The sequence below is a fragment of the Photobacterium ganghwense genome (assembly GCF_017329545.1).
Lineage (GTDB): Bacteria > Pseudomonadota > Gammaproteobacteria > Enterobacterales > Vibrionaceae > Photobacterium > Photobacterium ganghwense.
Map to the genome: position 1 here is coordinate 2648560 of NZ_CP071325.1, position 57671 is coordinate 2706230.

52 protein-coding genes (1 of these 52 running past the window's edge) are annotated in these 57671 nt (G+C 52.5%); 19 read left to right on the top strand and 33 right to left on the bottom strand.

Features of this window, described 5'->3' with window-relative positions; translation table 11 throughout:
* Window positions 1-420: 420 nt before the first annotated feature.
* Window positions 421-735, bottom strand: coding sequence for a transcriptional regulator BolA (gene bolA, locus FH974_RS12080; protein WP_047883915.1), 315 nt, complete (start codon window positions 733-735; stop codon window positions 421-423).
* Between the two features lie 147 nt (window positions 736-882).
* Here bolA and FH974_RS12085 point away from each other — a divergent pair, with 147 nt between their 5' ends.
* From FH974_RS12085 to FH974_RS12125, 9 genes are all read left to right on the top strand, one after another.
* Complete coding sequence (locus FH974_RS12085) at window positions 883-2013, top strand: methyltransferase (protein ID WP_047883916.1); 1131 nt, start codon at window positions 883-885, stop codon at window positions 2011-2013.
* A 73-nt stretch (window positions 2014-2086) separates the two neighbouring features.
* The gene (locus FH974_RS12090; RefSeq protein WP_047883917.1) at window positions 2087-2656 is read left to right on the top strand and encodes a YajG family lipoprotein; all 570 of its coding nucleotides are present in this window, start codon (window positions 2087-2089) and stop codon (window positions 2654-2656) included.
* Window positions 2656-3210, top strand: a complete 555-nt coding sequence (locus FH974_RS12095) for a peptidylprolyl isomerase (RefSeq protein WP_047883918.1) — start codon at window positions 2656-2658, stop codon at window positions 3208-3210. Before FH974_RS12090 ends, FH974_RS12095 begins: the two co-directional genes overlap by 1 nt.
* A gap of 47 nt (window positions 3211-3257) precedes the next feature.
* Window positions 3258-3620, top strand: a complete 363-nt coding sequence (locus tag FH974_RS12100) for a hypothetical protein (RefSeq protein WP_047883919.1) — start codon at window positions 3258-3260, stop codon at window positions 3618-3620.
* Window positions 3621-3747: 127 nt separating this feature from the next.
* Entirely contained in the window at window positions 3748-5121 is a 1374-nt protein-coding gene (locus tag FH974_RS12105) for an AmpG family muropeptide MFS transporter (protein WP_047883920.1), read from the top strand.
* A 354-nt stretch (window positions 5122-5475) separates the two neighbouring features.
* The gene (locus tag FH974_RS12110; RefSeq protein ID WP_047883921.1) at window positions 5476-6306 is read left to right on the top strand and encodes a nucleoside-specific channel-forming Tsx family protein; all 831 of its coding nucleotides are present in this window, start codon (window positions 5476-5478) and stop codon (window positions 6304-6306) included.
* A gap of 452 nt (window positions 6307-6758) precedes the next feature.
* Window positions 6759-7583 carry a nucleoside-specific channel-forming Tsx family protein gene (locus FH974_RS12115; RefSeq protein ID WP_047883922.1) on the top strand — a complete coding sequence of 275 codons (825 nt, stop codon included), beginning with the start codon at window positions 6759-6761 and terminating at the stop codon, window positions 7581-7583.
* Between the two features lie 143 nt (window positions 7584-7726).
* Window positions 7727-8668 carry a 2-dehydropantoate 2-reductase gene (panE, locus tag FH974_RS12120; RefSeq protein WP_207103304.1) on the top strand — a complete coding sequence of 314 codons (942 nt, stop codon included), beginning with the start codon at window positions 7727-7729 and terminating at the stop codon, window positions 8666-8668.
* Window positions 8658-9296: a DJ-1 family glyoxalase III gene (locus FH974_RS12125; protein ID WP_047883924.1), complete on the top strand. Its 639-nt coding sequence runs from the start codon at window positions 8658-8660 to the stop codon at window positions 9294-9296. Before panE ends, FH974_RS12125 begins: the two co-directional genes overlap by 11 nt.
* Window positions 9297-9579: 283 nt before the next feature.
* On the opposite strand, the gene thiI is transcribed toward FH974_RS12125, so the two are convergent.
* From thiI to pomA, 3 genes are all read right to left on the bottom strand, one after another.
* Window positions 9580-11028, bottom strand: a complete 1449-nt coding sequence (gene thiI / locus FH974_RS12130; RefSeq protein WP_047883925.1) for a tRNA uracil 4-sulfurtransferase ThiI — start codon at window positions 11026-11028, stop codon at window positions 9580-9582.
* A gap of 287 nt (window positions 11029-11315) precedes the next feature.
* Window positions 11316-12212, bottom strand: coding sequence for a flagellar motor protein MotB (locus tag FH974_RS12135; RefSeq protein WP_047883926.1), 897 nt, complete (start codon window positions 12210-12212; stop codon window positions 11316-11318).
* A 56-nt stretch (window positions 12213-12268) separates the two neighbouring features.
* Window positions 12269-13030, bottom strand: coding sequence for a flagellar motor protein PomA (gene pomA, locus FH974_RS12140; RefSeq protein WP_047883927.1), 762 nt, complete (start codon window positions 13028-13030; stop codon window positions 12269-12271).
* 288 nt (window positions 13031-13318) lie between these two features.
* Between pomA and xseB the strand changes: the two genes are divergently transcribed.
* Genes xseB through dxs form a run of 3 tightly spaced genes read left to right on the top strand, consistent with a single transcriptional unit; the run spans window position 13319 to window position 16335 of the window.
* Window positions 13319-13561, top strand: coding sequence for an exodeoxyribonuclease VII small subunit (xseB, locus tag FH974_RS12145; RefSeq protein WP_207103306.1), 243 nt, complete (start codon window positions 13319-13321; stop codon window positions 13559-13561).
* Complete coding sequence (ispA, locus tag FH974_RS12150) at window positions 13554-14456, top strand: (2E,6E)-farnesyl diphosphate synthase (protein ID WP_047883929.1); 903 nt, start codon at window positions 13554-13556, stop codon at window positions 14454-14456. The genes xseB and ispA overlap by 8 nt, the downstream gene beginning before the upstream one ends.
* 16 nt (window positions 14457-14472) lie before the next feature.
* Window positions 14473-16335 (top strand): 1-deoxy-D-xylulose-5-phosphate synthase, encoded by a 1863-nt coding sequence (gene dxs, locus FH974_RS12155; protein ID WP_047883930.1) that lies wholly within the window; start codon window positions 14473-14475, stop codon window positions 16333-16335.
* Between the two features lie 112 nt (window positions 16336-16447).
* Here the strand turns inward: dxs and pgpA are convergent, their stop codons facing one another.
* The 8 genes from pgpA to nrdR form a co-directional block, all read right to left on the bottom strand.
* Window positions 16448-16933: a phosphatidylglycerophosphatase A gene (gene pgpA / locus FH974_RS12160; RefSeq protein ID WP_047883931.1), complete on the bottom strand. Its 486-nt coding sequence runs from the start codon at window positions 16931-16933 to the stop codon at window positions 16448-16450.
* A 3-nt stretch (window positions 16934-16936) separates the two neighbouring features.
* Window positions 16937-17911 carry a thiamine-phosphate kinase gene (thiL, locus tag FH974_RS12165; RefSeq protein ID WP_047883932.1) on the bottom strand — a complete coding sequence of 325 codons (975 nt, stop codon included), beginning with the start codon at window positions 17909-17911 and terminating at the stop codon, window positions 16937-16939.
* A gap of 72 nt (window positions 17912-17983) precedes the next feature.
* Window positions 17984-18451, bottom strand: coding sequence for a transcription antitermination factor NusB (gene nusB / locus FH974_RS12170; protein ID WP_047883933.1), 468 nt, complete (start codon window positions 18449-18451; stop codon window positions 17984-17986).
* On the bottom strand, window positions 18451-18921 hold the full coding sequence (gene ribH / locus FH974_RS12175) for a 6,7-dimethyl-8-ribityllumazine synthase (RefSeq protein ID WP_047878822.1): 471 nt from the start codon (window positions 18919-18921) through the stop codon (window positions 18451-18453). The genes nusB and ribH overlap by 1 nt, the downstream gene beginning before the upstream one ends.
* A gap of 185 nt (window positions 18922-19106) precedes the next feature.
* Entirely contained in the window at window positions 19107-20210 is a 1104-nt protein-coding gene (ribBA, locus tag FH974_RS12180; protein ID WP_207103307.1) for a bifunctional 3,4-dihydroxy-2-butanone-4-phosphate synthase/GTP cyclohydrolase II, read from the bottom strand.
* A gap of 47 nt (window positions 20211-20257) precedes the next feature.
* Window positions 20258-20914: a riboflavin synthase gene (locus tag FH974_RS12185; RefSeq protein ID WP_207103308.1), complete on the bottom strand. Its 657-nt coding sequence runs from the start codon at window positions 20912-20914 to the stop codon at window positions 20258-20260.
* A 15-nt stretch (window positions 20915-20929) separates the two neighbouring features.
* Window positions 20930-22075, bottom strand: a complete 1146-nt coding sequence (ribD, locus tag FH974_RS12190) for a bifunctional diaminohydroxyphosphoribosylaminopyrimidine deaminase/5-amino-6-(5-phosphoribosylamino)uracil reductase RibD (protein WP_207103309.1) — start codon at window positions 22073-22075, stop codon at window positions 20930-20932.
* A 54-nt stretch (window positions 22076-22129) separates the two neighbouring features.
* The gene (nrdR, locus tag FH974_RS12195; RefSeq protein WP_047883937.1) at window positions 22130-22579 is read right to left on the bottom strand and encodes a transcriptional regulator NrdR; all 450 of its coding nucleotides are present in this window, start codon (window positions 22577-22579) and stop codon (window positions 22130-22132) included.
* 63 nt (window positions 22580-22642) lie between these two features.
* On the opposite strand from nrdR, the gene FH974_RS12200 reads away from it, so the two are divergent.
* Window positions 22643-22840 carry a hypothetical protein gene (locus tag FH974_RS12200; protein WP_107193809.1) on the top strand — a complete coding sequence of 66 codons (198 nt, stop codon included), beginning with the start codon at window positions 22643-22645 and terminating at the stop codon, window positions 22838-22840.
* On the opposite strand, the gene glyA is transcribed toward FH974_RS12200, so the two are convergent.
* Window positions 22831-24081: a serine hydroxymethyltransferase gene (glyA, locus tag FH974_RS12205; RefSeq protein ID WP_047883938.1), complete on the bottom strand. Its 1251-nt coding sequence runs from the start codon at window positions 24079-24081 to the stop codon at window positions 22831-22833. The two genes, FH974_RS12200 and glyA, sit on opposite strands and share 10 nt — an antisense overlap.
* Before the next feature lie 445 nt (window positions 24082-24526).
* Here glyA and FH974_RS12210 point away from each other — a divergent pair, with 445 nt between their 5' ends.
* Complete coding sequence (locus FH974_RS12210; RefSeq protein WP_207103310.1) at window positions 24527-25153, top strand: YitT family protein; 627 nt, start codon at window positions 24527-24529, stop codon at window positions 25151-25153.
* A gap of 312 nt (window positions 25154-25465) precedes the next feature.
* On the opposite strand, the gene glnB is transcribed toward FH974_RS12210, so the two are convergent.
* From glnB to purL, 4 genes are all read right to left on the bottom strand, one after another.
* Window positions 25466-25804 (bottom strand): nitrogen regulatory protein P-II, encoded by a 339-nt coding sequence (gene glnB / locus FH974_RS12215; protein WP_047883940.1) that lies wholly within the window; start codon window positions 25802-25804, stop codon window positions 25466-25468.
* A gap of 117 nt (window positions 25805-25921) precedes the next feature.
* Window positions 25922-26326 carry a hypothetical protein gene (locus FH974_RS12220; RefSeq protein ID WP_047883941.1) on the bottom strand — a complete coding sequence of 135 codons (405 nt, stop codon included), beginning with the start codon at window positions 26324-26326 and terminating at the stop codon, window positions 25922-25924.
* A gap of 165 nt (window positions 26327-26491) precedes the next feature.
* Window positions 26492-27169 carry an HAD family hydrolase gene (locus FH974_RS12225; RefSeq protein WP_047883942.1) on the bottom strand — a complete coding sequence of 226 codons (678 nt, stop codon included), beginning with the start codon at window positions 27167-27169 and terminating at the stop codon, window positions 26492-26494.
* A 149-nt stretch (window positions 27170-27318) separates the two neighbouring features.
* Window positions 27319-31224, bottom strand: coding sequence for a phosphoribosylformylglycinamidine synthase (purL, locus tag FH974_RS12230; protein WP_207103311.1), 3906 nt, complete (start codon window positions 31222-31224; stop codon window positions 27319-27321).
* A 380-nt stretch (window positions 31225-31604) separates the two neighbouring features.
* On the opposite strand from purL, the gene mltF reads away from it, so the two are divergent.
* Window positions 31605-33146 (top strand): membrane-bound lytic murein transglycosylase MltF, encoded by a 1542-nt coding sequence (gene mltF / locus FH974_RS12235; protein WP_084712463.1) that lies wholly within the window; start codon window positions 31605-31607, stop codon window positions 33144-33146.
* Window positions 33147-33879: 733 nt separating this feature from the next.
* Here mltF and tadA read toward each other — a convergent pair.
* Window positions 33880-34431: a tRNA adenosine(34) deaminase TadA gene (tadA, locus tag FH974_RS12240; protein WP_047883944.1), complete on the bottom strand. Its 552-nt coding sequence runs from the start codon at window positions 34429-34431 to the stop codon at window positions 33880-33882.
* 123 nt (window positions 34432-34554) lie between these two features.
* A complete protein-coding gene (locus FH974_RS12245) occupies window positions 34555-35442 on the bottom strand; it encodes a LysR substrate-binding domain-containing protein (RefSeq protein ID WP_047883945.1) in 888 nt (295 codons plus the stop codon).
* A 223-nt stretch (window positions 35443-35665) separates the two neighbouring features.
* On the opposite strand from FH974_RS12245, the gene FH974_RS12250 reads away from it, so the two are divergent.
* Together FH974_RS12250 and fghA are read left to right on the top strand one after the other, a co-directional pair.
* Window positions 35666-36796 (top strand): S-(hydroxymethyl)glutathione dehydrogenase/class III alcohol dehydrogenase, encoded by a 1131-nt coding sequence (locus FH974_RS12250; protein WP_207103312.1) that lies wholly within the window; start codon window positions 35666-35668, stop codon window positions 36794-36796.
* A gap of 50 nt (window positions 36797-36846) precedes the next feature.
* On the top strand, window positions 36847-37689 hold the full coding sequence (fghA, locus tag FH974_RS12255; RefSeq protein ID WP_207103313.1) for an S-formylglutathione hydrolase: 843 nt from the start codon (window positions 36847-36849) through the stop codon (window positions 37687-37689).
* Window positions 37690-37834: 145 nt separating this feature from the next.
* On the opposite strand, the gene FH974_RS12260 is transcribed toward fghA, so the two are convergent.
* The 3 genes from FH974_RS12260 to FH974_RS12270 form a co-directional block, all read right to left on the bottom strand.
* Window positions 37835-39391, bottom strand: coding sequence for an AbgT family transporter (locus tag FH974_RS12260; protein WP_047883948.1), 1557 nt, complete (start codon window positions 39389-39391; stop codon window positions 37835-37837).
* 387 nt (window positions 39392-39778) lie between these two features.
* Window positions 39779-41338 (bottom strand): AbgT family transporter, encoded by a 1560-nt coding sequence (locus FH974_RS12265; protein WP_207103314.1) that lies wholly within the window; start codon window positions 41336-41338, stop codon window positions 39779-39781.
* 346 nt (window positions 41339-41684) lie between these two features.
* Complete coding sequence (locus FH974_RS12270) at window positions 41685-42371, bottom strand: FMN-dependent NADH-azoreductase (RefSeq protein WP_207103315.1); 687 nt, start codon at window positions 42369-42371, stop codon at window positions 41685-41687.
* A 132-nt stretch (window positions 42372-42503) separates the two neighbouring features.
* Between FH974_RS12270 and FH974_RS12275 the strand changes: the two genes are divergently transcribed.
* A complete protein-coding gene (locus tag FH974_RS12275; RefSeq protein WP_207103316.1) occupies window positions 42504-43349 on the top strand; it encodes a LysR family transcriptional regulator in 846 nt (281 codons plus the stop codon).
* A gap of 223 nt (window positions 43350-43572) precedes the next feature.
* Here FH974_RS12275 and guaA read toward each other — a convergent pair whose 3' ends face one another.
* The gene (gene guaA, locus FH974_RS12280; RefSeq protein ID WP_047883968.1) at window positions 43573-45156 is read right to left on the bottom strand and encodes a glutamine-hydrolyzing GMP synthase; all 1584 of its coding nucleotides are present in this window, start codon (window positions 45154-45156) and stop codon (window positions 43573-43575) included.
* A gap of 106 nt (window positions 45157-45262) precedes the next feature.
* A complete protein-coding gene (gene guaB / locus FH974_RS12285) occupies window positions 45263-46726 on the bottom strand; it encodes an IMP dehydrogenase (protein ID WP_047883969.1) in 1464 nt (487 codons plus the stop codon).
* A gap of 270 nt (window positions 46727-46996) precedes the next feature.
* Here guaB and xseA point away from each other — a divergent pair, with 270 nt between their 5' ends.
* On the top strand, window positions 46997-48358 hold the full coding sequence (xseA, locus tag FH974_RS12290) for an exodeoxyribonuclease VII large subunit (protein ID WP_047883970.1): 1362 nt from the start codon (window positions 46997-46999) through the stop codon (window positions 48356-48358).
* Window positions 48359-48417: 59 nt separating this feature from the next.
* Here xseA and FH974_RS12295 read toward each other — a convergent pair whose 3' ends face one another.
* From FH974_RS12295 to pilW, 9 genes are all read right to left on the bottom strand, one after another.
* Window positions 48418-48645: a zinc ribbon domain-containing protein gene (locus tag FH974_RS12295; RefSeq protein ID WP_047883971.1), complete on the bottom strand. Its 228-nt coding sequence runs from the start codon at window positions 48643-48645 to the stop codon at window positions 48418-48420.
* Window positions 48646-49210: 565 nt separating this feature from the next.
* Window positions 49211-50089: an alanyl-tRNA editing protein gene (locus FH974_RS12300; protein WP_047886612.1), complete on the bottom strand. Its 879-nt coding sequence runs from the start codon at window positions 50087-50089 to the stop codon at window positions 49211-49213.
* 88 nt (window positions 50090-50177) lie between these two features.
* Window positions 50178-51680 (bottom strand): ribosome biogenesis GTPase Der, encoded by a 1503-nt coding sequence (gene der, locus FH974_RS12305; protein WP_047886611.1) that lies wholly within the window; start codon window positions 51678-51680, stop codon window positions 50178-50180.
* A 179-nt stretch (window positions 51681-51859) separates the two neighbouring features.
* Window positions 51860-53017 (bottom strand): outer membrane protein assembly factor BamB, encoded by a 1158-nt coding sequence (gene bamB / locus FH974_RS12310; protein WP_047886610.1) that lies wholly within the window; start codon window positions 53015-53017, stop codon window positions 51860-51862.
* Window positions 53018-53030: 13 nt separating this feature from the next.
* On the bottom strand, window positions 53031-53642 hold the full coding sequence (locus FH974_RS12315; RefSeq protein WP_047886609.1) for a YfgM family protein: 612 nt from the start codon (window positions 53640-53642) through the stop codon (window positions 53031-53033).
* A gap of 13 nt (window positions 53643-53655) precedes the next feature.
* Entirely contained in the window at window positions 53656-54924 is a 1269-nt protein-coding gene (gene hisS, locus FH974_RS12320) for a histidine--tRNA ligase (RefSeq protein ID WP_047886608.1), read from the bottom strand.
* Between the two features lie 105 nt (window positions 54925-55029).
* Window positions 55030-56145, bottom strand: a complete 1116-nt coding sequence (ispG, locus tag FH974_RS12325) for a flavodoxin-dependent (E)-4-hydroxy-3-methylbut-2-enyl-diphosphate synthase (protein ID WP_207103317.1) — start codon at window positions 56143-56145, stop codon at window positions 55030-55032.
* Between the two features lie 14 nt (window positions 56146-56159).
* Entirely contained in the window at window positions 56160-57143 is a 984-nt protein-coding gene (rodZ, locus tag FH974_RS12330) for a cytoskeleton protein RodZ (RefSeq protein ID WP_047886606.1), read from the bottom strand.
* A protein-coding gene (gene pilW / locus FH974_RS12335; RefSeq protein WP_047886605.1) for a type IV pilus biogenesis/stability protein PilW crosses the window boundary here: on the bottom strand, window positions 57133-57671 show its 3' portion. Its footprint extends 220 nt past the window's final position; the window shows 539 of its 759 coding nt (coding positions 221-759); its start codon lies off the right edge, out of view; the stop codon is at window positions 57133-57135. Before pilW ends, rodZ begins: the two co-directional genes overlap by 11 nt.

A 57671-nucleotide genomic window follows, 5' to 3' on the forward strand; every position in this document is an offset into this window, starting at 1 on the left:
GGCTAACTCTTTAAACGCAATATGGTTATTTGACGATTAATTTGAGCTGACGCACAAAAGTGAGAAACCCTAAAATTTATCATGATTTTTTCACCCGCATCAGCCAGTTAATAAACCAACAACAAATTCAAAACACTTTCAACAGACGGGAAATATGCCGCTTCCCGAGTTGTTTCAAACTTGTCGAAATGTTAATAACTGCGGCTTCTGCTAACATCATGCATCACATTTACCTACCCTTTTGTGTTACCAGTCTGCTTGGGCAGGCAATTTACGAGATTGTATGCATATTGAACGACAATTAATGCCGCGAACCTCTAAAAATCAGCTCAAAAAAAAACCGCTGACGGCGGTTTTTTCGTTTTAAACAGATAAGCCATTCTATATCAAACAGATATGAATTTAATGACTTTTTGAATATTAGCCGAGTTTGGAACCGCCTCGGCAAGCCGGCGATGCAGGCGCCCCATCGAACAGATTTTGCCATTCACTCTGGGTGTACGTGTGAATCGCCAGTGCGTGAATATCATTGGCCAGCTCATCTGCCAGCGTGCTGTTAATGGCGCGATGACGGCCAATCAGGCGCATCCCTTCAAACTGTTCGCTGACCACAACCACTTTAAAGTGGCTTTCCGAACCTGCGGGCACATTGTGCATGTAGCTTTCGTTGACCACTTCCAGGTGAAGCGGGGAAAAAGCGTTATGCAGCTTCTCTTCAATCCGTTCCTTAATCATCTCTTACCCTCTCCTGTGGCATCAACGGCATTGCCATCCTGACAGAGCGGTTGGCCTGAATTCTTGAATCATAAAATTGGTTTGCAGTACCGGCAGGTTTTGCGAGAATACCGGTTTGTGCGTAAACATACCGTAAAGTAATCATTAATGAAACCAGAGCTGACCCTACACGGACGGACGCTGACCTTACAGCGCTACCCGGTAAGGAATAAAGAGACCCTGCAGGCATGGGATGCGGCAGATGAATACCTCATCAACCATATCACGGAGAGCGACATTACGCTGGATCCGGCGCGCCCTGTTCTGATCATGAACGACAGCTTTGGCGCACTGACCTGTTGGTTTGCCGCACAGAGCCCAGTCTGCTCCATGACGGACTCCCACATTGCCAAGCTGGCTACCGAGGCTAACCTGGCAGACAACCAGCTACCCTCCGTGACCGTTACAGACTGCTTGGCTGACTTGCCGGCGAACCCGCAGTTGGTTCTGCTCAAACTACCCAAAAGCAATCGCCTGCTGGTCTGGCAGCTGCAGCAACTGTGCCAGCATCTGCCAGCTGACTGCATCGTGATCGCGGCAGCCAAAGCCAAAGAGATTCACACCTCGACCCTGAAGCTTTTTGAAAAACACCTGGGCGAGACCAAAACGTCTCTGGCGGTGAAAAAGGCTCGTCTGATTTTTTGCCAGCCCGATGTGAGTCAGGCGGCACCGCTTCCGCCTCCCCTGACATGGGACGTGCCGGAGCACAACCTCACCCTGACCAACCATGCCAATGTTTTCTCTGGGGACAGCCTCGATATCGGCGCACGCCTGCTGCTGGAACATATTCCGGCAAACCCTGTCTACAAGGATATTATTGATCTTGGCTGTGGAAACGGCGTAATTGGGATCAAGGCCGCTCAGCTAAATCCGCAGGCAACGGTCACCTGTATTGATGAAAGCTATATGGCAGTGGCGTCGTGCCGGGAGAATGCAGACCGTAATCTGGATAATCCCGCGCAACTGATCGCGAAAGTAAATAACTGTCTGGACGATTTTCCGGCTGACAGTGCCGATCTGGTACTGTGTAATCCACCGTTCCACCAGCAGAATACGATCACCGATCACATTGCCTGGCAGATGTTCCGCGATGCCCGTCATACCCTGCGAAACCAAGGGGCGCTGATCGTGATTGGTAACCGCCACCTGGGCTACGGTGAAAAACTGAAGCGCCTGTTCGGCAACGTCAGTGTCGTGGCGCAAAATAATAAATTTGTGATTTATCAGTCAGTCAAATAACAATAATTTCTACACTTTACTTTTTGCGGGTGCCTGCGAACGGCAGCCATCCCGAGAGATTAAGGAAAATACAATGAAAAAACTGCTTCTTGCGGCCTCTATCATGGCACTCACGGCTTGCTCAGCGCCAACAGAACCTCAGCTGAACATTAACCCAGAGCCAGTCCTGGCATCGCAACCGGTTGTCAAAGGAAAAGCACTGGCTGTTGACAGCCGCGACCTGCGTCCGGCGCAATTTGTGGCCGTTGTCGACAATGGCGAGAAGAGTGTGCAGCCGCTGCACGCCAAACAAAACCTGCGTCTGGTCATGCAAGATGCCCTGACCCGCCAGTTCGGTGCGCAGGGTTACACCATTGACAATCAGAGCCAGAGCAAGCTGCGTCTGGATATTCTGGAAGCCATGGTGAACGTAAAAGACGGCATGATGAGCCATGATCTGAGCAGCAAGCTGCAAATCCAGCTGGTTGTTGAGTCGCCGAAGGGCAAATTTGTGAAGCGCTACTCCGGCAAATCAGCACGCAGCGGAGCGATGAGCGCATCGGTGGAGAAAATGGAAGAAGCCATGAATAACCTGATCGGCGCCGTGCTGAAAGACATCTACGCGGATCCGGAGCTGAATACTTACCTGCAGGAGAACCTGTAATGTCCCGCAGTCTGTTTGCCCTGCTGCTGGCACTGGCGTTACCGGTCAGTGCGGCTACCCAGGTCCAGTTCAGCACCAGCCAGGGCGAGTTCGTGGTGGAGCTTAACGAGGAAAAAGCCCCGGTCACCAGCCAGAACTTTCTGCGTTATGTGGAAGACGGCAGCTATGTCGGCACCGTTTTTCACCGTGTGATACCCGGTTTTATGGCACAGGGCGGCGGCTTTGATAAAGAACTGGCGATGCATCCGACCTACGCCCCGATTCAGAACGAATCAGGTAATGGTCTGAGTAATGACCGCGCCACCATTGCCATGGCCCGCACCCAGGCACCAGACTCGGCAACGCGCCAGTTCTACATTAATTACAGTGATAATCGCTTCCTGAACGCCCGTGGTAACCGTCCCGGTTACGCGGTATTTGGCAAAGTTGTGAAGGGGTTCTCAGTTATTGAAAAAATGGCTGAAATTCCTACCCATACCGTTCGCTCCAAGGGTATGAAAGATGTGCCCCAGCAGCCTATAGTTATTACAGCTGTAAAAATTCTTAATAAATAGACATAGGCAATGTCACCTGATCATTGCCCTATGATCAGGTGACTGCCATGCTCAAGATTGTCTCCTCCCGTCCCGAGCTACCGACCGAACAAATCAGTCAGCATATCGACGATTATGCTCCCGCCATTGCGCTGTGCGCGCTGGGAACCATCAGTGGCGAGGTGAGCTACGAGTCGATGAAAAAAACCGTCACCGAACACCTGCATGACTGGTGGAAACTGTCAGTCCCATCCGGCACGCCCAAAGATGGCTACGAGTCTACCTACTGGTATCTGGTTCATCTGCTGGAATCACTGGAAGAACATGAATTACTTGGAAATAACTTCATGCAGTTCAAAGTCTCGTGCGCAGCACAATACCTGCTCGGACTGACTGAGCGTCAGGACAAAATGCAGGGCATACGCCCCTAGTCTACCGCCTTACATCAACGCTTTTATGCCCGTTTCTCTCCTGTTTTTACCATCTATTAACTGAAGTCTTCCCCCAATTGACCGTATAATCAGCGGATGTCGACGTGTTTACAGAACTGAGGGGTACATGGAGCAATCAATCGACAACAGCAAAAATATAGGGTGGCGCGTCTACCTTAACCGCAAAGTGCTCATCATGCTGGCGCTGGGATTCTCGTCCGGCCTGCCGCTCCTGCTGGTCTTTGGTACACTCTCTTTCTGGTTACGCGAGGCTGAGGTCAGCCGGACCGATATAGGCTTTTTCAGCTGGGTGGCGCTGGCCTACGGCTTTAAATGGATCTGGTCTCCCCTGATCGACCGCTTCCCGATTCCCGTTCTGTCATCGCTGTTGGGACGCCGCCGTGGCTGGATGATCTTTTCTCAGCTGATGATCGTTCTCTCTTTGCTCGGGATGGCAGTCAGCAACCCACAGGCTGACCTGATGCAGCTAGCCATTTTTGCTGTCATTGTTGCCTTTTCGTCGGCCTCACAGGATATCGTGATCGATGCCTACCGCATCGAGATGGCCACCGAACGGCTGCAGGCGGCGCTGGCCGCCGCTTACATGACCGGATACCGTCTCGCGATGATCATGGCCGGTGCTGGTGCCCTGGCTCTGGCCGCCTGGTTTGGCTCCAATAGCGAGTATGACCCGGTGGGCTGGCAGTCGGCCTATTTCATCATGGCCGGCCTGATGCTCATTGGCCTGATTACCGCGTTGTGTATCCATGAACCAAACATTGACAGTTCCGCGATTGATAATGCCGAGCGCGCCCATCGCCAAAAGTTGCTAGAGAAAGGGCTGTCCCGCTGGCAGGCTCGTTTACTGGCCTGGTTCTATACCGCCGCTGTAATGCCGTTCAAAGACTTTTTTGACCGTTACGGCAAACAAGCCCTGCTGCTACTGGTTTTGATTGGCTGTTACCGAATTTCTGATGTGGTCATGGGTGTCATGGCCAATGCGTTTTATGTGGATATGGGCTTTACCAAAACCGAAGTTGCCTCTGTGTCTAAAATTTACGGGGTCATCATGACGCTCGCCGGAGCCGGGCTCGGCGGTATTCTGGTCAGTCGCTATTCGACCCTGCGGATTCTGGCGCTCGGCGCGATTCTGTCGGCGGTGACGAACCTTGCGTTTATGTTGTTCACCTACATTGGCAACAGCCTGCCAATGCTGACACTGGTTATCTCGCTCGACAACCTGAGTGCCGGTATCGCAACCGCGGCATTTATCACTTTCATGTCGAGCCTGACCAATGTGGCTTTCTCAGCCACTCAGTATGCGCTGTTTAGTTCCATCATGCTGCTGTTCCCGAAATTCATTGCCGGCTTTTCCGGCATGTATGTAGACATGTTCGGATACAACACCTTTTTCTTCACCACCGCTTTGATTGGCTTACCGGTACTGCTGCTGATTTCACGGGTCGGTAAACTGAGCCATCCGCTCACCGAGCAGAGCTAGCTAACACTGCTCGCGTCTCGTCGCACCGTTTTGTGGAGGTATTCTGTTGAGCAGTATGGCCTCCTTTTCTCACTCCCTCTGTTATTCCACAAATTCCTCCTCTAAGTGGAGCGGCTTAGAGGAGCCAATTCACACTTAGTTCAGAAAATCAGCGGAAAATCACACTAAAAACCGGCATAAGATCACCCTTTACCGAATTTGAAATCGATTACACCCGATCAAGATCACAACTAGCAAAGGATTGCGCAATCGTTACATTCACAACAGTGACGCAAAGCAATAGAATCACCGCCAACAAAACACGGACAACAAAAAAGTCCGGATTTCAGAGACACAATTAGCGAGAGTTCACCCATGCGTAAATCACTAGTAGCACTGAGCGTGCTGGCTGCAACTGCCCTGCCAGCTGTTGTTAACGCCGCAGATTATTCTGACGACATCCACAAAAACGATTACAGCTGGGCTCAATTCAACCTGATGTATACAGTTGATGAGCTACCAGGTGAATCTAGCCACGATTACCTGGAAATGGAATTTGGCGGCCGCTCTGGTATTTTCGACCTGTACGGTTACGTTGATGTGTTCAACCTGACCAGCGATCCTGACAGCGACAAAGCAGGTGCGGACAAAATTTTCATGAAATTTGCGCCTCGTATCTCTCTGGACGCAGTAACGGGTAAAGACCTGTCTTTCGGACCAGTTCAGGAACTGTACCTGGCGACGCTGATGGAATGGGGCGGTGGCGGTGCAACTAACTGCAACGAAGACAGAACAGTATGCCTTCCAGGTGAAACAACAAACTCACAAAAAGTCGGTCTGGGTTCTGATGTAAACCTGCCATGGTTCGGTAAAGTTGGCCTGAACCTGTACGCTACTTACGACTCAAACAAAAAAGACTGGAACGGTTACCAGATTTCTACCAACTGGTTCAAACCATTCTACTTCTTTGACAACGGCAGCTTCATTTCCTACCAGGGTTACATCGATTACCAATTTGGTATGAAAGATGAGTACGCAACCGCAAGTAACGGCGGCGCAATGTTCAACGGTATCTACTGGCATTCTGACCGTTACGCGGTAGGTTACGGCCTGAAGCTGTACAAAGATATTTACGGCATTAAAGATTCAAACGACTTCAAGTCGACCGGCGCAGGCCACTACTTCAGCGTTACTTACAAGTTCTAATCTTGTCGTCTGAATTGAATGAACAAAAAAAGCACCTTCGGGTGCTTTTTTGTCTTTTGGCCACAAACATCCCCACTTTTTCCTCATTATCTCAATCTTAAGAGAAGAATTTTTTCCGAGACATGAGCATGCAATTTATTCATTTTTCTCACTTTTCTTTGATAGTCTTGCCTGTCGCATTGCTCGACATCACCTTTTACCTAAGACTCGTCTCCCAAAGTTAAGAAATTCTCCTAGCCTTAATATGATGAGGCAAATCATGCTCCCCCCAATGCAGCGGTAAAAGCAGTGCAGTAATACCAGTCGTGCAGCATTACAAGCCGTAGACCCGTTTGCCCGTCACACAAACCTTTCACCATAAAAGCAGTGGTCAATAATCTGTACCTTTTTAGCGATCTCAGGTGGTGGTGAAAGTGAATAAGCAATGGCACTTAGGCTAGCGAGATACCATCATGCATAAATATTTAACTCACTTGGCACTGGGATCAGCAGCATTGTTCAGCGGTCATAGCCTTGCTGCTGACTACTCTGATGATATCCATAAAAATGATTATAAGTGGTTTCAATTCAACCTGATGTACGCGCTTGAGGAGTATCCCCGCAACGACAGCGATCACAGCGGGCACGACTATCTTGAGATGGAATTTGGTGGCCGCTCAGGGATTTTTGACCTGTATGGCTACATTGACGTTTTCAACCTCACGGAACACGACGGCAGCGACAAAAACGGCCGCCCCAAAATGTTCATGAAATTCAGCCCCCGCCTGTCGCTGGATGCCATGACCGGAAAAGACCTTTCTTTTGGCCCGGTTCAGGAACTCTATCTGGCAACTCTTTTTAACTGGGATGGCGGCTACGATCGCACCGGTTTTCAGGGCGTCAACAACTCCTTCTGGGGGATCGGCTCAGATGTGCAGGTGCCTTGGTTTGGCAAAGTAGGGATGAACCTCTACGCCCTTTACGATATCAACGCTAAAGACTGGAACGGGTATCAGTTTTCGACCAACTGGTTCAAACCTTTCTATACCTTTTCCAACGGCAGCTTTGTCGCCTACCAAGGGTACATTGACTACCAGTTTGGGGCAGACAGTACGTTCAAAGGCAATCATCAGGCCAACCATGGCGGCACCATGTTTAATGGCTTGTACTGGCACTCTGACCGTTATTCTGTCGGCTATGGTCTGAAACTGTTCTATGACGTTTACCTGATTGATGACTCCGATGCACTCGAGTCCACCGGCCCCAGCCACTACTTCTCCGTCACCTACAAGTTCTGAAGTTCCGCCGCCTTCGGGCGGCGGCTTCACCTCTCGGCAAGCCCTAATGGAATGGGCGCCAGCGATGCTGGAACCATGTTATGATCCTGCTTTCTCTCAACCCGATCACCTTCCGGGATGATCATCGATAGCAAGGACAGCAGGTGAAAATTACCCTTGTAGGCGCAGGTGCCATTGGCCAACTGTGGGGATGCCAACTTGAACCGAACCATTCAGTTCAGTTCTGGACGCGCCGCTCTGAACCTTTCCTCGATATAGACTACACCGCGCTGGAGCCAGCCTGCAGCCGCCGTATTCGAATAGATGCCAACAATCCCAACGCGCTCAGCCAGGCAGACATGGTGCTGATTACCGTCAAAGCTTTTCAGGTCGAAGCAGCGCTGGACAGCATACTGCCGCATCTTTCCCCGACCACGCCAGTGATTATTATGCACAACGGCATGGGCACACACAGCCTTGTGCTTCGCCGCTTGGTAGAAGAAAACCGCCCTCAGCAGCCGGTGCTTTATGCAACAACCTCACAGGCCTCTTTCCGACCGGGCCATTCTCAGGAACAATCACAGGGCGATTCACCTCTTCAGCATACCGGCAGGGGGCAAAGCTGGATCGGTGCGGTCAATGACGCCGGGAAATGCCATGCTGAGCTGGCCGCGGTACTGGATAATGCGCTGGCTCCCTGTCAGTGGCATGATGATATTTTTGTCCCCCTCTGGCAAAAGCTCGCGATCAATTGCGCGATCAACCCGCTGACCGCAATGCATCAGTGTCGTAACGGTGAACTGGCGGCACCACAATTTTCCGGAGCACTGGACAGCATCTGCCAGGAAGTGGCGGCGGTAATGAACGCCGAAGGGTATCCGACCAGTGCCAACACCCTGCGCCAGCAGGTCGAGAATGTCATTCTGGCAACCGCGGCCAATTACTCATCGATGAACCGGGATATTCACCACCACAGGCCGACAGAAATCGACTATATTACCGGGTATCTTGTTCGACGCGCACAGGCGCACCAACTGGCCGTACCGACCAACCTTGGCCTGTGGCAACACATAAAACGATTGGAGCAACACGACCATGACCAATGACCACTCCCAGCCACGTCCGATCCGGGTCGCTGTCTGTATCGCCCCCGGCACCGAAGAGATGGAAGCCATCAACGCCATCGATATTCTGATCCGGGCGGGATTTGATGTGACAACCGCCAGCGTTGACTCAGACGGCGCGCTGATGATGGAAGGCTCGCGCGGTATCAAGCTGGTCGCCGACGTCCCCCTGGTCCAAATTGCCGATGAGCCGTTTGACTGTGTCGTCCTGCCGGGCGGCCTTGGTGGCGCCGAGTATTTCCGTGACAGCCCGTTGCTGCTGGAGTTCGTGCGACAGCACAAGTATGACGGCAAGCTGGTCGCCGCCATTTGTGCCACGCCGGCTGTCTTTCTTGAGCACCATCAGGTCTATCCTAATGCCCTGATGACCTCGCACCCGGCTTTTCTGGATACCATCCCGGCCTCGCGCCGCCGCTCCAGACGGGTCACTTTTGATGTGAACAATAACCTGCTGACCAGCCAGGGACCGGGGACCTCACAGGAATTTGCACTGGAGATCATTACCCGGCTGGCCGGCAAACGGAAAGCCGCTGAAGTCGCCGAGCCGATGGTCATGTGGCCGCACATGAATTATGACGTGATGCCGAAAAACGAGTCGACCTCATCGTGAGTCTCTGTGTCCGGTAATGAACCTGCGACATCCTGCCCTTCTGCCTGTGCGTCTGCCATTGCAAAAGTGTTGGCGATAGGATTGACGAAAGTCTTTACGGCAAGCCAATAAAAACGGGAGCCCTTGGGCTCCCGTTTTCTATGTCATGCTGTTCAGTTCAGCGATTCTCAGTTCCAGCCCTTTTAGTTACAACACCAGTAGTTACAACACCAGACTTTGAAGATCTGGGCGGGCGGTATTTGAATCTGAACCGTTCTCAGCACCTTGCCTTTGAATCGCCTGATTACGGGCGGTAAACCTTGACGTTTTCGAAGCCATTTTCTTTCAGGTACAGCGCCTGAAGACGGCTCATCACACCACGGTCACAGTACAGCAGATACGTTTTATCTTGCGGCAGATCGCCGAACTGCGTAGCCAGTTTGTAGAACGGCAGGTGCTTCACCTCTACGTTATCCAGCTCCAGCGGGTTTTCGTCTTCTTCGTCCGGGCTGCGGATATCCAGCACTATCGCGCCATCATCAATCTGAGCAACCAACTCGATTTCCGGCGCTTTTTCCTGGCTTTCTTTTTCGATATCACGAATGTCCATCACTCGAGCCTCTGATACCACACGCTCAAGAATAGTGAAGTCAAATTTGGCTTCTTCTGCTTCCAGCTTCTCTTTAACCGCTTTTACCGTCGGACTCTTAGAAATCACACCACAGAATTCAGGCATCGTCTTGGCGAAATCTTCGGTGCCAATATCACGCGCCACATTGATGATGTCTTCTTTGTCCCAGTTGATCAGCGGTCGCAAAATCAGCGTATCCGTTACGCCATCAATGTGACGCAGGTTGGTCAGGGTCTGGCTGGATACCTGACCCAGCGCTTCACCAGTCACCAGCGCTTGAATGCCGAAACGTTCAGCTACCATACCGGCCGCACGCATGAACATACGCTTGAGCACAACGCCCATCTGGCCGTCAGCAATGTTTTCCAGGATTTCAGCAACGACCGGTTCGAAATCAATAGCGATGAACCGCACTTTCGCAGACGAGCCGTATTTCTTCCACAGGAAGTTGGAGACCTGCTTGACACCAATTTCGTGCGCCGGACCACCCAGGTTGAAGAAACAGTAGTGCACTTTACTGCCGCGCTTAATGTGCAGATAGCTGGACACGCCTGAGTCAAAGCCACCGGAAATCAGGCTCAGAACATCTTCCTGCGTTCCCAGAGGGAAACCGCCCAGACCTTTGTGGCGCGCCAGAATCTGGTTCAGTTTGTCGTGATCCACTTCCACACGCACAGTGATGTCAGGATCTTTCAATTTCACTGAAGCCGACGCCACCGCCTGATTCAGACCGCCACCGACATAACGCTCCAGCTCAATCGAGGTAAAGTCGTGCTTACCGATTCGTTTCGCACGGACACAGAACGTTTTGCCTTCCAACTGGTCACGGACGTGTTCCAGTGTCTGCTCGTAAATATCGTGCAGGTCAGTAAACTCAGTCTGTTTGACTTCCAGTACGTGGTGAATACCCGGCGTCTGGGTCAGCACGGCCAGCACCTGATCACGCAAGCTGTCATCCTTCGAGGATACTTCAATGTGACTACGACGGTTGTACACCGCCATGGAGTCGGACAGACGCTGAAGGATAATGCGAATGTTACATTCCAGGATCTTTGTAAAGCGTTTTCGTACAGACTCACTCTTTACGAAAATCTCCGGATGGGGTTTAACAATAAATTTCATAACACGCTTCGCTACACTGGGCCAAACAAAACCAAAAGGATCAAAGGCGCGGATTATACCGCATGCAGGCAGTGGCTGAAAACAGGACGTTGTATTTAACCAGGTGCAATTACCTCCTGATGCAATTACCTATAGTGTAGGCACATTTTCTGGCCGCGTAGATAATCCGCCATTTTCCTGCTGTCGGTGAAACGCACCAAGAAAAAAGCCGCCCGGTCAATTCCGGGCGGCTGAGAGTAGTTGACGCGGCGTTCCTGTCGTACAAACAACAGGAAAATCGTTACCCGTCAGGGCTGTGCCTGCGCCTTGCCAGCTGCGTCTTGCGAGGAAATTTCATCGGTAAAATGCGGTTTCCCCTGCATGATAGAAATTTCAACCCGGCGGTTGGCCTTACGCTCTTCTTCCGTGCGGTTGCCGTTCAGCGGTTGAGTATCAGCCAGGCCGACAACTCGCAGGCGCCTGTGGTCGAAGCCCTCCACTTTTTCCATCTCTTGCGCCACAGACACCGCGCGCTGGGCAGACAGATCCCAATTCGAGCGATACAGCTCAGAATCCAGTTTTACATTGTCGGTGTGGCCGGTCACCCGCACATCGCCGGGAATGTCTTTCACTAAATCCGCAACTTGCCGAACCAGCGGACGGAATTTAGGTTGCAGGAAAGCAGAACCTTCAGGGAACGCACCTTTTTCCTTAATCCGGATCACGACCTGCTGCCCCAGGTTTTCCACTTCGATTGCGCCTTCCTCAATTTCCCGATCCAGCGCCTGCTGAAGTACCTCCATCAGTTGCTCTTGCGCTTCCGATGAAGGATCTTCGCTACTCTGCTCATCTTTTGCGGCAACGTCTGCACTGTGGCCACCGGTTAACTTGCCGGCTTCACGCTGAGTGCCACCGGCCCGATCCGACTCCCCTTCATGAAAATCCAGGGTACGCTGGGTCATGTCGATGGTCTGCTGCATGATCACTTCAATCGGCGTGGGCTCCGGACGACCGGGACGAAACTCCTGGGCAATCACACTGGTCCCTTTTGGGATGTCTTTGACTTCAAGCATGTTCTGTACCCCGAAAGCAAACTTCATGGAACCGGCAATCTGCTTGAATTTCAGCACATCCATTTCAGAAAATGACAACAACAGTACAAAAAAACACATCAGCAGCGACATCAGGTCAGCAAAGGTTCCCATCCACTGCGGCAACCCAGGCGGGGGACACTTATGTTCTTCTTCCACGCTCGCTCCCCTTACTCATCCGCATTAATGGAACGCTTCTTCTCGTTGAGGTAGTTTTTCAGGTAACCGTCAATCACCCGCGGGTTCTGACCATCCTGAATCGCCAGCACCCCATCGAGGATCAGACGGCGGTTGAGTTTTTCCTCATCTTTGCGCAGCGCAAGCTTGGCGGCAATCGGTAGCATTACCATGTTGGCCAGAATGGCACCGTACAGGGTTGTCAGCAAGGCTACGGCCATGGCCGGACCGATAGCTTTCGGGTCATCCATGTTTGACAGCATCGCCACCAGACCAATCAGGGTGCCGATCATCCCCATCGCCGGGGCAACATCCCCCAGAGCCTTGAAAATGCTGATGCCCTGTTCATGACGCTCATTGGTCAGCGCAATGTCTTTTTGTAGCGTTGCCCGCACCACGTCGGCATCATGGCCGTCAACCAGCAAGTCGATCCCTTTCCGCAGGAAAGTGTTTTCCACGTCCATCTCTTCCAGCGCCAGAAAACCGCCCTTACGCGCAGCATCCGCCATCTCGACGATTTTCGCGATCAAATCTTCCGGGTTGTCGGTTTTAAACATGAAGGCTTTGGCGGCAATTTTAGCGGCACCGAAGAACTGCCCGATGCTGTACTGCATCAATGCAACAAATAACGAACCACAAAATACGATCAGGATGGACTGGGTATCCACAAACATCCCGAAACTGCCCCCGAGCACCATCGCCATGATGACAAAGGCAAAAGAGCCGACTAATCCGATTAGGGTCGCCAAATCCACTTGAGAATCTCCAATTCTTTCATTTGCTCGCGAGTTAACGTGGCCTATTGTAGCCAGCCACTGCTCGGTTTCATAGTTCGGTGACTGACGGAACGCCTGCCGTTCACGATTTTTGGCATCGCTATATCACACTGTTTGTGGGTATATATCGGCATGATGGCACTTTGATTTAGCTTTTCTTGGGAAAAGGTGAAAATTACTGTCTGTCACACAGTTTACTGTGCGATAATTTGACCCGGATAAAGCTCTACGTTATTTTTCGAGCACTTAAAAAGAAACGACACCATTATGGCAGCCAAAAAACCAGAAAATATGGCTTTCGAAGCCGCACTGGATGAACTGGACGCAATTGTTCAGGAGCTCGAATCCGGTGATATCGCGCTGGAAGATGCGCTGAAGAAATTTGAACGCGGCATTGCGCTTGCCCGTACCAGCCAGCAGAAGCTGACTCAGGCAGAACAACGCGTAGAAATTCTGCTGCAAGCCGATGACCAGGCTCCCCTGACCAACTTTGATGCAAGCCATGAATAACAAGCTTTCACTGGCGCAATCCCTGCAGTTTTACCAAGAGCGAAATATTCAGCAGCTCGGCCAATGGATTGACGCACAACCTTATGCTGAACACTCTCTGATCAAGGCGATGAAGCACGGCACCCTGCTGGGTGGCAAACGAGCTCGCCCGTTCCTGACGTATGTCACCGGTGAAATGCTGGGTGCCCAGACGACGGACCTTGATACCCCAGCCGCAGCAGTTGAATGCATTCATGCCTATTCGTTGATCCACGACGATTTACCAGCCATGGATGACGATAACCTGCGTCGCGGCCAGCCGACCTGCCATATCGCTTTCGATGAAGCGACCGCCATTTTGGCCGGTGATGCCCTGCAGACTCTGGCGTTCGACATTCTGTCCTCCGGCCCACTCAGCGCCGATGGGGAAACGAACCGTGTCGCAATGATTCAGGAGCTGGCGAAAGCCTCTGGCTCACAAGGCATGTGTCTGGGTCAGGCGCTGGATCTGGAAGCCGAAGGCAAGCATGTCGGCCTTGAACAACTAGAAACCATCCACCGCCATAAAACCGGAGCCCTGATCCGCTGTGCGATCCGCATGGGCGCGCTGGCAGCCGGTGAAAAAGGGCGTGCCGTACTCCCTCAGCTGAACCAGTATGCCGACGCAATTGGGTTGGCCTTTCAAGTGCAAGACGATATTCTTGACGTCATTAGCGATACCGCCACCCTCGGCAAGCCGCAGGGCTCTGATATCGAGCTAGACAAAAGTACCTATCCTGCTCTTCTCGGGTTGGATGGCGCCAAGGCAAAAGCGCATCAGCTGTATGAACAGGCGCTACACGCGCTGGACGCGATACCCTACAATACAGACCAACTAGAAGTTTTTGCCCGATACGTCATCGAGCGCAATAACTAAAATAAGCGCGAATGATATGACACTGGATATTTCAAAATACCCTCATCTGGCTCTGGCCAATACCCCAGATGAACTTCGCCTGCTGCCGGCAGAAAGCCTGCCCGCCGTCTGCGATGAGCTGCGTACATACCTGCTGAATTCTGTCAGTCGCAGCAGTGGCCATTTTGCCTCAGGGCTGGGTGCGGTCGAACTGACCGTGGCTCTGCACTATGTGTACAACACCCCGTTTGATCACCTGATCTGGGATGTCGGCCACCAAGCCTACCCGCACAAGATTCTGACCGGTCGCCGAGATCAGATGCCGACCATCCGCCAGAAAGGCGGCCTGCATCCGTTCCCGTGGCGCGAAGAAAGTGAGTATGACGTACTGTCCGTCGGCCACTCTTCAACGTCGATCAGTGCCGGTCTGGGAATGGCGATTGCCGCTGCCAAAGAAGGTCAGGGACGTAAAGTCGTGAGTGTTATCGGCGACGGTGCGATTACCGCCGGGATGGCATTCGAAGCGATGAACCACGCCGGGGATATTCACCCGGATATGCTGGTGATTCTGAACGACAACGAAATGTCGATTTCAGAAAACGTAGGTGCCTTGAACAACCATCTGGCTCGCCTGCTGTCAGGTAACCTCTACACCACCATCCGCGAAGGTGGAAAGAAAGTGCTGTCCGGTGCGCCACCGCTCAAAGAGATGGTCAAGCGTGCCGAAGAACACCTGAAAGGCATGGTGGTCCCGGGTACCATGTTCGAAGAGCTGGGCTTTAACTATATTGGCCCGATTGACGGCCATGACGTCGAAGAACTGGTCAAGACCCTGCGGAACATGCGTAACCTGAAAGGACCGCAGTTCCTGCACATCATGACCAAAAAAGGCCGTGGTTATGCACCGGCCGAAGCCGATCCGATTAACTATCATGCCGTACCGAAGTTTGACCTGACGCAGACGCCAATTCCAAAAGCGAAAAGCCTGCCGACCTTCTCCAACGTGTTTGGCGACTGGTTATGCGACATGGCTGAGCTGGATGAAAAGCTGATGGCCATTACCCCGGCCATGCGTGAAGGCTCCGGCATGGTACGGTTTTCGAAAGAGTTTCCGGACCAGTACTTTGATGTCGCCATTGCCGAGCAACATGCGGTGACACTGGCAACCGGTCTGGCCATCGGCGGTTATAAACCGGTTGTGGCGATCTACTCGACTTTCCTGCAGCGTGGCTATGACCAACTGATTCACGACGTGGCGATCATGGACCTGCCGGTCATGTTTGCTATCGACCGTGGTGGTCTGGTGGGAGCGGATGGTCAGACCCATCAGGGCGCGTTCGATCTGAGCTTTATGCGCTGCATTCCGAACATGGTGATCATGGCACCGAGCGATGAAAACGAATGTCGCCAGATGCTGTACACCGGCCACCAACATCAGGGGCCAAGTGCCGTACGTTATCCGCGCGGCAGTGGGACAGGCGTCACACCGGAACGGGAGATGACAGCACTGCCTATCGGTAAGGGGATCATTCGCCGTGAAGGGGAAAAGGTTGCCATCCTGAACTTTGGCACCACCCTGAGCTACGCGCTGGAAGCGGCAGAAAACCTCAACGCCACCGTGGCCGACATGCGCTTTGTAAAACCGCTGGATGAAGCCCTGATCCTTGAACTGGCAGCTAACCATGATGTCCTGGTCACCGTCGAGGAAAATGCCATCGCCGGTGGTGCAGGCAGCGGGGTCAACGAATTCCTGATGAAGCAGAAAGTCCTCAAGCCGGTTCTGAACCTGGGCTTGCCGGATCGCTTTATTGAGCAAGGCACACAGGCCGAACTGCATGCTGCCCTGGACATTGATGGCCCAGGCATTGAGAAGCAAATCCGCGCTTACATGGCCGATTAAGCCTCAGGCAAGTCCAATTTAAAAAACCGCGCAATGCGCGGTTTTTTCTTTCTGACGGTTTTAAGTTTGGCTTTTTATCCCGTACTGAGATCGTGACTAACTGCCCACGTAGCTACCAGCCCAGCCAGTGGCCTGTTCCCCATAGGGCGATCATGGCCATGAAACCTGCCAGAATATCATCCACCATGATCCCCAGCCCGCCATGAACATGTTTGTCCAGCCAGCTGATTGGCCACGGCTTCACCATATCGAAAAAGCGGAACAGGATAAAACCGGTCAATACCCATTGCCAGCTCACTACCGGCGCAATGGCCATGGTGATCCAGAACCCGACAAACTCGTCCCAGACAATACTGCCGTGGTCGTGCACCCCCATATCATCAGACGTGCGCTGACAAATCCGGATGCCCACCACCGCCGCGACCAGCGTCAACAGCAGGTAGATGCCATACGGTAGCTGCGCCAGCAACAAGTAAAACGGCACAGCCGCGAGAGTCCCCATGGTGCCCGGTACGACCGGTGACAACCCGCTACCGAATCCGGTCGCTAGCAGATGCCACGGGTTTTTCAGATTAATGTTTGCTTTCGGATCCGTCACAGCTTACTCCGCAAAATGATCATAACCATGCAATTGCCAGTCCAACGGCTGGCCATCGCGCACCAGGCTGACTGCACTGCCCGCCCGAATCTGGCCGATACAGGTTGCCTTTACACCGGTGTGGGCCATCGTCGTATCAACCGCGCCACGATTTTGTGCCGGTACGGTAAAGCAGAGTTCGTACTCCTCCCCGCTGGTCAGCGCAAGTTGCAGCGCCTTATCTCGGTCAGGCATAAACTGGCACAGCTCGGGTGACAGCGGCAGAGCATCCACATCCAGCTCAGCCCCGACCCCGGACCGCTTCAGGATATGTCCCAGATCTGAAATCAGGCCATCTGAAATATCCAGAGCTGCCGAAGCTATATCACGCAGTGCTTGCCCGGCCAGAATCCGGGGTTGCGGCTCATAATGGCGCGATAGCAGTGTTGCCGCCAGCTGGGCATCGTCAGAGTGTTGCTGGTTGAGCAGCAATGCCAGTCCGGCGGCGCTATCACCCAGGTTGCCGGTCACATACACCCAGTCCCCGACCTTTGCCCCGCTGCGGGTCAGCGCCTGTCCCTGAGGGACAAAACCATGCACCGTCAGAGTAATACTCAACGGCCCTTTGGTGGTATCGCCCCCCACCAGCTGCACCTGATAGTACTCCGCCAGGGCAAAGAAGCCCTCACAGAACCGGGCCAGCCAGGTTTCATCAGGTTCCGGCATCGTCAGCGCCAGTGATACCCAGGCAGGGGTCGCCCCCATCGCTGCGAGATCACTAAGATTAGATGCCAGTGCCTTGTGCGCAACAAGCGCAGGATCGGCATCAGGCAGGAAGTGGGTACCGCATACCAGTGAGTCGGTGCTGACCGCCAGTTGACTGCCAGACGGCACTTCGAGCAAGGCGCAGTCATCGCCGATTGCTAAAGGAACATCTTTCCGGGAGACCGCCTGCTGGGAGAAATAGCGGGCAATCAGATCAAATTCGTTTGTTGCCATGTGCTTTTATGGAAGGGTTCTCAGTCTAGATAGAAAAAAGGCCAGCAGTGCTGGCCTTGTAAGTATTCGCGCTTACTTCTTACGAAGTGTCGGTGCCGCTTTATCCAGCACACCATTCACAAACTTGTGGCTGTCTTCCGCGCCGAAGGCTTTCGCCAGTTCGATCGCTTCGTTAATCACTACTTTGTATGGTACGTCATCACGCTTCATCATCTCGTACATAGCCAGACGAAGCAGAGCAAGTTCCATCTGATCCAGGTCCTGTAGCGGACGTGACAGGTATGGACGCATTTTGCTGTCCAGTTCCTGGTGGTTCAGAACAACACCCGTCAGCAGATCACGGAAGTAGGCAACGTCTGTCTGCGGTGCAGCCAGAACAGGGGCATCAGCCTGATGCTCTTCTTCTTCAAAGTTGTCGCCAGACAGGAAATGCTGCTCGATATCAGCAACATTGCCTTTGGTGATTTGCCAAGAGTAAATAGCTTGCACTGCAAACTGACGTGCATTACGACGTGCGGCTGGTTTCACACTAACCCCCATTAGGATTCAATTTGGGACAGGACATTAACCATTTCAAGCGCGCTTAGTGCAGCCTCTGCCCCTTTATTACCAGCCTTGGTACCGGCACGCTCAATGGCTTGTTCGATGGTATCAACAGTCAGTACACCAAATGCCACCGGAGTGTTGTACTCCAGAGCAACCTGTGCCAGACCTTTGTTACACTCACCGGCAACATAATCAAAGTGTGGCGTACCGCCACGGATCACAGAGCCAAGCGCAACAATAGCGTCATAACGATCGCTTTTAGCTACTTGCTGAGCAACCAAAGGCAGCTCGTAAGCACCAGGGCAACGTACAACAGTAATGTTGTCATCACTTACCTGACCCTGACGTTTCAGCGCATCCAGAGCGCCTTCCAGCAAGCTTTCATTAATGAAGCTGTTGAAGCGAGAAATTACGATAGCAACTTTTGCGTTTGGTGCCGCGATGGCGCCTTCGATTACCTTCATGGGCCTTCCTGTGACTATGTCTTTTTTCCGGTATGAGAAACCGCGGGAGTCTATCACACTTTATGCGTTATACCAATTGGCATCTTTCATACGTATAAAGCGAGAACGCCGCACTTTCTGTTCCGGCTATTAAATGATAAGTCAGCGGGCCAGGGCCCGCTGATAAAATACGAACAGCGATGTGGTTATTCGCAAATATATTCGACCACTTCCAGACCGAATCCGGACAGTGAGTGGTAACGCTGGGTACTGGATGACAGCAGGCGCATCTTGGAGACCCCAAGGTCAGACAGAATCTGTGAGCCGACACCGACCTGACGAGACTGGTCTTTCGGGTTGAGCTTCACCTGCGGGTTGCCCTCACGTTGCGCCGCCATATGCTGCACCTTGGTAATCAGTGATTCCGGATTTTCCGCTTTGCTCAGAACCACCAGCACCCCGCCCTCATCGGCGATACGTTTCATAGCACACGGCAGTGTCCACTGGCTGGCACCGGAGTGCAGAATGTCTTTGAAAGTGTCCTGCAAATGCACACGTACCAGCGCTGGCGTATCAGCAGAAACCGGCCCTTTCTGCAGCGCAAAATGGACCTGGCTGTCGATGGTGTCGCGGTAAGTGATCATCTCAAACTCACCGAACTCTGTTGGCAGAATACACTGCGCGATACGCTCAATGGTGGTTTCGTTATTGTTGCGGTACTCAATCAGATCAGCAATGGTCCCCAGTTTCAGACCATGCTGCTCGGCGAACACTTCCAGGTCCGGACGGCGTGCCATAGTGCCGTCTTCATTGAGGATTTCAACAATCACACTGGCCGGCTCCAGCCCCGCCAGACGAGCGATATCACAACCGGCTTCGGTGTGACCAGCGCGCGCCAGCACTCCGCCTTCCTGCGCCATCAGCGGGAAGATATGGCCCGGCATCACGATGTCAGCTGGGGTTGCATGCTGGGCCACCGCGGCCTGCACTGTGCGAGCACGGTCTGCGGCAGAGATACCGGTTGTCACCCCTTCCGCCGCTTCAATGGAAACGGTGAAGTTCGTGCTGAACTGCTCAGTATTGTCCTGCACCATCAGCGGCAGCTTGAGCTGCTGACAGTGCTGCTTAGTCAGCGTCAGGCAAATCAAGCCACGTCCGTGGCGCGCCATAAAGTTAATGGCCTCAGGGGTGATTTTTTCGGCGGCAATGATCAGATCGCCTTCGTTTTCCCGATCTTCATCATCCATCAGAATGACCATTTTGCCCTGACGGATATCCTCAATGATTTCCTTTGCACTGCTCAATGCCATAACGCTACCTTTTGTTGTTGTGTCTGCTTGCTGAACCGCCTTGGCGGTTATCTCAGAAATCCGCTACGTGCCAATAGATCCATCGAAACCTGTGACGACTGAGCTGCGGCTTTCTCTCCCAGCATCAGGCGCTCCAGGTATCGGGCAATCACATCCACTTCCAGATTCACTTTGCGACCCGGCTTGAAGCTTTCCATCGTGGTTTCAAGCGCAGTATGCGGCACGATGGTCAGTTTGAATTCGTCGCCACGCACGGCGTTAACGGTCAGGCTGATTCCGTCGACGGCCACCGAGCCTTTCTCAGCGATGTATTTCGCCAGATGCGACGGCACCTTCACCCAGAACTCAATGGCACGACCGGTTTGTGTCCGCTCGACAATCTCCGCCACATGGTCGACATGGCCCGAGACCATATGCCCCCCGAAACGGGTGGTCGGCAACATGGCTTTTTCCAAATTCACTTTCTGGCCCGACTTGTAGGAAGCAAAGGCTGTCCGTTGCAGGGTCTCCAGTGACAGATCGGCTACATAACCGGACCCGGTTAGGGCAACCACGGTCAGGCACACGCCATTCGTGGCAATACTGTCCCCCAATTTTACATCGGATAGATCGAGCTTGCCGGACTCCACGGTTACAGAAATGTCTTTGCCTTTCGGTGTCAGCGCGGTAAGGGTACCGACCGCTTCGATAATGCCAGTAAACATGAAAAACCTTTTTGATTAATTGTGTGTGGGACGTGCCGTGATACGGATATCCGGGCCAACCATGCGAACATCGCTGATGATCAGCTCCGGCACCTGAGCCATCGCCGTCAGACCGCGGAGATCCACCAGCCCGCGACTGTCACTTCCCATCAGTTTAGGTGCCTGGTACAAAATCAGTTCATCGACCAGCCCGGCAGCGAGCAGCGCACCGGCCAATCCGGCACCGGCTTCCACCCAGATATGGTTAATATCATGACCAGCCAGTGTGTCCATCAGTGCGCTCAGATCAATCTGTCCCAAAGGATGTGCTATTGAAGCTTGTACCGCTGTGGCCGGCACCAGCACCTGCTGCACAGACTCTGGCCATGTCTGGGTGTCCGCCTGAGTCCTAATCAGCAACGTTTCGCCCGGCAGACCGATCAGCTGATGCAACGGTGTTACCCGGTTGCGGCTGTCGATAATGACACGTATCGGCTGACGGAGTTCGTGTTCAGGGTACTGCTGCTGCACACTGGGGTTCAGTGAGGCCCAGCGCACGTTCAGGGAAGGATTGTCTGCCAGCACAGTCGCACTGGTTGAGAGAATTGCACCGGCTTTAGCGCGATAACGCTGCACATCGGCTCTGGCGGCCGGACCGGTGATCCACTTGCTTTCACCATTTGCCAGCGCAGTGCGACCATCCAGGCTGGCTGCCAGTTTCAGTTGGACAAACGGGCGGCCGGTTTTCATTCGCTTGATGAACCCGGGATTCAGCGCCTCAGCATCTTGCGCCAACAGCCCAACCGCAACGTCAATGCCCGCCTCCTGCAACATCTTGATACCGCGACCGGCAACTTTGGGGTTCGGATCCACCATGGCACATACCACCCGGCTGACCCCTGAGTTCACCAACGCTTCAGCACACGGCGGAGTACGGCCGTAATGGGAACAGGGTTCCAACGTTACGTAGGCGGTCGCGCCTTTTGCTCGCTCACCGGCCGCACGCAGGGCAAAGACTTCAGCATGGGGTTGACCGGCACGGTAGTGGAATCCCTCGCCGACAATTTCTTCGCCGTGAGCAATTACACACCCCACATTGGGGTTTGGGGCTGTCGTGTACTGACCGCGTTGTGCCAGAGTGATGGCACGATGCATCATGGCATGGTCATTAGGTGAGAACATTTGACTACGATTCTTCTCAGACTGGCCGGACCCGTTACGGCCCGGCTGGAGGACTTACTTTTCCAGTTTGGCGATCTCTTCACCAAACTCACGAATATCTTCAAAACTGCGGTAAACAGAGGCAAAGCGAATATAAGCGACTTTATCCAGCTCTTTGAGCGATTCCATCACCAGATTACCGATCATTTCTGACGGCACTTCACGCTCGCCGGTAGCCCGCAACCGTGACTTGATGGTGTTGATCGCCCGCTCGATATCGTCGGTGCTGACCGGGCGCTTTTCCAGCGCACGCTGAATTCCACCACGTAACTTATCTTCGTTAAACGGGTCGCGGCTGCCATTGGTTTTGATCACCCGAGGCATCACCAGCTCGGCTGTTTCGAATGTCGTATAACGCTCGTTGCACGCCAGGCACTGACGGCGACGGCGTACCTGGTGACCATCTGCCACCAGGCGAGAATCGATCACTTTGGTGTCATTCGCACCACAAAAAGGACAATGCATCTTGCCTCCTTATTTTCGGTATCTCAGTGTACCCCATTTCAGCGCTATGTAGAGAGTACTCGGATGAATTTTATGCCGGAAAGGCAGCAATTTCCGTATGATCGACAAAAGCAGAAAGCAGAAAGCAGAAAGCAGAAAGCAGAAAGCAGAAAGCAGAAAGCAGAAAGCAGAAAGCAGAAAGCAGAAAGCAGAATAACAAAAGGGCTTGCCGCAGCAAGCCCTCAAAAACATCAGAACGCGATAACGAGTGATTATGCGTAAACAGGCAGGCGCTTACAGATTTCCAGCACCTTCGCTTTCGTCGCTTCAATCACTTCAGGATTGTCGATGTTGTCCATCACGTCACACATCCAGCCAGCCAGCTGCTTGGCATCTTCAACGGTGAAGCCACGGCGAGTGATCGCTGGGGTACCAACACGGATACCTGATGTAACGAACGGGCTGCGTGGATCATTCGGTACGCTGTTTTTGTTCACAGTGATGTTTGCAGCGCCCAGTGCGGCATCCGCTTCTTTACCTGTGATACCTTTGTCAATCAGGTCAACCAGGAACAGGTGGTTTTCAGTACCGCCGGAAACGATCTTGTAACCGCGCTCCAGGAACTCACCAACCATTGCTTTTGCGTTTTCCACAACACGCGCCTGGTAGTCTTTGAACTCAGGCTCCATTGCTTCTTTGAAAGCCACGGCTTTCGCGGCAATCACGTGCATCAGAGGACCACCCTGACCGCCAGGGAAAACAGCTGAGTTCAGTTTCTTGTACAACTCTTCGCCAGCATTTGACAGGATCAGACCACCACGTGGGCCCGCCAGTGTTTTGTGCGTAGTCGTTGTTACCACGTGTGCATGTGGTACCGGGTTCGGGTAAACACCCGCAGCAATCAGACCAGCAACGTGCGCCATATCAACAAAGAAGTACGCGCCCACTTTGTCAGCGATTTCACGCATGCGTTTCCAGTCAACAATCTGTGAGTAGGCAGAGAAACCACCGATGATCATCTTCGGCTTGTGCTCAAGTGCCAGCGCTTCCACTTCGGCGTAGTCAATCTGACCGTCAGCATCGATACCGTAAGGAATGATGTTGTACAGCTTACCAGAGAAGTTAACCGGAGAACCGTGAGTCAGGTGACCACCGTGTGCCAGGCTCATACCCAGAACGGTATCGCCAGCATTCAGCAGTGCCATGTAAACAGCGTTGTTTGCCTGTGAACCTGAGTGCGGCTGAACGTTCGCGTACTCAGCACCAAACAGTTGGCACGCACGATCGATAGCCAGTTGCTCAGCTTTGTCGACATACTCACAGCCACCATAGTAACGCTTACCCGGATATCCTTCCGCATACTTGTTGGTTAGTTGAGAGCCCTGTGCTTCCATCACACGTGGACTGGTGTAGTTTTCAGAAGCAATTAACTCAATGTGCTCTTCCTGACGCGCAGTTTCTTCCTGAATGGCTGCAAATAGTTCAGCGTCGTAATCGGCAATGTTCATGTCGCGCTTTAGCATCTGTCTCTCCTGACTCAGATTGTTTCATACCATTTTGTCTAAGTTGCGGCAGTTTTTCGCGCCCCGGACAAAGCGGTGGTAAACATACATTTTTGGCACAAAACTGGAAAATCGCAAAGCTAGGCGCCACGCGGACGCAAACGTTTTCGTCATGCCAGTAGATAACGCCGTATTTTACAGAAATTGATCTCAATCAGGTAGCCCTAAAGCGACTTTTTATTAGTATTTATTTCTCGTCGGGGATGAATTATTTTCAACTTGATCAATCCCTGCCCAAACAACAGGTAGACCATAAATTATATTACACAAGAAAATAGTGAAATTTTATTTGTACAAATCCGTAAATAATTTAATACACACGCCATTAAAGCGTTTTCGTGATGAGGCTCATCTTTTTACTAAAGGAGGATTATGATGAGCGCCATCAACGAAAAGGAGTGTTGTCTTGAGCGGTTATACCCATTCACTGAAAGAAAATATCATTGCTATTCTCACCGGCACCTTTATTGTCTCTCAGGGCGTTTTCTTTTTGCAGCAGGCTAACCTGCTCACCGGCGGTACCACGGGTCTGGCACTGCTGCTGAGCCACTTTGTCGATCTCACTTTCGGCCAGCTGTACTTTATGATGAATATGCCTTTCTACCTGATGGCCTGGTTCCGTATGGGGAAAAGCTTTGCCATCTCCAGCGTGGTCGCCGGTGGTCTGGTATCGGTGATGACCGACAACCTCTATCAGGTGGTAGAAATCAGTCGTCTTGACCCGCTGTACTGCGCGGTTATCGGTGGTCTGCTGATGGGCCTGGGGATGCTGATCCTGTTCCGCCATAAAACCAGCCTGGGTGGGTTTAATGTGCTGGTACTTTACCTACAGGAAAAAATGGGCTGGTCTGCCGGTAAGCTACAGATGGGCATTGACTTTGCGATTCTGACGGCTTCTTTCTTCCTGGTCAGCCCAACGGTTCTGATGTACTCAGTGATCGGCGCCTTTATGCTGAATCTGGTTCTGGCGATGAACCATAAACCGGGGCGTTACAGCGGTAATCAGGCACAAAAAACCCGCGCGAACGCGTAAACGCCAGCAGATACCAAGCGCTGTCACCAGGTGACAACTGGCTAAAAGCGAAGAACAGAAAAGGCTTGCGAACGCGCAAGCCTTTTTTATTTTGATAACCGATAAAGATTCAACGCATGGCTTTGCCTGTACCACTAGGGCCCTGCATAGCCCTATTCTCTGCTTGTATAACGTCAAGCGGACAAAGCTTTTGGCTGGACAAGGCGCTATTGGGTAAACAAAAATATCGACCGGGGCACCTTTTTCTTGCAGGTATAAAAAAACGCGCTCCGGGCGCGTTCTTTCATTCATAGCACGGTTGAATAAGCGGGATCAGATCGCCTCTTCATCCTCTTCGCCGGTACGGATACGCACCACACGCTCGACATCAAAGATGAAAATCTTACCGTCACCGATTTTGCCCGTCTGGGCCGTTTCAATGATCGTGTCGACGCACTGGTCAGCAACATCATCGGCTACCACGATTTCCAGCTTCACTTTCGGAAGAAAATCCACCATGTATTCCGCGCCGCGATACAGCTCGGTATGGCCTTTTTGACGCCCAAATCCTTTCACTTCTGACACGGTCATACCGGTAATGCCGACATCAGCCAGCGCTTCACGAACATCATCAAGCTTGAACGGCTTAATGATGGCTTCAATTTTTTTCATGTTCATCATCCTTTGCTTGAGCAGAGGTCGGTGACGGCTCAGGCGTAAACGCCGCCAACTGCCTGATTAATATTGCCCGCAGTATAGCAAATAGGTTCGCCCCTGTTGACAGGCGGTTCAGTATTTTTCTGTGGGGAGCACCACATCGTCGTCCATCATTTTCAGCAACAGCAGTACCGCAAAAATCAGTACCAGGCTGTTGAGAAACACAATCACCGGCTGCCGGAACTCCGGCTGAAACAGCTGGGGCAGATACGGGATCAGGCTATAGCCGAAAAACATGGTGACAGCGGGGATGAAGAAATAAAGCGGGATGAATCCCCAGCGATTGCCGCGGCACAGCCCGGCAATCGCGGTCAGACCGGAAATCAGTACCAATGTAGCAATCACGCTGGGCACGATCCCGATTTGCTTGAAACTGAAAATTGCCGCGAAGGTATCCGCATAGCGGATCAGGCAGATCACCACCAGTGCAGCCAGCCCTTTGGCCGCAAGGAGAAACCCATTGCGTGTGTCGTCCATTATTCTCTCTCTTCCTTGAAAGCGTGTGGAGCTGGCTGTGATCGGGATAAAAAATAATCGCATAGTTTATGTGGGTAATGTCAACAGCACAACAGTTATTTGAACAATGTTTCTCTCTTTGCCCTAACCTGCCAAATTGGCGCTGACCGCATTCAAACAGGGCAGTCAGCCATGCATTCGCACCAGATCCGCAAACCCTTCCAGGCTTCTGACCACCCGGGTCGATACCCGATTTTCTGCCCGGTTACGGTTCAACCAAACAGCTTTCATTCCCACATCACTGGCTGCCTGGGCATCCAGCTGCGGATGGTTGCCGATGTACCAACAGGCCGATGCCGGTTCGCTGGCCCGTCGCAGGGCGTGCTGAAAAATCCGCCGATCCGGTTTCGCCACTCCCACTTCTTCCGAAATCACCATGAACCGGAAATAATCCCGGATCCCGGTTTCGCGTAGTTTGGTTTCCTGATGAAACGCAAAACCGTTCGTGATAATGGCTAAAGGCGACAACTGCTGCAGGATGTTTAGAGCCGGCAGCACGTCTGGAAACAACATCCAGTGCTGGCGGTACAACCGGTAGTACTCCACGCTCAGCCTTTCAGCCTGTTCATCGCTCAGTGGCGTCCGGAACAAAGCACTGATTCGTGCCCGTCGTAACTGCTCGAAACTCAACTCACCCGAACGCCAGCGCGCACGCTGCTGATCGGTGATTCGACGCCAGTCTTGTTCTATTCCATCAGAACAAGTCTGAATCTGCGATGAATAACGCGCGGCAAAAACCCGGATGGCCTGTTGCTCAGCGCCATCATGATCAAGCAGTGTATTATCGAGATCGAAAAATATCACATCGCCTCCGCGGTATATTCAACGCTTATTTCCAGCATAATCAAAATCTTGCCGATTCGGCGAGAAAAATTCGTGTCAGAAATAAAAAAACCGCCCATTTAGGGCGGTTTTTGTTCACAAGACGTTCTTTTACCGACAGATACCGGGGATTATCCCAGGTTCACGCGTGCGTTGCGGAACATACGCATCCACGGGCTGTTCTCGCTCCAGTCATCCGGATGCCATGAGTTCGCCACGGTGCGGAAGACACGCTCAGGGTGCGGCATCATGATAGTTACACGGCCATCCTGCGTCGTCAGACCGGTAATACCGTTCGGAGAACCGTTCGGGTTCGCCGGGTAGTTCTGGGTCACATTGCCGTAGTTGTCCAGGTAGCGCAGTGCAACAGTGCCAGACTGCTCAATCGCCGCCAGGTGCTCAGCATTGCGTACTTCAACACGACCTTCACCGTGAGAAACGGCAATCGGCATACGTGAGCCTGCCATTCCGTTAAAGAACAGGGAGTCGCTCTGCTGCACTTCAACCAGGCTGAAGCGGGCTTCGAAACGCTCAGATTCGTTACGGACAAAACGCGGCCACAGGTCAGCACCCGGAATCAGGTCGCGCAGATTCGACATCATCTGACAGCCGTTACACACACCCAGTGCAAACGTGTCGTTACGGTGGAAGAAGCGCTCGAACTGGTCGCGAGCCAGATTGTTGAACAGGACTGACTTCGCCCAGCCTTCACCGGCGCCCAGTACGTCACCGTAAGAGAAGCCGCCACAGGCAACCAAGCCGTGGAAGTCGTTCAGGGCAACACGGCCAGCCAGAATGTCACTCATGTGTACATCTTTTGCTTCAAAACCGGCACGGTCAAAGGCAGCAGCCATCTCAACGTGAGAGTTCACGCCCTGCTCACGCAGAATCGCCATTTGCGGCTTAGCGCCAGTGGCAATGTAAGGGGCCGCCACATCTTCATTGATGTCGAACGACAGGGCAACATTCAAGCCCGGATCGTTCACGTCCTTCTTCGCGTCAAACTCCTGCAGAGCACCCGCCGGGTTATCGCGCATCGCCTGCATCTGGTACGTTGTTTCTGCCCAGATAGTACGCAGTTCAGTGCGGCTTTGCTCCAGTACACGGTCATTGCCGTTCCAGATGCGCAGTACGTCCTCGTCAACCACTGTACCAATAACGTGGCTACATGCTTCCAGACCGTGAGCGGCCAGTACCGACTGTACCTCGTCCAGGTCATCAGTGCGTACCTGAATCACAGCGCCCAGTTCTTCGTTAAACAGGGTCGCCAGCACATCGTCACACGCATCGCCGTCAGTGGTGTTAATGTCCACTTCTACCCCGGTATGACCGGCAAAAGCCATTTCAGCCAGAGTGACATACAGACCACCGTCACCACGGTCGTGGTAAGCCAGTACTTTTTCATCACGGACCAGTGCCTGAACCGCGTTAAAGAAGCCTTTCAGCAGCTCAGGGCTGTCCACGTCTGCAGGGGCATCACCCAGTTGCTTGTAAACCTGTGCCAGGGCAGTCGCCCCCAGACGGTTCTTCCCGCAACCCAGGTCAAGCAGCAGCAGCGTTGACTCGCCTTTGTCAGTACGCAGCTGTGGCGTTACGGTCTTGCGGATGTCTTCGACACGACCGAACGCGGTAATGATCAGCGACAGCGGTGCCGTCACTTCTTTTTCCTGCTCCTGATCCTGCCACTTGGTCTTCATTGACATGGAGTCTTTACCGACCGGAATCGTCAGACCCAGCGCCGGGCACAGCTCTTCGCCCACCGCTTTCACTGCTTCATACAGACCAGCGTCTTCACCCGGGTGACCAGCTGCAGACATCCAGTTGGCAGACAGCTTGATACGTTTCAAATCACCGATATCGGCGCTGGCAATATTGGTGATCGCTTCACCGACAGCCAGACGGGAGGAAGCCGCAAAGTCCAGCAGTGCTACCGGCGTACGCTCACCCATCGACATGGCTTCACCGTGATACGTGTCGTAGCTCGCTGCAGTCACCGCACAGTCCGCTACCGGAACCTGCCATGGGCCAACCATCTGATCGCGCGCCACCAGGCCAGTTACCGTACGGTCACCAATGGTGATCAGGAAGGTTTTCTCGGCCACAGCCGGCAGACGCAGTACACGCTGGGTCGCGTCTTCCAGATCGATACCGCTGCGATCAATCGCCTGACCTTCTGCTTTCTGCGTGGTCACGTCACGGTGCATCTTCGGCGGCTTGCCCAGCAGGATATCCATCGGCATATCGATTGGAGTATTGTCGAAGTGGCTGTCTTCCAGTGTCAGATGACGCTCTTCAGTCGCTTCGCCCACCACCGCATACGGGGCACGCTCGCGCTGACAGATAGCATCAAACACGTCCATATCTTCAGCCGCCACAGCCAGCACGTAACGTTCCTGAGATTCGTTACACCAGATTTCCAGCGGGCTCATGCCCGGCTCGTCATTCGGCACGTCACGCAGCTGGAATTTACCGCCACGCTCGCCATCGTTCACCAGCTCAGGCAGGGCATTCGAGATACCGCCCGCGCCCACATCATGGATAAACGCAATCGGGTTGGCATCGCCCATCTGCCAGCAGCGATCAATCACTTCCTGACAACGACGTTCCATTTCCGGGTTTTCACGCTGTACTGACGCAAAATCCAGATCCTCGGCCGACTGGCCAGAGGCCATAGAAGATGCGGCACCACCACCCAGACCGATATTCATCGCCGGGCCACCCAGCACGATTAGCTTGGCACCAACCGGGATCTCTTTCTTCTGCACATGCTCAGCACGGATGTTACCCATACCACCGGCAATCATGATTGGCTTGTGGTAACCACGAATTTCTTCACCGTTGTGCGATGCCACTTTTTCTTCATACGTACGGAAGTAACCCAGCAGGTTAGGACGACCAAATTCGTTGTTAAATGCGGCGCCGCCCAACGGGCCTTCCAGCATGATATCCAGCGCGCTGACAATACGCTCCGGCTTGCCGAAGTCGGTTTCCCATGGCTGAACAAAGTTCGGAATTCGCAGGTTCGAGACAGTAAAGCCCACCAGACCGGCTTTTGGCTTACCGCCGATACCTGTTGCGCCTTCGTCACGGATTTCACCGCCTGAACCGGTTGATGCACCCGGCCATGGCGAGATAGCCGTTGGGTGGTTGTGAGTTTCCACCTTCATCAGAATGTGTGCGTCTTCCTGATGGTACTGGTACTGACGGGAGGTCGCATCCGGGAAGAAACGGCCCACCGTGGAACCTTCCATAACGGCGGCATTGTCTTTGTAAGCTGACAGCACGTAGTCGCCATGTTGCTCATAAGTGTTCTTGATCATCTTGAACAGGGACTTGGCCTGATCAACCCCGTCAATCGTCCAGTCCGCGTTAAAGATCTTGTGGCGGCAGTGCTCAGAGTTTGCCTGCGCGAACATCATCAGCTCGATGTCATTCGGGTTACGGCCCAGCTTAATGAAGCTGTCCACCAGGTAGTCGATTTCATCTTCCGCCAGTGCCAGACCCAGGGTAACGTTTGCTTCCTCAAGCGCCTGACGGCCACCGGCAAGGATGTCCACGCTTTTCAACGGGGCCGGTTCAGCCTGCGTAAACAGCACTCCAGCCGCATCCAGATCCGTAAATACCACTTCCATCATGCGGTCATGCAGCAGACCTTTCAGGGCTGACAGCTGGTCATCTGTCAGAGATGCCGTGGTGTCAACATAGTAGGCCGTACCGCGCTCAAGACGCTTAACCTGGCTCAGGGCACAGTTACGGGCGATGTCGGTAGATTTGGAAGACCAAGGAGAAATGGTGCCCGGACGAGGTGTCACCAATAGCAGCAGGCCGGAAGGCTCATGTTCTGCAATCGTAGGACCGTAAGTTAACAGGCTGGCCAGCTTGTCTTGCTCTTCCTTGTTCAGCGGCGCTGACAGATCAGCAAAGTGCATGAACTCAGCATAAATGCCTGACACAGGCAGATCTAATTCGCGGCAGCGCTCTAGCAGCTTGTTAACGCGAAACTCAGACAGTGCGGGTGAACCACGCAAAATTTCCATGTGCGTACGTCTCTCGATTAGCAGTTGAATGAAGGTGATATTGGCCTAATCCCCAGCGAAGACCGGGATAATTACGTCAATGCCACCTCGTTTGCCAGCATTTTACGAGGCGAGTTTGTCGCGATGGGGCGTAGTATAAGGGAAATCTTTTTGTGACGTAACACTTGACGCAACCGTTTGCGTGTTTTTTTTTCGATCACGCGAAAAAACCACGAAAATGCCTCATTCTCATCCCCGGTTTCGGGTATACTGCCCGACCTTTCTGACAGCCTGTCAGGATACCCATACCGCAAAAAACTGCTGTCATACAGGCGAGGATTTTGCGTATTTGATGACCTTTGGTATAAAGGACGCCCGATAGATACTGAGAGCATAGTTAATTGAGCAATCTCCGAACGCATTCCACTGTCAGACATATCATAGCCTTACTGCTAAGCACCCTGCTTCTGAGCGGCTGCTTGTGGCAGGAAGCTCCGCGTACAGATTTGGAGCGTATTCGGGAAAACGGTGTTCTTCGCGTCGGCACCCTCAATAACCAGCTTTCCTACTACATCGGCAGCGATGGCCCGACCGGGCTGGACTACGAGCTTGCCCGCCGGTTTGCCAAAAAACTGGGGGTGAAGCTGGAAATGAAGCCGATGCTGAGCCTGTCGAACATGTTCCCGACCCTCAAGCGCGGCGATGTGGATATCCTGGCCTCCGGGCTGACCATGACCGCCGACCGCCTGGCCGATTTCCGTGCCGCTCCGGCCTACTACTACGCCAGCCAGAAAGTGGTCTATAAAAAAGGACAATGGCGACCGCGTAGCATCGAAGATCTGGCCGAAAACAAAGGTGTGCTGACCGTCGTGAAAGGCTCCAGCCACGAAAAGACCCTTCACCTCCTCAAACTCCAGCACCCTACCCTGACCTGGAACAGCGTTGTCGAAACCGACAGTGACGAGCTGATGCGCCAGGTGGCGGAAGGTGAGCTGGACTACACCATGGCAGACTCGGTTGATGTCGCCCTGAACCAGCGTATTTACCCGGACATCGCGACCGCATTAGAGCTGACGGAAGACGAACCTATCGCCTGGTTTGTTAATCAGCGTCACGACGACAGCCTGTATGCCCTGCTGATTGAATTCTTCGGCGACATCAAACAAAGCGGTGAACTGGCCAAACTTGAAGAGAAGTACTTCGGCCACGTGGACAAGTTCGACTATGTTGACACCCGCGCCTTCCTGCGCGCCATGGATCACAAACTGCCAGAGTGGAAAAATCTGTTCCAGCAGTATTCCGGGGAATTTGACTGGCGCCTGATCGCCGCCCTGTCCTATCAGGAATCGCACTGGAATCCGCAGGCGGTATCACCGACCGGCGTCCGCGGCATGATGATGCTGACCCTGCCGACAGCCAAGGCTGTAGGCGTGAAGAATCGTCTGGATCCAGAGCAGAGCATTCGTGGCGGCACGGAATACCTGCGCAAAATCATCGCCCGGATCCCGGACAGCATTGAAGACCATGAGAAAGTCTGGTTTGCCCTGGCCTCTTACAATGTTGGCTTTGGTCACCTGATGGATGCCCGTCGCCTGACCAAATCACAAGGCGGCAACCCGGATGCCTGGAGTGATGTCAAACAGCGGCTGCCGTTGCTACGTAAGCGTAAGTTCTACACCCAGACGCGCTACGGCTATGCCCGGGGTGATGAAGCCCTGAACTACGTGGAAAACATCCGCCGCTATTACCAGAGCATTATTGGTTATGAGCAGGCACACAGCCTGCCGCCAACCGATGACATTGCCATTGTGGACGGGCTGAACACCATCCAGCCACCAGCGGTCTCTGAAAGCCAGAGCACGCTGCCCGTTCCGCCGCCACCGTCCACTACACCGTCGGATGAGCTGCCGGACATCAGCGCCAACAAAACGGCCAGTAACTAATGGGGTTACCGGCCATTCGCCAGTTTCAGACCTGCCATGGAAAATCAAACGGCAATTGATGACGTTATTGGCAGGAAACGCTAGTGTCTGGTGAAACTAGCGGCCTGAAAGTGCTGTAACCTGCATGACGACAGCCAGCCCAGGCCAGCCCCCTCGCGTGACCTTTACTTTCAATGAAAAACAGCAAGTTCAGTGAGATCACGCTAGCAATACGGGATAATTCTGGTCCACAGCTCAATCATTTTCGCTGATACTGCAGAAAAAGGAGCCTGCGTACCGGGACAGTCCGTATGGCAGGAAAGAAATATTTGCAGGAGGCGCTATGCAGTTTTCGAAGAAAAAAGCCCTTGACCGAATGAGGACGCGGATGGCGGTCTCGGCAACTCGCCGTAAACGCCTGCATGCCAACATTCGAAAAAAAATTCACTGGCGGCATCGCAACTTTGTCCTGAGCTGTTGTACGGAGTAACCCTGTGTTACCCGACACAGTTAAGTCCAAGGTTCTAAGGTTCTAAGGTTCTAAGGTGCTAAGGTGCTAAGGTGCTAAGGTTCTGTGCACAGAAATACTAACGCACCGGCGCACCACCATTCAGACGCTATCACCTTATTCGGGTACGTGACGATATCAGGCACAACGAAAACAAGGGCTCATTTGAGCCCTTGTTTGTTTATACGGTGCCATTCAGTTGGTCTTGTGGTGAGCGCGACAACAAGCCTTACTGACCATCCATCACTAAGAGCGGTTCTGCTTATCACTGTCTTGCTGATCGGTTGCCTGCTCTGCAGCGCGACGGGCCAGTTTTTCTGCTTTTTTCTCTGCTCGCCGCCGCCGGAAGAAAGCCTGCAACTGCTCGCGGCATTCCACTTCCAGTACACCGGACTGAATCAGCACATGGTGATTTGCCTGCTCATAGCTAAGCAGGTTCATGATGCTGCCCGCAGCGCCAGTTTTCGGATCTTGCGCCCCATACACCACTTTGCCAATCCGGCTATGGACCATGGCGCCGGCACACATCGGGCAGGGCTCCAGCGTCACGTAAAGGGTCGCTTCCAGCAGCCGGTAATTTTGCAGTACCTGCCCGGCCTGACGCAGTGCCATGATTTCCGCATGTGCCGTTGCATCATGCTGAGTAATAGAGCGATTCCAGCCTTCCCCAATCACCCGCCCTTCGTGGACGATCACGGCACCAACCGGGACTTCCCCGTCAGCTTCTGCCCGGGCGGCCAGTTCAATGGCTCGGCGCATAAAAATTTCGTCGTTTGACGGGGCGTTCTGGTCACTCATGGCTCTTGGTCTACCGAAAGATAACTGCTTCTGGGGCGCTGATTATACCCAACCCCCGCCAAGATGCGAGGTGCAAGGACAGCACCTGCCGCGCCATCCCAGTTTACATCAAGGTGAACCGCATCATAGCGGGCGGGGACGTGGCAGGCGCTCGGCCAGAAAATCCACCAACAACCGCACTTTTGGCGACAAGTGGCGGTTTTGCGGATACAGCACCCATATTCCTTCTTCCGGTTCCTGAAACGCAGACAACACAGGGATCAGCCGTCCTTGGGTAAGGTCATCACTGATGTAGTAATCCGGCAACTGAATCAGCCCCAGCCCTTTCAGCGCGGCATCCCGTAAGGCATTGCCGCTGTTGCAACGCAGGTTACCGGTGACTCTGAAGCTGCGCTCCCGCCCCGCTTCCTGAAAGTGCCAGTGATCGTGATTGCCAATCAGGCAGTTATGGTGACGCAGCTCAGACAGAGTGTGCGGAGTACCGTACTTTTCCAGATACTCCGGCGCGGCGCACACAAACTGGGTGCGGTGTGACAGTCGCCGAGCCACCATCGTCGACGGGCTGTTCAGGCGGCCAAGGCGAATCGCCAGATCGTAACCGCCATCAATCAGATCGACAGTCTGGTTGGTCAGTATCATGGTCACTTCAATACTCGGGTACTCCAGCATGAAGTCATTAATCAAAGGCATGATGAACTGTTCACCGTAGGTCACCGGTGCAGTCAGCTTCAACAGCCCCCGCGGCATACCCTGTCGTTCACTGATCGCCCGCTCAGCTTCAGCCAGGCTATCGAGAATCTGGCGGCAGTGGCGGTAGTACAACTGACCTTCTTCGGTCAGCGACACTTTCCGGGTCGTCCGGTAAAACAGCTTGGTATTCAGGCGGTTTTCCAGGGCACTGATTTGACGGCTGACCTGGGCGGTAGAGATACCAAGTTGCCTTGATGCACCCGTGAAACTGCCGGTTTCTGCCACCGAAGCAAACTCGGTGACCCCTTCCCATCCAAACATTTCGTCTATTGTTACCACACAGTAAAAGTTATTTGCATTTTAAGCTAATTATCATCACACGAGAAACAAATATACTGACAGCCAGATATCAGTGAGCGGATGGATTTCGCCACGCTCACTCGTTTGCCATGAAAATCACCTATTTTTATAGCGATTGCTTTTGTCGCAGTCGCACGGAATAACAGACGGGTAACCCCTTTACTCAGACGGAGAGAACACGACCATGTCAGAGAAATTCATCAAATCACGCGCCGCCATTGCATGGGGTCCGAAGCAGCCATTGTCGATTGAGGAAGTGGATGTGATGCTGCCGAAGAAAGGCGAAGTGCTGGTGCGCATCGTCGCGACCGGCGTCTGCCACACCGATGCCTTCACCCTGTCCGGCGAAGACCCGGAGGGAATTTTCCCGGCCATTCTGGGCCACGAAGGGGGCGGTATTGTAGAAATGGTCGGTGAAGGCGTCACCAGCGTTGCCGTAGGCGATCATGTGATTCCGCTGTATACCCCGGAGTGCGGCGAATGTAAGTTCTGCCTGTCAGGCAAAACCAACCTGTGCCAGAAGATCCGTGAAACGCAAGGTAAAGGCCTGATGCCGGACGGCACCACCCGCTTCTACAAAGACGGTCAGCCGATTTATCACTACATGGGCTGCTCAACGTTCTCTGAATACACGGTTCTGCCGGAAATCTCGCTGGCTAAAGTCAACAAGGAAGCTCCGCTGGAGGAAGTCTGCCTGCTGGGCTGTGGCGTGACCACCGGGATGGGCGCCGTACTGAAAACCGCCAAGGTGCAGAAAGGCGATACCGTGGCCATTTTCGGTCTGGGCGGAATTGGCCTCTCAGCAGTGATCGGCGCCACCATGGCGGGTGCCAGCCGTATCATCGGGATTGACATCAACGAAGATAAATATGCGCTGGCGAAAAAGCTGGGAGCCACCGATTGCATCAACCCGAACGATTATGACAAGCCGATTCAGGAAGTAATTGTCGAGATGACCGACGGCGGTGTCGACTTTTCGTTTGAATGTATCGGTAACGTCAACGTGATGCGTTCCGCCCTGGAATGCTGCCACAAAGGCTGGGGAGAGTCGGTGATCATCGGGGTCGCTGGTGCCGGACAGGAAATTTCCACCCGTCCGTTCCAGCTGGTAACTGGTCGCGTGTGGCGAGGCTCAGCCTTTGGTGGCGTCAAAGGCCGTTCAGAACTTCCGGGTATCGTGGAAGACTACATGGCGGGCAAATTCAAGCTGGATGACTTCATTACCCACACCATGGGTCTGGAAGGCATTAACGAGGCTTTTGACCTGATGCATCAAGGCAAAAGCATCCGCTCTGTGATCCACTACGATAAATAACCTGTTAGGCCGGGAGGCATTCACCTCCCGGCTGCGTTATGAGAGCTGTTATGACTATCGAAAACGTAAGCTGGAATAAAAGCTTTGGCGGCTGGCACAAACAATACACCCACCACTCTGATGTACTGGGTTGTGAGATGCGCTTTGCGATCTATCTGCCGCCACAAATCGCACAGGGTGAAAAAGTCCCGGTGCTGTACTGGCTGTCCGGACTGACCTGCACCGACGAAAACTTTATGCAAAAAGCCGGTGCCCAACGGATAGCGGCCGAGCTCGGCATTGCCATTGTCGCACCGGATACCAGCCCGCGCGGTGAGGATGTACCGGATGATGCTGACGGCGCCTATGACTTTGGCCACGGGGCCGGTTTTTATGTGAATGCCACGCAGGCACCGTGGAACCGAAACTACCGGATGTACGATTACGTGGTGCATGAGCTGCCAGCACTGGTTGAAACCCATTTTCCGGTGAACGACAAACGCGCGATCAGTGGCCATTCCATGGGCGGCCATGGCGCACTCATGATTGCCCTACGCAACCCGTCCCGTTACACCTCCGTGTCAGCATTCAGTCCGATTGCCAACCCAGTCAATTGCCCGTGGGGGAAGAAAGCCTTCACGCACTATCTGGGCAACGATCCGGAAAGCTGGAAAGCGTACGACAGTGCCGAGCTGATGAAGCATAACGCCCAGCCCGTGCCTGCCCTTGTTGATCAGGGGGATCAGGATAACTTTCTGGCGGAACAACTGAAGCCGGAAGCCTTGCTGTCTGCGGCACAGGCTGTCGATTATCCGCTTGAACTGCGGATGCATGAAGGGTACGACCACAGCTACCACTTCATTGCCAGCTTTATCGAAGACCACCTGCGTTTTCATGCGCAGTACCTGCTGTAAACCGGCAAAAAAATAGCCCGCACTATGCGGGCTATTTTAATGGCTCATATTTTCAGCTGACGGCAGTGTTCTGCTGTTGGCTGTTTCAACTCTAACCTTTCACGCTTGGGCGCTCCGGCTTTGTCATTACCGCTTATCCGTTGGCTTAGAAGCCCAGAGGGATACCGAAAGTAAAGAACGCAACCAGTAGTGCCGTCCAGGACAGCAGGAAAGTAATGGAGTACGGCACCATCATCGCAATCACATCGCCGAACGACAGCTCTGGCTTATACTTACGCATGAAGGCCAGCACCACCCCAGCATAGCTCATCATTGGTGTAATGATGTTGGTTGACGAATCTGCCACGCGGTATGCCGCCGTCACCATGTCTGGTGTCATGTCCGGGTTCACCTGGTATAGCATCGGGACAAAGATCGGCCCCAGCAGCATCCATTTCGAGGTCAGGCCGCCGACAAACAGGTTAATCACCGCTGTTGTCAGGATAAAGCCGATAATCAGCAGGATCGGGAAGTTCTGCAGGCCCAGCGAGCCCAGGAACGTTGCCCCTAGATACGTGACATACGTGCCCAACCCGGAGAAACCCAGCAGCGCAAGGAAGTTGTACGAGAAGAACGTCAGGACCAGAATATAGCCCATGGTGTTCATCTGCTTCACCATGGCGGAGACCACGTCCTGCAGTGATTTGAATTTACCGGTCGAGACACCAAAGAAAATACCGATTGTCGCGAACACCATGGCAATCAGCAGAATGACGTTATCCAGATAAGGTGTCACCTCGCGACCCGCTTCGTTGGTGTACGTCGCCAGTGGCCCCATCGCCAGCGCCGCAACCGCAGCCAGTGACAAAATCAGACCGATACCTGCCGCACGCAGGCCCTTGTTTTCAGCATCCGTCACCTGGAAGTCATCCAGATTCAGATCTTCCGGGATCTGGTAAGGCATCTTTTCAAGACGAGGGCCGACAAAACGTACCGTTACCCACGCGCCCAGAGCCGCCAGCAAGAAGGTGGAGGTGGCGATAAAGAAGTAATGCATGGTGGCTGGGTTAATAGGGTTGCCCTGTGCCGTTACAAACGGAATGCCTTGTGATTCAGCAAAAATGCGGGCGTTAACGCCAAGGATAACGTCAGATGGTGTCGCTGGAATCAGGTTGGCAGAGAAACCGGCTGACACCCCGGCAAACGCCGCAGCCATACCGATTAGCGGGTTCTTACCCAGTCCGGCATAAAGCAGGCCAGCCAGCGGGATCAGGATCAGGTAACCGGCGTCACTGGCAATTGAACTCATGATACCCAGGAACACCACCAGCAGAGGCAGCCAGCGATCGTTAATACGCAGGCCCACTTTCTTGATTACGGTCGACAGCAAACCGGAATGTTCGGCAATCCCGACCCCGACCATCACGATCAGGATCACACCCAGAACGCCTCGGCCAAAGGACAACCAGTTTGTCAGCAGCGCATTATCAAACATCCAGCGTACATTCTCTGCCGCCAGCATGTTTTTAATGGTGTGAGTAACCGCACTCCCGTCCGCCCCGGTTGTCTGGAATTGCAGACCACCAATTAAACCGGTCATCAGCAGACAGAAGACAAACAGGCTCATGAAAATAATTACCGGGTCAGGGATCTTACGGCCGACCCTTTCAATCACTCTGATTATTCCTTTATTTCTGGCAATCGGTGCCAATGTGTCACTCATTATCGTTATTTCCTTATTCCATAAACGAGAGATAATACTGTTAATGGCAGTGAAAATAACAAAATAAACCTAAATATCAAAACAAAATATCAAAATTATTAGTCACAAATAAAACCAATAAAAACAATGCAATCAATAAAACAAACCAACAAAGAATATATATTCAGAACATAAACCCACAAAAACAACAAAATTAAGAATAACAATCAATAAGAATTAAGTAACGAATAGTTACCAACAACCAGAATTCATATCCAACAAGAATACAACCCTAAATATTCACCCCTCGCCATGCCTTTTGGCTATGTTTCAAGAAACAAAAAAGCCCCGCATGGCGGGGCTTGCTAATGGTCATGCTGCAATTACATGCAGTAAATTTGGGGTAATTTACATCGAGTATGTGTACGGAGCCTGAATACCCAGAGGAATACCGACTGCCCAGTAAGCCAGCAGGAACAGTGTCCAGCCAATCAGCATCGCAATCGAGTAAGGCATCATCATTGAGGCCAGCGTACCGATCCCCGCCCCTTTCACGTAGCGCTGCATGTACACCACCACGAGCGGGAAGAACACCATCAGCGGCGAAATAATGTTGGAAACAGAATCCCCCACTCGGTAGGCCGCCTGTGTCAGCTCCGGAGAAATACCAACCGCCATCAGCATCGGCACCAGAATCGGACCAATCAGAGCCCACTTCGCTGATGCCGAGCCAACCAGCAGGTTTACGAACGCCGTCAGCAGAATCATCCCAACAATCGTGATCTGACCCGGCAGGTTCATCGCTTTCAGTAAATCAGCACCTGACAGTGCCAGCAGTGTCCCCAGATTCGACTGGCTGAATGCCGCCAGGAACTGAGCACAGAAGAAAGCCATCACAATGTAGCCGCCCATGGTTCCCATAGTGGCAGACATCGCTTTGATAATGTCATCGCTCGTTTTGAACGTACCGGCAACACGACCGTATACCACACCCGGAATCACGAACAAGATAAAGATCAGCGGTACAATCGACTGCATCAGCGGAGCCGCAAACGCCGTAATTTCGCCTTCCGGAGAACGCAGCGGTGACGTTTCTGGCAAAACGGCAGCAACCAGTGCAATGATTCCCAATACCATGGCCCAACCAGCACGGTTAAAGGCTTTCGATTCGATCGCGGTAAAAGAACCCAGATCCGGTGCCTCTTCCGCATCTTCATCGACCGGCGTCTGGTTCAGGCGCGGCTCAATCACTTTCTCTGTGACATACCAGCCAATCGCCACCACAACAATGGAAGACAAACCGGTAAACATCAGATTAGCCAGCGGGTTTACCACATACGTCGGGTCCAGAATTTGTGCGGCAGACTGAGTAAAGCCAGCCAGCAACGGATCGATACCCGAAGGAATAAAGTTGGCGGAGAAACCACCCGATACCCCGGCAAACGCCGCGGCAATACCCGCCAGCGGATGGCGACCGGCAGCATGGAAAATAATCCCGCCCAGAGGAATCACCAGCACATAACCGGCATCTGCCGCGGTATGGGAAACGATAGCCACTAAAATCAGTGTCGGCGTCAACAATTTCGCCGGCGTGATGTTCAGCATCTTTTTCAGGCCGGTGTTAATAAACCCGGATGCTTCTGCTACCCCTACCCCAAGCATGGCAACCAGAACGATGCCCAGTGGCGCAAAACCGGTGAAGGTTTTCACCATTCCCGCGAGGAAGCTCGACAGGGATTGTCCCGTCAGTAGGTTGTTAATCTCAATTGCCTGGCCGGTAACAGGATGGATCAGTCCGAACTCGAACTGAGAAAGGAGTGCCGACAAGCCCCATACAATCAGTAGTCCCCAAAAAAACAGCAAAGCCGGGTCAGGGATTTTGTTACCCGCTTTTTCAATAAAATTGAGGAATTTATCCATTGCACTGGGTGGTGTATCCAGTGCCTCTTTTACAGCTTGATCACTCATGGGAGCTCCATGGAAACAGATGATGTTGTTAATTTGCGACGCTTTTATCGTTCTTCGTCAGCCGCCCCGGCAGTAGCCGTTCACAGGCCTCCTTCGGATTGTAATAAAAAGCGCCGCACAAAAAGTGCGTTATGCTAGTTAACAATAAAATAGTTCCCATAGATTTTGTAATGAAATATTAATACAAAACATTATACCAACAATAACAAAACAACTTAGCTTCACAGCAAAACATCACAGTTAACATAGGTTCCTCACTATAGGAGTATTTTCCGGAACAGAGACGAAAAACAGAGGCTCGGAGGCCTCTTCATTTTTCTGTTCAGCAAGCACGCTTAGTGCGGGATTATTCCCGAAACGGAGAGCCGACTTTATTCGCCAATTCCTGCCCGAGTTTCCTCGCCTTCTCCATCGCGTCATTAAGAGACTTCGTGTGTCTTTTGTCCCCAAATTCCTGATATTCAGCAGCGATTTCATAAATCGTATCAACGCCTAAATATTTACTTAAAGTGCGGAGATGAGGCACTAGGTGACCATGCTCTTCTCGTATTCCGCCTTTTTCAAACCCAAACTCTCCACTGGAAGTAATGATCACCAGCGTTTTGCCACTGAAAAGTGGCTTCAACGGGAAATCACCGCGAGAGAGGTCAAAGTCAAACGTTTTGTTAATACGTATGATCTGATCAAACCAGGCTTTAAGGTGGGCAGGCATACCGTAGTTGTACATCGGAGATGAAATGACAATGATATCGGCCTGGGCGACTTCCTGAATCAGTTTGTCGGAAAGCTCAAGCAGAGCCCTCTGAATCTCTGTTTGTCGTTCTTCTGGGGTGAACACCGCCCCTATCCAGTTCTGATTGATGAACTCGGGCGGATGCATACCGACATCCCGGTAAATATACTGATTTATGTTATGTACTTTTCTCCACGCCTCTGTGAACTGAATGGCAATATTTTTCGAGATGGAATTATGCCCCGGGTTCTCGTTAGTCGCCGCTCTGACGCTGGAATCAATGTGAAGTAAAGATGTCATTTCATTTCCTTGGTTAATTACAACACCAAAACTATACCCACCCCACAACCCGCCAACAAACGAGATAAATGTCATTTTAGATGCGTTAAACTCATCTATAATGGTGCAAAAACAACCACATGGTCATGTCTGATGCAGGTTTCATTACAAGCACTTAAAGCGTTTGAGTCAGCCGCCCGCCACGGAAGCTTTAAAGCTGCCGCCCATGAACTGTCGCTAACCCCAACAGCGATTTCTCATCATGTACAGAATCTCGAAAGCCGTCTGAATGTGTCTCTCTTTCATCGAAAAGTACGGAAGATTGAATTGACCGAAGCTGGGAAAAAATTAGCCCTGGCTGCAACCAGTGGATTCCGTACTATTGCGATGGCAATAGACGAAATTAAGTTCTCCGGCAATAACATTCTGATTTCTACCACGACGGCTCTCGCCTCCATGAGGCTGATCCCGGCTATCGAAGAGTATATGCGCTTACATCCAGGCGTTTTGATAGACGTGTCGACAGGAGAATCATTCGATAATTACCCTAATACTCTGCCGATCCGATTTGGTAGTACGGAGTCCGTAAAAACTTCTGACATTCTGAAACATGAAAAATTTGATGCCTTTGGAACCCCGTCCTATCTCGACTTTTCGAGTAAGGCTGACAGGTTTAAGATTATTTCCACCAGGTGGAAAAACCGGAAACTACCACCAGCGCCCGTCCACGCATGGCTGGAAAAGAATGGAATTGAACAGAGCAAGGTTGAGTATGTCACCTATGATCAAGAACTTATTGGGATTCAGGAAGCCTTATTAGGAAAAGCCTTGGTCTTTTGTTCAACCACCTTAACCGCTCCTCTTATCACGGCTGGCATTTTTCATTCGTTTAATTCAAAGCCCGTAGATACTGAATTTTGCTTTTACTGCCCTGACAAAGAAAAATATGACACCAGGACACACGAAGCATTCCTGTTATGGCTTGAAAAGTTACTGTAGTGGTCTGAACCTCAATTTGTTCTCTGATCATACCAGCATGGTATCGGACGTAATCCATAGCATTACCGACGGAGCATACCCTTCACAATACCACGGTCAAACCGTGCTTGGCGTTGCCAGATATTGCCAAAAATGACTAAGACCAGAACAAAAAAAGTCCGCAATTATGCGGACTTAAGTATGATTTAGTGCCTGTTAATACCAGACGTTTCCGGTTGGGGAATTATTCCCACTCGATGGTTGCTGGCGGCTTACCAGAAATGTCGTAAACCACACGGGAAATGCCGTTTACTTCATTGATAATACGGTTAGACACTTTACCCAGGAAGTCGTATGGCAGGTGTGCCCAGTGCGCAGTCATGAAATCAATCGTTTCAACAGCACGCAGTGATACTACCCAGTCGTACTTACGACCATCGCCCATAACGCCCACAGAGCGTACTGGCAGGAAGACAGTGAAGGCCTGAGAAACTTTGTTGTACAGATCCGCTTTATGCAGTTCTTCAATGAAGATAGCGTCAGCACGGCGCAGCAGGTCACAGTACTCTTTCTTCACTTCGCCCAGTACACGTACGCCCAGACCTGGACCCGGGAACGGGTGACGGTACAGCATATTGTACGGCAGACCCAGTTCCAGACCGATCTTACGCACTTCGTCTTTGAACAGCTCTTTCAGCGGCTCAACCAGACCCATTTCCATATCATCCGGCAGACCGCCCACGTTGTGGTGAGACTTGATCACGTGTGCTTTACCGGTCTTCGATGCCGCAGACTCAATCACATCCGGATAGATTGTGCCTTGTGCCAACCACTTCGCGTTCTCCAGTTTACCCGCTTCTTCATCGAAGACTTCAACAAACACGCGGCCGATGATTTTACGTTTGGCTTCTGGCTCATCCACACCTTCCAGTGCAGACAAGAAACGATCTTCAGCATTAACGTGAACAATGTTCAGGCCGAAGTGGTCGCCAAACATTTCCATTACCTGGTGGCCTTCATTAAGACGCAGCAGGCCGTTGTCAACGAAAACACAAGTCAGTTTGTCACCGATGGCACGGTGCACCAGCATTGCAACAACGGAAGAATCCACACCGCCTGACAGGCCCAGGATCACTTCATCATCGCCCACTTGCTCTTTGATACGTGCAATAGCGTCTTCGATGATGTTCTCGGAAGTCCACAGCTTCTCACAGCCACAGATGCCCAGAACGAAGTTTTCGATAATGCGCATGCCCTGACGAGTGTGAGTCACTTCCGGGTGGAACTGTACACCGTAGAAATGCTTCTCTACGTTCGCCATCGCAGCGTAAGGACACGTCTCAGTTTCAGCCACTTTGACGAAGTCAGACGGGATTTCAACCACTTTATCACCGTGGCTCATCCAAACGTCCAGCAGCGCCTGACCGTCATCAGACAGCGCATCTTCAATGTTGTGGAAGAAGTCTGTTGGCTCAACAATTTTCACCTGCGCATAACCAAATTCACGCTCGGTTGAACCAGCAACTTTACCGCCCAGCTGCTCAGCCATGGTCTGCATGCCATAGCACACACCAAATACCGGTACACCCGCTTCAAACACATATTGAGGGGCACGAGGAGAGCCGGCTTCGGTCACACTTTCCGGACCGCCTGACAGGATAATACCGTTCGGATTGAAGTCGCGGATATCGGCTTCATCGACGTCCCAGCTCCACAGTTCACAATAAACGCCAATTTCACGGATACGACGTGCGATTAGCTGCGTGTACTGAGAACCAAAGTCCAGAATCAGGATACGTTGGTCATGAATATTTGTGGTCGTGCTCATTTCAGGCTGTCTCAAAAATCAGTGGAAGGTGGGGGCTAAAAAACGCCCCCGATCTTATACGAGTTTTTTAGTTAGGCAAACGTTTTCGCAATTCGTTGCGTAGCGATTAGCCCAGACGGTAGTTAGGTGCTTCTTTTGTAATCGTCACATCGTGAACGTGAGACTCTTTCATGCCAGCACCAGAGATACGAACAAATTCCGCTTTAGTACGCAGCTCTTCGATGGTTGCCGAACCGGTCAGACCCATGCTTGAACGCAGGCCGCCCAGTTGCTGGTGAACGATTTCTTTCAGGTGACCTTTGTACGCCACACGACCTTCGATACCTTCCGGTACCAGTTTGTCTGCCGCATTGTCAGTCTGGAAGTAACGGTCTGAAGAACCTTTTGACATCGCGCCCAGAGAGCCCATGCCGCGGTAAGATTTATAAGCACGGCCCTGGTACAGCTCTACTTCACCCGGTGCTTCTTCCGTACCGGCGAACATTGAACCGACCATCACACAGGATGCACCAGCCGCAATGGCTTTACACATGTCGCCGGAGAAACGGATACCGCCGTCTGCGATTACCGGAATGTCGTATTCGTTCGCTACGGCCGCTGCATCAGCGATAGCTGTAATTTGCGGAACACCCACACCGGTCACGATACGAGTGGTACAGATTGAGCCTGGGCCGATACCCACTTTCACAGCACTGACACCAGCTTCAATCAGGGCACGAGCACCTTCTGCCGTCGCTACGTTACCGCCTACGATTGGCAGGTTCGGGTAGGCAGTACGGGTTTCGCGAATACGCTGCAGAACCCCTTCAGAGTGGCCGTGAGAAGAGTCAATCAGCAGTACGTCAACACCCGCTTCAACCAGCGCTTTCACACGCTCTTCGTTACCGGCACCGGCACCCACCGCTGCGCCCACACGCAGACGACCGAACTCGTCTTTACACGCATTAGGCTTACGCTCTGCTTTCTGGAAGTCTTTTGCCGTGATCATGCCGCGCAGCTGGAAGCTGTCGTTAACCAGCAGCACTTTTTCAACACGGTGCTGCTGCATGATTTTTTCTACTTCTTCACGTGATGCGCCTTCTTTGGCAGCCGCCAGTTTACCTTTTGGCGTCATCACATCTTCTACTTTCAGGGAAAGGTCGGTCACGAAACGAACGTCACGGCCGGTAATAATACCCACCAGTTCGTTGTTACCAGTCACTACCGGGTAACCGGCAAAGCCGTTTTCTTCAGTCAGGCGCTTCACATCTTCGATGGTATTGTCTGGTTTCACGGTGACAGGTTCTGATACCACACCCGCTTCGAACTTTTTCACCATGCGAACTTCACGAGCCTGCTGCTCAATGGACATGTTTTTGTGGATGAAGCCAATGCCACCTTCCTGGGCAAGGGCAATCGCCAGGCGACCTTCAGTGACGGTATCCATTGACGCTGACACCATAGGGATGTTCAGCGAAATGTCTTTCGTCAGACGGGTGCGCAGATCGGCAGTGTTAGGCAGTACAGTTGAATGGGCTGGAACCAGCAGAACATCGTCGAAAGTCAAAGCTTCTTGTTTGATTCGTAACATTGCAATATCTCACACCAAGTAGAGGTTTAAAGAAGGATAAAATATTGCGAACGAATTATACGTAGGGTGCAAACGTTTGGCTAGAATTTTTTTTGATTTTTTTATTGATTATTTTCCCTTGATCTGTAATATATTTCGGTTAAGTTTCCGGTGTTGCGGTCGCCGTTTTACGACCAAGATCTGTCCACAGATCTGCCCAAAAAATAGCAAACGATATCTTCTCTCGTTTTCCGCACCCGCCTAAACCTCCGACTACAGGTTTTCTGCCGCGTGACCCTATTTTCTCCCCAAACTCAGAACAACGATCGCATTTATACCGTTTCCAGCCTGAACGCTCAGGTCAGACTGATCCTTGAGAACGAAATGGGAGTTGTCTGGCTGGTTGGTGAACTGTCTAACCTGTCGATGCCAGTCTCCGGCCACTGGTATTTCACCCTGAAGGACTCCCGTGCTCAGGTGAAATGTGCCATGTTCAAGGGCACAAACCGACGGGTCACCTTCAAACCGGCCAATGGGACCCAGGTTCTGGTCAAGGCGAGATTGTCCCTGTATGAACCTCGTGGGGACTACCAACTGATCATCGAAAGCATGCAGCCGGAAGGTGATGGTCGACTGCAGCAACAATTTGAACAGCTGAAAATGGCACTGGCCGCCGAAGGTCTGTTTGCTCAGTCGCTGAAAAAACCACTGCCGGATTTACCTCGCCGGGTCGGGATTATTACCTCCAAAACCGGTGCTGCGCTGCATGATATTTTGCAGGTACTGAAACGCCGGGATCCCAGCCTGCCGGTTGTAATTTACCCGACCATGGTACAGGGTGAAGGAGCTGCCATTTCAATTGCGCAGGCTATCGGCCGGGCAAATGCCCGCCAGGAATGTGATGTCCTGATTGTGGGGCGTGGCGGTGGCTCTTTGGAAGATTTGTGGGCGTTCAACGAAGAAATCGTGGCCCGCACTATCGCAGCAAGTCAAATCCCGATTGTAAGCGCCGTCGGCCACGAAGTGGACGTGACGATTGCTGACTTTGTCGCGGACGTACGCGCACCGACCCCTTCAGCAGCCGCTGAGTTGATAAGCCGGGATATGACCCACCAGACCCAGCAGATACGCCAGCGACAGCAACAACTGCAAAGCGCTATGCGCCACTACATGTCTGAACGCCTCGCCCAGGCTATTCGCCTGCAGCACAGGCTGGACCGCCAGCATCCGCAAGTTCGCCTGAACCAGCAACAACAGCAACTGGATGAGCTGACCGGACGCCTTGGTCACACCATGCAACGCTACATGGCCCGTTACCAGCAGCGATTGGAGCAATACAATTACAAACTGGCGCTGCACTCTCCTGCCCGCACGCTGGCAACCAAACAGAACCAGCTCCACCGGCTGGAAGACAGACTGCAGGAAGCCATGGATCGTCGCTTGGTCGCCTCTGGCCACCGACTGGCAATGGCTGCCGAAAAACTGGAAGCGGTCAGCCCGCTGGCAACACTGGGACGGGGATATTCCATCACCCGCGACAGTAGCGGCACAGTGGTTCGCAACAGCAGTCAGGTGTCGGTCGGTGACACGATTCATACCCGACTGGCCGACGGCGAGATAAGTTCTGTGGTCAGCGAGTCGTCTTCCCGTTAATCTGAAGCCCATCAATCTGTGTCCATTAACCCCATGTGTCCCGTCAGGGTTGATGGAGGCTATTCGGCCCTGACAAACTCAATCCGGATTCTGGATTTAGACTTCAACTCATTGCACTGATTACAAAAATAACTGGCGGCACCGCAGGCTGCCAGCTTTTCCAACTGGGCTGCACAGTCCGGGCAGTACGCTTGCTTTCGCCAATTTTTACCGCAGTCCTCGCAGTGGTAATGATTGTCATGCCAATGCATTTCCGTTTGGCATTCCGGGCAAAAATTCTGTTCCATGTGTTACTCCTAATCAGGCATAGTCGGCATTTTTATGCGCCGTATCCTAGCGCAAGTTGTTTTCACTGCCATTGATTCAGCTTAGGAATCCGCTCTCTGGCTCTCTGGCTCTCTGGCTCTCTGGCTCTCTGGCTCTCTGGCTCTCTGGCAGAGCATCTCACTACACGTGTAGCTTCATTAACAGCCATTCGATATTTTTCACTGCATGTTCTTCGCACTCGCCTCTACTGCTTATCCAATATCTCTTTTCTACCGCGAAGCCTGAGCGTACCTGATTCTGTTGATCAACGTGATAAACCCTATTGATCAGCGATCAGGTACCAAAAGAACATTTATCAATACACTTCCCGAAAGCATAAGTTACATATGCTGTTTTTCAATTTAAACCGATATATTATTTTACCAATGTGGTTTTAAAGCCCATAGATCAAGAATGTTGTAAACCCATAGAATCAGGATCCAGCAAACTTTACGACGGTTATCAGATACCGTCATTTCATTAATAATAGTCTGATAAATATAAAAAAATCGCCATCAAGGCGATTTTTATCAACGGGTTCGGTGATCAAGCTTTAACACTGCGGGTGATCATTATCAACTCCTGCTCATTGCGAATATCAAACGATACGGTCAATGATGCGTACTCGGCCAGAGAGCGGACATGAGTACCGCCACAAGGGATTTCGACTACATTCCCTTCTAGCAGAGCGCACTGCCAGTAACGGGAATCTGTCAAAGCAGAGCCTTCTTTGCGAAGTGTCACCGGAAAACCTTCGTGGCACCAGGCAGTCAGCTGCTGGTTCACCTGCTCCGTGATGTCAGGCAGAGCTGCGAGCATCTCTGCCGTATTCATTCCGCGTTTTCGCAGGGTCTTCCCGAGGCGATAAGTATCAGTACTGCAATCTTCGGTCACACGGCTTTCCGTTTGCGCATAACTGTGGAAATCGTAGTGCCCGAGTTCATCTTTCCGTGATGCCTCTTTTCGCCAGAATCCCTGATGGAGGACCTTGTTAAGCGCCAGCGAGGAAAGGTGGCCCCCACTGTGGCCACGGCTCAGGGCCTGCTGATAAATCTCATCGACAACCAACTCAACAGCCACCCCTGCGGCCAGCGCCATATCAGTGGCAAGCTGATGCACCACAACAAACACCCAGCCCGGCTCAAAGCGTTTGACTGGAATCGCGGCGCCGACAAACAGCTGTCCGGTCACCAGTTCAACGGCACCGACATGACAGCCGACAACAGGTTGGCTATCGCCTCCCCACTTCAGCATTCCGCGGTCTGCCGGATGATCCGGCCAGATGTGGCTGACCGGGTGAAAAGGGGTAACATCGGTCACCACATACAGGCCGCCTTGCCCATCGGCTTCAACGAGCTGTACATTCGCCTGTGCCTGATACTGATAATCCGGAAACACCACCCGGGTTGCGCTTATCGCTGTCATAACTGTCCTTCATTGTTCGAACTGCTAAGCATGATAACAAAAAGCCCGGCGCTTGGCCGGGCTTAACATTCAGCAAAAACGGTAAGTATTACTTATCACGGTTTTTCAGGACATTGGTCAGACGTTTACGCTGACGCTCCTGAGAAATAGTCAGCTTCTGCTTCTTACCTTCAAACGGGTTTTCGCTGTTCTGGAACTGGATACGGATCGGCGTCCCCATCATTTCCAGTGACTTGCGGTAGTAGTTCATCAGGTAACGCTTGTACGAACCAGGCAACTCATTCACCAAGTTACCGTGGATCACGATAATCGGTGGGTTATAGCCCCCTGCGTGCGCATATTTCAGTTTCACACGGCGGCCACGGATCATCGGCGGCTGGTGATCATCCTGCGCCATCTGCAGAATACGGGTCAGCATTGATGTGCTGATACGCTTCGTGGCAGATTGGTAAGCCTCCTGTACGGATTCATACAGGTGACCCACACCGGTACCGTGCAGGGCAGAAATAAAGTGGATACGGGCAAAGTCTACAAAGCCCAGACGGCGATCCAGCTCAGACTTCACGCGCTCTTTCACTTCGTTATCCAGACCGTCCCATTTGTTGACGGCAATAACCAGTGAACGACCGGCATTCAGAGCAAAGCCCAGCAGGCTCAGATCCTGATCCGAGATGTTTTCGCGGGCATCGATAACCAGCAGCACCACGTTGGCGTCTTCAACGGCTTTCAGGGTTTGGATAACCGAGAATTTCTCTACCGCTTGGTGCATATTTTTACGACGGCGAATACCCGCGGTGTCGATCAGGACGTATTCCTGGCCATCACGCTCCATCGGGATGTAAATCGAGTCACGGGTTGTACCCGGCATATCGAACACTACAACGCGCTCTTCGCCCAGAATACGGTTGGTCAGGGTAGATTTACCGACATTAGGACGACCGATGATCGCCAGCTTAATCGGCTGCTCTTGCAGACGCTTGTAAGCGGCTTCCGCATCAGCTTCTGACAGGTTCGCTTTTTCGATGTCTTCAACCGATGTCAGATCTTCGATCTGTACTTCATCGCTTTCTTCGCCTTCAGCTTCTTTCGCCTTCAGGTTTTCTGCAAACGGTGCCAGCGCACGCTCCATCAGCGCGGTTACGCCACGGTTCTGTGCCGCTGCGATTTGGTACATTGCATCAACACCCAACTGCCAGAATTCTGCACAAGCACTGTCGCCATCAATACCGTCAATTTTGTTCACCACCAGGAAAGTGGGCTTTTCACGGCTACGCAGATGCTTGGCAATCGCTTCATCCGCAGCGGTCAGACCGGCACGACCGTCGACCAGAAACAGAACCACGTCCGCTTCTTCGATCGCCGCCAGCGACTGCTCGGCCATTTTGGTTTCGACGCCTTCTTCAGAGCCGTCAATACCGCCGGTATCGATCACGATAAATTCGTGCTCTTCTAACTCGGCCTTACCGTATTTACGATCCCTTGTTAGGCCAGGAAAATCAGCTACCAGCGCATCCCTAGTCCGGGTAAGACGGTTAAATAACGTCGATTTACCCACATTTGGGCGCCCGACAAGGGCAACAACAGGAATCATAACTACCTCTTACTTTTCATAGTCTTAATGACATATTTTCCATTCATTCTTGCCTCCAGCGAGCCTTCGCTCTGCCTTCATCCGACAATAATATCGCGAACGGATATAACAACAACGGCTCCTGACTGTATCCACAGCAGGAGCCGAGAAATGAGAATGGCGCGTATTATAACGACAAATTACGGCATTTGCATTTTGTAAATACGACCATCACGGGTCATTACCAGGTATCCGTCAGGCAGTACCTGCGGTGGTACCGCAATGCCGCTGCCATCTGTTTTCTGCTGTGCCACGAAATCACCGGTATAACGATCCAGCCAGTGCAGATACCCTTCACTGTCACCAACAACCAGGTAGCCGTTAATCACAGTCGGAGCACTCAACAAACGGTATTCTAGGGTATTGTTTGTCCACAACGGCGTACCGCTGCGGGCATCCACTGCAACCACATGGTCCTGATCGTTAATCAGGTATACCTGGCTACCATCAACCACGAAATCCGTTGCTGATGAGAAGTTACGCTTCCAGGCGGCTTGTCCTGTACGCAGGTCAATTGACACCAGGTTACCGTTGTAACCGACCGCATACAGGCGCTCACCGCTGATGACCGGTGTCGCATCGACATCGATCAGGCGATCAATCTCGGTAGCACCTTTGGGTGAGCCAATCGGCTGTTGCCACAGCATCTGACCATTGTTCAGCAAAGCACCAGCCAGACGGCCATTCGCCATGCCCCAGAACACCCCACCGGAAATAGACACTGGTGAGCTGTCGCCTCGCAGCGTCAGGGTCGGCACTTCACTGCCCAGTTGCCAACGGCTCTGCCCCGTTTCTGCATCCAGTGCCTGCAGGACTCCGCGGCTGGTGTTAACAACCACCAGACCTTCATCGACCAACGGTTTTGACAGCACTTCACCTTCAACCGGATGACGCCATACCAGCTCACCCGTTTCTTCATCCAGTGCAATCACTTCCGCATTTTCAGAGCCGATAAACACTTTGCCGTATGACAGGCTGATACCACCCGCAAGACGGGCCGGAATGTCCGTTTCCAGATCCTTTTCCCAAATCAGGTCACCGGTTTCCGGGTCCAGTGCTTTCACCAGTCCAACACGGTCAGCAACAAAAATTTTGCCGTAACCCTGCGCCGGCGTCAGTTTGGAGAAGAAATGGCTGATGCCATCCCCAACTGACGTGCTCCAGCTTTGCGTCGGAGTAAATGCACTTTCAACCTCAGGCAACGGAGCCATTTGGATATTATCTTCCTCACTGGCACAACCGGCCAGCAGCCCCACAGCCAGGGCAACAGAGATCGCTTGCTTCAACACCTTCTGCATATCGACGTCTACCCTACTGTGCCAAATCGTCCAGCTTCAGCTGCAGCGCCGGAGAGGCACCGTATTGCTGAGCGCTGACATAGGCTTCACGAGCAGCCAGGGTATCGCCTTTTTGCAGCAGGACATCGCCACGCAGTTCGGCCACTTTGCCCTTCCAGCTTTCGGCGGTCACTTTATCCAACTCCGCCAGCGCTTTATCAAACGCATCCTGTTCAGTATAGATGCGAGCCAGACGAGTCTGTGCAACAGGCAGAATTGCCTGATCTTTAGTGTTGCTGATCGCCCAGTTCAGTTGTGTTACCGCCGCATCGAGATCGCCGCTTTGCACCTGAACTTTAGCTAGCTGCAAAGCTGCCAGTACTGCGTACTGGGAGCTTTCATGGCCAGCGATAAATGCCTGAGTATCCGCAACGGCGTTTTCACTGCCGGCTTCCAGAGCATTGATCACCTGAGTATAAGCATCAGATGCCTGCTCCTTGGCTGACTGAACTTCCGCCTGATAATAGCGCCAGCCAGCCAGTCCACCCAGACCAATCACAGCACCGAGAACAACGGCCTTACCGTTTTCTTTCCACCAAGCTTTAATCTGTTCAACTTGTTGTTCTTCTGTGATATTGCCGTCCACTTCCTGTCCTCTCTTAAATCAATTCAGCCAGCTTAGCGGCCACTTCGTCCTGTGCCATTGTGGTTTGTTCGCCACCACGCAGATCTTTTACCACTACAGTGTTCTCGGCAATTTCATTCTCACCCAGAACCAGTGCGACTACAGCACCAACGTTATCGGCACGCTTAAACTGTTTCTTGAAGTTGCCGCCGCCAAAGTGAGTCATCACTCGCAGACCCGCCACTTCTTCACGCAGTTTCTCAGCCAGTTTCAGACCAGCCATCATGGTGCCTTCACCAGCGGTAACCATGTAGACGTCAACCGGACGACGTACATCTGTCAGTTCCAGAGTTTCCATCATCAGTACCAGACGTTCCAGGCCCATCGCAAAGCCGACAGCCGGTGTCGCGCGACCACCCAGTTGTTCAACCAGACCGTCGTAACGACCACCACCACAAACGGTACCCTGAGAACCCAGGCTTTCAGTGATCCACTCAAACACGGTGCGGTTATAGTAGTCCAGACCACGCACAAGACGTTCATTTACTTGGTATTCGATGCCAGCAGCGTCTAATAGTTCACATAATCCGGCAAAATGTGCCTTGGATTCTTCGTCCAGGTAGTCAGACAACTTAGGCGCATCAACCAGGATTTCCTGAATCGCGGCGTTTTTGGTATCCAGCACGCGCAGCGGGTTGGTATGCATACGGCGTTTGCAGTCTTCGTCCAGCACATCAATATGCTGTTCCAGGAACGCAACCAGAGCCTGGCGGTAGTCTGCACGGGCTTCCAGTGAACCGATCGAGTTCAGTTCCAGACGGACATGCTTGTCGATACCCAGCTCACGCCACAGGCGGGCTGTCATCATGATCAGCTCAGCGTCAACGTCTGGGCCGTTCAGGCCGAAAACTTCCACACCGAACTGGTGGAACTGACGGTAACGGCCTTTTTGCGGACGTTCGTGGCGGAACATCGGGCCGGTGTACCACAGACGCTGTTCCTGGTTGTACAGCAGGCCGTTCTCGATACCCGCACGCACACAACCCGCAGTGCCTTCAGGACGCAGTGTCAGGCTGTCACCGTTGCGGTCGTCGAATGTATACATTTCCTTTTCAACAACATCCGTAACTTCACCAATCGCACGACTGAACAAATGCGTTGATTCAACGATAGGCATACGGACTTCGCTGTAACCGTACGCGCTGACAACTTGTTTAATCGTCGTTTCCACTTTTTGCCAAAGCGGAGACTGAGTTGGTAGGCAATCGTTCATGCCTCGAATTGCTTGAATTTGTTTCGCCACGTTTATTCTCGTTAACCGATGGGAGATTGGAGTTGAATATATAGGTTATAACGCAAACTGTGAACCGCTCCGGGTCAAGACCGGCGCGATTCACAGCAAATAACGTTATTTTTCTGTCACATCAATCCGGTTGTTCAGATCCAGCATTGATGCTTTGGCGCGGATTTTGGCTTCCAGCTGATCAATCATGTTGTCATTATCAAAGCGCTCTTTCTGACGGATACCGTCATCGTAGAATGCACTTTTGCGGTTACCACCGGCAACCCCGAGATGAGACACTTCCGCCTCACCCGGACCGTTAACCACACAACCGATCACGGAAACATCCATAGGGATGGTAATGTCTTCCAGACGCTGTTCCAGTTCGTTCACAGTGCCAATCACATCAAATTCCTGACGTGAACAAGTCGGGCACGCGATGAAGTTGATGCCGCGAGAGCGGATACGCAGTGACTTGAGGATGTCATAACCGACTTTCACCTCTTCAACCGGATCAGCCGCCAGAGAAATACGCAGGGTATCACCGATTCCTTCTGCCAGCAGCATACCAAGACCTACCGCCGATTTCACCGATCCGGCACGGGCACCACCGGCTTCAGTAATACCCAGGTGCAGCGGCTGGTTGATTTGTTTGGCCAGCATGCGGTAAGACTCAACCGCCAGGAACACATCGGAGGCTTTCACACTGACCTTGAACTGGTCAAAGTTGAGGCGATCCAAAATGTCGACATGGCGCATCGCTGATTCCACCAGCGCTTCCGGTGTTGGCTCACCGTATTTCAGCTGCAGGTCTTGTTCCAGCGAACCGCCGTTGACCCCGATACGGATCGGGATATTTTTGTCACGGGCGCAGTCTACCACCGCACGGATACGGTCTTCGCGACCAATGTTACCCGGGTTGATACGCAGACAGTCCACGCCGTATTCCGCCACTTTCAGGGCAATACGGTAGTCGAAGTGAATATCTGCCACCAGCGGCACATTCACTTGCTGTTTGATCAGTTTGAAAGCTTCCGCAGCTTCCATGGTCGGCACAGAGACACGCACAATGTCTGCACCTACGTTTTCCAGCGACTTGATCTGGGCAACGGTTGCGTCAACATCGGTCGTGCGGGTGTTCGTCATCGATTGCACCGCGATAGGTGCTCCGTCGCCAATAGGGACATTACCGACATAAATACGGGTTGATGGACGGCGTTTAATTGGAGACTCGTTATGCATTACATTCACTCTGTTTACTGCGGCAGTTTCAATCGCGCCACTTTTCCAGCAGGGTACCTGCTCAAATCGACAGGCTCGCCTTTGAAACTCATGGTTACCACACCCGGCGCACCCAGCACCACTCGGAACGGCGCGTCCCCATCCAGTTTCAATACATCACCGGACTTTTTGATACCGCTGTCAAGGCGTTTGCCGTTGGCATCACGAATTTCAATCCAGCAGTCGCCGGTGAAACTCAGTTCAAGGTCCGATGCGGCGGCAGCGATTTCCTGCTCATCCGTGACTTCATTATTCATTTCAGCAGCCAGGCTGTCAGCGCTGTCGACCGGTGCCGTCTCTGTCGCAGGCTCCGGCGCGGTAAAGCTGTCAGCAAATTCGGCTTTCGGCTCGTTGGCCGTCAGGCTGTCTACCGGATTGACCGGCTCATTGCCAAACGTTGTTACCACACTGGCTTCTTCTGACGGGTTAGCATCCGGAGAAAGCGTGGTTGCCGACGGCTGACGGGTTACGCCAACGGCCAGTGATTCATCCAGCGGCTGGGCCGACTGCTCCAGCGAAGCGGAGACATCGGTCTCGGGTGCCATCTGCAGGCTTTGCCACCACCACATGCCGGTCAAACCGATAAACAGGATCGCCAATACCCAAGTCAGGCGCATGATACGATTATCGTGCGCTTCACGCTTGGTACGGCGGGAGAAGCTCTGCATCTCCTGCTCCTGAGGCGGAGCATGACCCAGCTGGTCAAGCCGCGCGATCACTTCCGCATCGTTAAGCCCGACAAACTTGGCATATGAACGCACATAGCCACGTGTAAACGTGGCCAGTTGCGCCTGCTCAAAATTATTTTGTTCAATATCGTTCACCACCGAGAGGCGGAGCCTCAATCGGCTGGCAACATCCTTCTGCGAATAGCCTAATTTCTCACGAGCCTGACGCAGCATATCGCCGGGAAGAATGGCCTCTTCTGTTGAGTGTTCTTCGTTCTGTTCAGTATTCATTGGCTAGATAATTTTGATATTGCTTGGAGTCCGGGTACTTCTCTTTCAGAAGGCCAGCATACTTGTCAACCAATGTTTCTCGACCGGCCTCTTGCTCCAGTTGGATCAACAACCACAAACTGTCAGGGTTGTACCCGTACCTGTTATTAAATTTAAACAGCCGTACTCGGGCTTCGTTCAGGTTGTCCGCTTCAATGTCCATCTTAGAAAGCTGCAGCATGGATTTAGGCCGATATGGGTCATACGACAGGGCTTTGGAAAAGTAATCCCTTGCCTCAGAATCGCTGCCCTTTTTCAGGCTGCATAACGCGGCATTTTCGTAACTGGCCGAAGTCAGATAGTAGTACGGTTGCTTGATGGCTTTTTCGAAAGCATCAATCGCTTCCTCATAGCGTCCCTGTCCACACAAGAATACGCCATAATTATTCCTTACGTCGCCATTTTTTGGCGAATCCCGCAGCGCCTGCTGATACATGGCTTCTGCGGCATCAGGTTCATCAACCTTCTGATAATAGTAGGCCATGGCAT

Coding starts and splice junctions, on each gene's coding strand:
- bolA (WP_047883915.1), bottom strand. CDS start 735: ATGATTAAGGAACGGATTGAAGAGAAGCTGCATAACGCTTTTTCCCCG.
- FH974_RS12085 (WP_047883916.1), top strand. CDS start 883: ATGAAACCAGAGCTGACCCTACACGGACGGACGCTGACCTTACAGCGC.
- FH974_RS12090 (WP_047883917.1), top strand. CDS start 2,087: ATGAAAAAACTGCTTCTTGCGGCCTCTATCATGGCACTCACGGCTTGC.
- FH974_RS12095 (WP_047883918.1), top strand. CDS start 2,656: ATGTCCCGCAGTCTGTTTGCCCTGCTGCTGGCACTGGCGTTACCGGTC.
- FH974_RS12100 (WP_047883919.1), top strand. CDS start 3,258: ATGCTCAAGATTGTCTCCTCCCGTCCCGAGCTACCGACCGAACAAATC.
- FH974_RS12105 (WP_047883920.1), top strand. CDS start 3,748: ATGGAGCAATCAATCGACAACAGCAAAAATATAGGGTGGCGCGTCTAC.
- FH974_RS12110 (WP_047883921.1), top strand. CDS start 5,476: ATGCGTAAATCACTAGTAGCACTGAGCGTGCTGGCTGCAACTGCCCTG.
- FH974_RS12115 (WP_047883922.1), top strand. CDS start 6,759: ATGCATAAATATTTAACTCACTTGGCACTGGGATCAGCAGCATTGTTC.
- FH974_RS12125 (WP_047883924.1), top strand. CDS start 8,658: ATGACCAATGACCACTCCCAGCCACGTCCGATCCGGGTCGCTGTCTGT.
- thiI (WP_047883925.1), bottom strand. CDS start 11,028: ATGAAATTTATTGTTAAACCCCATCCGGAGATTTTCGTAAAGAGTGAG.
- FH974_RS12135 (WP_047883926.1), bottom strand. CDS start 12,212: ATGGGAACCTTTGCTGACCTGATGTCGCTGCTGATGTGTTTTTTTGTA.
- xseB (WP_207103306.1), top strand. CDS start 13,319: ATGGCAGCCAAAAAACCAGAAAATATGGCTTTCGAAGCCGCACTGGAT.
- ispA (WP_047883929.1), top strand. CDS start 13,554: ATGAATAACAAGCTTTCACTGGCGCAATCCCTGCAGTTTTACCAAGAG.
- dxs (WP_047883930.1), top strand. CDS start 14,473: ATGACACTGGATATTTCAAAATACCCTCATCTGGCTCTGGCCAATACC.
- thiL (WP_047883932.1), bottom strand. CDS start 17,911: ATGGCAACAAACGAATTTGATCTGATTGCCCGCTATTTCTCCCAGCAG.
- nusB (WP_047883933.1), bottom strand. CDS start 18,451: ATGGGGGTTAGTGTGAAACCAGCCGCACGTCGTAATGCACGTCAGTTT.
- ribH (WP_047878822.1), bottom strand. CDS start 18,921: ATGAAGGTAATCGAAGGCGCCATCGCGGCACCAAACGCAAAAGTTGCT.
- ribBA (WP_207103307.1), bottom strand. CDS start 20,210: ATGGCATTGAGCAGTGCAAAGGAAATCATTGAGGATATCCGTCAGGGC.
- FH974_RS12185 (WP_207103308.1), bottom strand. CDS start 20,914: ATGTTTACTGGCATTATCGAAGCGGTCGGTACCCTTACCGCGCTGACA.
- ribD (WP_207103309.1), bottom strand. CDS start 22,075: ATGTTCTCACCTAATGACCATGCCATGATGCATCGTGCCATCACTCTG.
- nrdR (WP_047883937.1), bottom strand. CDS start 22,579: ATGCATTGTCCTTTTTGTGGTGCGAATGACACCAAAGTGATCGATTCT.
- FH974_RS12200 (WP_107193809.1), top strand. CDS start 22,643: ATGAATTTTATGCCGGAAAGGCAGCAATTTCCGTATGATCGACAAAAG.
- glyA (WP_047883938.1), bottom strand. CDS start 24,081: ATGCTAAAGCGCGACATGAACATTGCCGATTACGACGCTGAACTATTT.
- glnB (WP_047883940.1), bottom strand. CDS start 25,804: ATGAAAAAAATTGAAGCCATCATTAAGCCGTTCAAGCTTGATGATGTT.
- FH974_RS12220 (WP_047883941.1), bottom strand. CDS start 26,326: ATGGACGACACACGCAATGGGTTTCTCCTTGCGGCCAAAGGGCTGGCT.
- purL (WP_207103311.1), bottom strand. CDS start 31,224: ATGGAAATTTTGCGTGGTTCACCCGCACTGTCTGAGTTTCGCGTTAAC.
- tadA (WP_047883944.1), bottom strand. CDS start 34,431: ATGAGTGACCAGAACGCCCCGTCAAACGACGAAATTTTTATGCGCCGA.
- FH974_RS12245 (WP_047883945.1), bottom strand. CDS start 35,442: ATGTTTGGATGGGAAGGGGTCACCGAGTTTGCTTCGGTGGCAGAAACC.
- FH974_RS12250 (WP_207103312.1), top strand. CDS start 35,666: ATGTCAGAGAAATTCATCAAATCACGCGCCGCCATTGCATGGGGTCCG.
- fghA (WP_207103313.1), top strand. CDS start 36,847: ATGACTATCGAAAACGTAAGCTGGAATAAAAGCTTTGGCGGCTGGCAC.
- FH974_RS12260 (WP_047883948.1), bottom strand. CDS start 39,391: ATGAGTGACACATTGGCACCGATTGCCAGAAATAAAGGAATAATCAGA.
- FH974_RS12265 (WP_207103314.1), bottom strand. CDS start 41,338: ATGAGTGATCAAGCTGTAAAAGAGGCACTGGATACACCACCCAGTGCA.
- FH974_RS12270 (WP_207103315.1), bottom strand. CDS start 42,371: ATGACATCTTTACTTCACATTGATTCCAGCGTCAGAGCGGCGACTAAC.
- FH974_RS12275 (WP_207103316.1), top strand. CDS start 42,504: ATGCAGGTTTCATTACAAGCACTTAAAGCGTTTGAGTCAGCCGCCCGC.
- guaA (WP_047883968.1), bottom strand. CDS start 45,156: ATGAGCACGACCACAAATATTCATGACCAACGTATCCTGATTCTGGAC.
- guaB (WP_047883969.1), bottom strand. CDS start 46,726: ATGTTACGAATCAAACAAGAAGCTTTGACTTTCGACGATGTTCTGCTG.
- FH974_RS12295 (WP_047883971.1), bottom strand. CDS start 48,645: ATGGAACAGAATTTTTGCCCGGAATGCCAAACGGAAATGCATTGGCAT.
- FH974_RS12300 (WP_047886612.1), bottom strand. CDS start 50,089: ATGACAGCGATAAGCGCAACCCGGGTGGTGTTTCCGGATTATCAGTAT.
- der (WP_047886611.1), bottom strand. CDS start 51,680: ATGATTCCTGTTGTTGCCCTTGTCGGGCGCCCAAATGTGGGTAAATCG.
- bamB (WP_047886610.1), bottom strand. CDS start 53,017: ATGCAGAAGGTGTTGAAGCAAGCGATCTCTGTTGCCCTGGCTGTGGGG.
- ispG (WP_207103317.1), bottom strand. CDS start 56,145: ATGCATAACGAGTCTCCAATTAAACGCCGTCCATCAACCCGTATTTAT.
- rodZ (WP_047886606.1), bottom strand. CDS start 57,143: ATGAATACTGAACAGAACGAAGAACACTCAACAGAAGAGGCCATTCTT.